Annotated in this window: 42 protein-coding genes; 16 read left to right on the top strand and 26 right to left on the bottom strand. The window is 70.8% G+C overall.

The genetic code is table 11. The features are described from left to right. The first annotated feature begins 161 nt into the window (after positions 1 to 161). Positions 162 to 2,057, top strand: a complete 1,896-nt coding sequence (locus CHC09_RS43175; protein WP_239138908.1) for a glycoside hydrolase family 5 protein — start codon at positions 162 to 164, stop codon at positions 2,055 to 2,057. A gap of 12 nt (positions 2,058 to 2,069) precedes the next feature. Here CHC09_RS43175 and CHC09_RS43170 read toward each other — a convergent pair whose 3' ends face one another. From CHC09_RS43170 to CHC09_RS43155, 5 genes are read right to left on the bottom strand one after another with little or no spacing between them, the layout of a single operon-like run. Next, the gene (locus CHC09_RS43170; RefSeq protein WP_089299075.1) at positions 2,070 to 3,956 is read right to left on the bottom strand and encodes a dynamin family protein; all 1,887 of its coding nucleotides are present in this window, start codon (positions 3,954 to 3,956) and stop codon (positions 2,070 to 2,072) included. After that, positions 3,953 to 5,704 (bottom strand): dynamin family protein, encoded by a 1,752-nt coding sequence (locus CHC09_RS43165; protein ID WP_089299074.1) that lies wholly within the window; start codon positions 5,702 to 5,704, stop codon positions 3,953 to 3,955. Before CHC09_RS43165 ends, CHC09_RS43170 begins: the two co-directional genes overlap by 4 nt. Continuing rightward, the gene (locus tag CHC09_RS45950; RefSeq protein ID WP_143232921.1) at positions 5,701 to 6,522 is read right to left on the bottom strand and encodes a nucleotide exchange factor GrpE; all 822 of its coding nucleotides are present in this window, start codon (positions 6,520 to 6,522) and stop codon (positions 5,701 to 5,703) included. The genes CHC09_RS43165 and CHC09_RS45950 overlap by 4 nt, the downstream gene beginning before the upstream one ends. Next, a complete protein-coding gene (locus tag CHC09_RS45945) occupies positions 6,519 to 7,103 on the bottom strand; it encodes a hypothetical protein (RefSeq protein WP_143232920.1) in 585 nt (194 codons plus the stop codon). The genes CHC09_RS45950 and CHC09_RS45945 overlap by 4 nt, the downstream gene beginning before the upstream one ends. Before the next feature lie 27 nt (positions 7,104 to 7,130). Then, complete coding sequence (locus tag CHC09_RS43155) at positions 7,131 to 7,421, bottom strand: hypothetical protein (RefSeq protein ID WP_089299072.1); 291 nt, start codon at positions 7,419 to 7,421, stop codon at positions 7,131 to 7,133. 170 nt (positions 7,422 to 7,591) lie between these two features. On the opposite strand from CHC09_RS43155, the gene CHC09_RS43150 reads away from it, so the two are divergent. Next, a complete protein-coding gene (locus tag CHC09_RS43150; protein WP_179277540.1) occupies positions 7,592 to 9,949 on the top strand; it encodes an Hsp70 family protein in 2,358 nt (785 codons plus the stop codon). A 110-nt stretch (positions 9,950 to 10,059) separates the two neighbouring features. Then, the gene (locus tag CHC09_RS43145) at positions 10,060 to 10,362 is read left to right on the top strand and encodes a hypothetical protein (RefSeq protein ID WP_089299070.1); all 303 of its coding nucleotides are present in this window, start codon (positions 10,060 to 10,062) and stop codon (positions 10,360 to 10,362) included. A 96-nt stretch (positions 10,363 to 10,458) separates the two neighbouring features. On the opposite strand, the gene CHC09_RS43140 is transcribed toward CHC09_RS43145, so the two are convergent. From CHC09_RS43140 to CHC09_RS43125, 4 genes are all read right to left on the bottom strand, one after another. Further along, positions 10,459 to 10,755, bottom strand: a complete 297-nt coding sequence (locus CHC09_RS43140) for a hypothetical protein (protein ID WP_089299069.1) — start codon at positions 10,753 to 10,755, stop codon at positions 10,459 to 10,461. A 200-nt stretch (positions 10,756 to 10,955) separates the two neighbouring features. Beyond that, positions 10,956 to 11,762, bottom strand: coding sequence for an SAM-dependent methyltransferase (locus CHC09_RS43135; protein WP_089299068.1), 807 nt, complete (start codon positions 11,760 to 11,762; stop codon positions 10,956 to 10,958). A gap of 141 nt (positions 11,763 to 11,903) precedes the next feature. After that, positions 11,904 to 12,281 (bottom strand): ArsC/Spx/MgsR family protein, encoded by a 378-nt coding sequence (locus tag CHC09_RS43130; RefSeq protein ID WP_089299067.1) that lies wholly within the window; start codon positions 12,279 to 12,281, stop codon positions 11,904 to 11,906. Positions 12,282 to 12,325: 44 nt separating this feature from the next. Next, a complete protein-coding gene (locus tag CHC09_RS43125) occupies positions 12,326 to 12,967 on the bottom strand; it encodes a hypothetical protein (protein ID WP_089299066.1) in 642 nt (213 codons plus the stop codon). 117 nt (positions 12,968 to 13,084) lie between these two features. Between CHC09_RS43125 and CHC09_RS43120 the strand changes: the two genes are divergently transcribed. The 4 genes from CHC09_RS43120 to CHC09_RS43100 all read left to right on the top strand — a co-directional run bounded on the left by CHC09_RS43120 (position 13,085) and on the right by CHC09_RS43100 (position 18,026). Further along, on the top strand, positions 13,085 to 13,513 hold the full coding sequence (locus CHC09_RS43120; RefSeq protein ID WP_089299077.1) for a PPOX class F420-dependent oxidoreductase: 429 nt from the start codon (positions 13,085 to 13,087) through the stop codon (positions 13,511 to 13,513). Between the two features lie 240 nt (positions 13,514 to 13,753). Further along, positions 13,754 to 14,131 carry an NAD-dependent epimerase/dehydratase family protein gene (locus CHC09_RS43115; protein WP_089299065.1) on the top strand — a complete coding sequence of 126 codons (378 nt, stop codon included), beginning with the start codon at positions 13,754 to 13,756 and terminating at the stop codon, positions 14,129 to 14,131. 144 nt (positions 14,132 to 14,275) lie between these two features. Next, entirely contained in the window at positions 14,276 to 16,066 is a 1,791-nt protein-coding gene (locus tag CHC09_RS43110) for a CocE/NonD family hydrolase (RefSeq protein WP_089299064.1), read from the top strand. A gap of 520 nt (positions 16,067 to 16,586) precedes the next feature. Then, the gene (locus CHC09_RS43100) at positions 16,587 to 18,026 is read left to right on the top strand and encodes a pyridoxal phosphate-dependent decarboxylase family protein (RefSeq protein ID WP_089299063.1); all 1,440 of its coding nucleotides are present in this window, start codon (positions 16,587 to 16,589) and stop codon (positions 18,024 to 18,026) included. Between the two features lie 12 nt (positions 18,027 to 18,038). On the opposite strand, the gene CHC09_RS43095 is transcribed toward CHC09_RS43100, so the two are convergent. After that, on the bottom strand, positions 18,039 to 18,716 hold the full coding sequence (locus tag CHC09_RS43095; protein ID WP_089299062.1) for a response regulator: 678 nt from the start codon (positions 18,714 to 18,716) through the stop codon (positions 18,039 to 18,041). Then, entirely contained in the window at positions 18,713 to 19,903 is a 1,191-nt protein-coding gene (locus CHC09_RS43090; RefSeq protein WP_143232919.1) for a sensor histidine kinase, read from the bottom strand. The genes CHC09_RS43095 and CHC09_RS43090 overlap by 4 nt, the downstream gene beginning before the upstream one ends. A gap of 248 nt (positions 19,904 to 20,151) precedes the next feature. On the opposite strand from CHC09_RS43090, the gene CHC09_RS43085 reads away from it, so the two are divergent. The 4 genes from CHC09_RS43085 (at position 20,152) to CHC09_RS43070 (ending at position 24,058) form a co-directional block, all read left to right on the top strand. Next, the gene (locus CHC09_RS43085) at positions 20,152 to 21,018 is read left to right on the top strand and encodes a polyphosphate polymerase domain-containing protein (protein ID WP_089299061.1); all 867 of its coding nucleotides are present in this window, start codon (positions 20,152 to 20,154) and stop codon (positions 21,016 to 21,018) included. A 3-nt stretch (positions 21,019 to 21,021) separates the two neighbouring features. Continuing rightward, the gene (locus CHC09_RS43080; protein ID WP_089299060.1) at positions 21,022 to 21,696 is read left to right on the top strand and encodes a DUF4956 domain-containing protein; all 675 of its coding nucleotides are present in this window, start codon (positions 21,022 to 21,024) and stop codon (positions 21,694 to 21,696) included. After that, entirely contained in the window at positions 21,696 to 23,369 is a 1,674-nt protein-coding gene (locus tag CHC09_RS43075; protein ID WP_089299059.1) for a CotH kinase family protein, read from the top strand. The genes CHC09_RS43080 and CHC09_RS43075 overlap by 1 nt, the downstream gene beginning before the upstream one ends. 212 nt (positions 23,370 to 23,581) lie before the next feature. Further along, positions 23,582 to 24,058 carry a hypothetical protein gene (locus CHC09_RS43070; protein WP_143232917.1) on the top strand — a complete coding sequence of 159 codons (477 nt, stop codon included), beginning with the start codon at positions 23,582 to 23,584 and terminating at the stop codon, positions 24,056 to 24,058. Positions 24,059 to 24,078: 20 nt separating this feature from the next. On the opposite strand, the gene CHC09_RS43065 is transcribed toward CHC09_RS43070, so the two are convergent. Continuing rightward, a complete protein-coding gene (locus CHC09_RS43065) occupies positions 24,079 to 24,837 on the bottom strand; it encodes a group II truncated hemoglobin (RefSeq protein WP_089299057.1) in 759 nt (252 codons plus the stop codon). Positions 24,838 to 24,907: 70 nt separating this feature from the next. Continuing rightward, positions 24,908 to 25,375, bottom strand: coding sequence for a cell division protein FtsX (locus CHC09_RS43060; protein ID WP_143232916.1), 468 nt, complete (start codon positions 25,373 to 25,375; stop codon positions 24,908 to 24,910). A gap of 79 nt (positions 25,376 to 25,454) precedes the next feature. Between CHC09_RS43060 and CHC09_RS43055 the strand changes: the two genes are divergently transcribed. Both CHC09_RS43055 and CHC09_RS43050 read left to right on the top strand, forming a co-directional pair. Then, entirely contained in the window at positions 25,455 to 26,444 is a 990-nt protein-coding gene (locus CHC09_RS43055) for an ADP-ribosylglycohydrolase family protein (RefSeq protein WP_089299055.1), read from the top strand. A gap of 103 nt (positions 26,445 to 26,547) precedes the next feature. After that, the gene (locus tag CHC09_RS43050) at positions 26,548 to 27,603 is read left to right on the top strand and encodes a hypothetical protein (RefSeq protein ID WP_143232915.1); all 1,056 of its coding nucleotides are present in this window, start codon (positions 26,548 to 26,550) and stop codon (positions 27,601 to 27,603) included. Here the strand turns inward: CHC09_RS43050 and CHC09_RS43045 are convergent. Continuing rightward, positions 27,572 to 28,096, bottom strand: a complete 525-nt coding sequence (locus CHC09_RS43045; protein ID WP_089299053.1) for a GNAT family N-acetyltransferase — start codon at positions 28,094 to 28,096, stop codon at positions 27,572 to 27,574. The genes CHC09_RS43050 and CHC09_RS43045 overlap by 32 nt on opposite strands. 169 nt (positions 28,097 to 28,265) lie before the next feature. Then, a complete protein-coding gene (locus tag CHC09_RS43040) occupies positions 28,266 to 29,198 on the bottom strand; it encodes a hypothetical protein (protein ID WP_143232914.1) in 933 nt (310 codons plus the stop codon). A 117-nt stretch (positions 29,199 to 29,315) separates the two neighbouring features. Here CHC09_RS43040 and CHC09_RS43035 point away from each other — a divergent pair, with 117 nt between their 5' ends. Then, the gene (locus CHC09_RS43035; protein ID WP_089299051.1) at positions 29,316 to 30,215 is read left to right on the top strand and encodes an ADP-ribosylglycohydrolase family protein; all 900 of its coding nucleotides are present in this window, start codon (positions 29,316 to 29,318) and stop codon (positions 30,213 to 30,215) included. Between the two features lie 281 nt (positions 30,216 to 30,496). Here the strand turns inward: CHC09_RS43035 and CHC09_RS43030 are convergent, their stop codons facing one another. From CHC09_RS43030 to CHC09_RS43010, 5 genes are all read right to left on the bottom strand, one after another. Continuing rightward, a complete protein-coding gene (locus CHC09_RS43030; protein ID WP_089299050.1) occupies positions 30,497 to 30,916 on the bottom strand; it encodes an MmcQ/YjbR family DNA-binding protein in 420 nt (139 codons plus the stop codon). 24 nt (positions 30,917 to 30,940) lie between these two features. Continuing rightward, positions 30,941 to 31,729, bottom strand: a complete 789-nt coding sequence (locus tag CHC09_RS43025; RefSeq protein WP_089299049.1) for an MBL fold metallo-hydrolase — start codon at positions 31,727 to 31,729, stop codon at positions 30,941 to 30,943. Further along, a complete protein-coding gene (locus CHC09_RS43020) occupies positions 31,726 to 32,385 on the bottom strand; it encodes an HAD family hydrolase (RefSeq protein ID WP_089299048.1) in 660 nt (219 codons plus the stop codon). The genes CHC09_RS43025 and CHC09_RS43020 overlap by 4 nt, the downstream gene beginning before the upstream one ends. Before the next feature lie 109 nt (positions 32,386 to 32,494). Beyond that, a complete protein-coding gene (locus CHC09_RS43015; RefSeq protein ID WP_089299047.1) occupies positions 32,495 to 33,868 on the bottom strand; it encodes a permease prefix domain 1-containing protein in 1,374 nt (457 codons plus the stop codon). Next, positions 33,865 to 34,236, bottom strand: a complete 372-nt coding sequence (locus CHC09_RS43010) for a PadR family transcriptional regulator (protein WP_089299046.1) — start codon at positions 34,234 to 34,236, stop codon at positions 33,865 to 33,867. The genes CHC09_RS43015 and CHC09_RS43010 overlap by 4 nt, the downstream gene beginning before the upstream one ends. A 119-nt stretch (positions 34,237 to 34,355) precedes the next feature. Between CHC09_RS43010 and CHC09_RS43005 the strand changes: the two genes are divergently transcribed. Next, positions 34,356 to 34,823, top strand: a complete 468-nt coding sequence (locus tag CHC09_RS43005) for a peroxiredoxin (RefSeq protein ID WP_089299045.1) — start codon at positions 34,356 to 34,358, stop codon at positions 34,821 to 34,823. 27 nt (positions 34,824 to 34,850) lie between these two features. On the opposite strand, the gene CHC09_RS43000 is transcribed toward CHC09_RS43005, so the two are convergent. The 6 genes from CHC09_RS43000 to CHC09_RS42975 all read right to left on the bottom strand — a co-directional run bounded on the left by CHC09_RS43000 (position 34,851) and on the right by CHC09_RS42975 (position 42,151). Then, entirely contained in the window at positions 34,851 to 36,224 is a 1,374-nt protein-coding gene (locus CHC09_RS43000) for a patatin-like phospholipase family protein (protein WP_089299044.1), read from the bottom strand. Continuing rightward, on the bottom strand, positions 36,221 to 36,862 hold the full coding sequence (locus tag CHC09_RS42995) for a TetR/AcrR family transcriptional regulator (protein ID WP_089299043.1): 642 nt from the start codon (positions 36,860 to 36,862) through the stop codon (positions 36,221 to 36,223). The genes CHC09_RS43000 and CHC09_RS42995 overlap by 4 nt, the downstream gene beginning before the upstream one ends. Positions 36,863 to 37,009: 147 nt before the next feature. Next, positions 37,010 to 38,059, bottom strand: coding sequence for a BMP family lipoprotein (locus tag CHC09_RS42990; RefSeq protein ID WP_089299042.1), 1,050 nt, complete (start codon positions 38,057 to 38,059; stop codon positions 37,010 to 37,012). Positions 38,060 to 38,073: 14 nt separating this feature from the next. After that, entirely contained in the window at positions 38,074 to 39,678 is a 1,605-nt protein-coding gene (locus CHC09_RS42985; protein ID WP_089299041.1) for a methyl-accepting chemotaxis protein, read from the bottom strand. 394 nt (positions 39,679 to 40,072) lie between these two features. Next, a complete protein-coding gene (locus CHC09_RS42980; RefSeq protein ID WP_342352373.1) occupies positions 40,073 to 40,705 on the bottom strand; it encodes an AAA family ATPase in 633 nt (210 codons plus the stop codon). A 156-nt stretch (positions 40,706 to 40,861) separates the two neighbouring features. Further along, positions 40,862 to 42,151 (bottom strand): hypothetical protein, encoded by a 1,290-nt coding sequence (locus CHC09_RS42975; protein ID WP_089299039.1) that lies wholly within the window; start codon positions 42,149 to 42,151, stop codon positions 40,862 to 40,864. A 305-nt stretch (positions 42,152 to 42,456) separates the two neighbouring features. On the opposite strand from CHC09_RS42975, the gene CHC09_RS42970 reads away from it, so the two are divergent. Further along, positions 42,457 to 43,401 carry a carbohydrate kinase family protein gene (locus CHC09_RS42970; RefSeq protein WP_089299038.1) on the top strand — a complete coding sequence of 315 codons (945 nt, stop codon included), beginning with the start codon at positions 42,457 to 42,459 and terminating at the stop codon, positions 43,399 to 43,401. The last annotated feature ends 126 nt before the right edge of the window (positions 43,402 to 43,527 follow it).

Here is a 43,527-nt window from a genome sequence, read left to right as displayed (position 1 = left end):
GGAAAGAGATTCCAAGGCGCGCGGAGCGGCCGGGGGACCCAAGCGGGTGCCACCCGGTTGCCGTACTTGAGGAAACGTCCGGTTATTTTTCCGTCGCCCGACCGGTGCCGCCTGGTGCCGGCCTCAGGCCGCATGGTATAGACAGTTACCAATTAAATGAGGTGATCGTCTTGCGTCTGGCCGTGCGTCTTCCGCTGGCATTTCTGCTCATCGCCGTGCTGACGCCGCCGGGAACGCCCGCGGCAGCCGCGACCACTGCCACCTCGGCGAGCACCGACTGGGTGGCACCGCTGAGCACCCGCGGCCGCTACATCGTCGACGCCAACGGCAACCGGTTCAAGCTGCGGTCCGGCAACTGGCACGGCGCGAGCGGCACCTGGAACGGCTCCGGTGACGACGCAGTCGACGCCAACCACCACGCCGGTGAGAACGCGGGGCGGACCCCACTCGGGCTGGACCGGGCACCACTCACCGAGATCGTCGCCGGTTTCCGGGACATCGGTCTGAACAGCGTGCGGCTGCCGTTCTCCGACGAGATGCTGCGCGACAGCCGGCCGGTGACCGACGCCGCCGTCGGCGCCAACCCCCAGCTGCGGGGCCGCACCCCACTGCAGGTGTACGACGAGGTCGTCGCCGCGCTCACCGGCGCCGGCCTCGCGGTGATCCTCAACAACCACACCAACACCACGCGCTGGTGCTGCGGGGTCGACGGCAACGAGCGTTGGAACGCGAGCCAGTCCGTGTCCGAGTGGGAGGAGAACTGGCTCTCGATCGTCCGGCGCTACCGGGACAACCCCCGGGTGGTCGGCGCGGACCTCTACAACGAGGTGCGCCGCTCGGTCTGGGACGACCCGAACTGGGGCCTGGGCGACGACCACGACTGGTTCGCCGCGTCCCAGCACCTCGGCGACCGGATCCTGCGCGAGGCGAACCCGAACCTGCTGATCATCGTCGAGGGCATCAACTGGACCGGTCTGCCGGTCGACGGCCTTCCGCACGAGCGCCCCACGCTGCGGCCGGTACGGGACCTGTCGCACACCCTCGTGGTGTCCGGCAAACTGGTCTACTCGGCCCACTTCTACGACTACACCGGCCCGAACCACAGCGGCGCCAGCGGGATCGGCGAGACCAGCGACCCGCGGTACGGCGACCTGAGCCCCGACGAGCTGCGCGCCGTGCTGTACCGGGACGCGTTCTTCGTGACCGCCGAGTCCGGCCGGCACTTCACCGCGCCCGTGTGGATCAGCGAGTTCGGCGTGGACGGCAACGCGGCGGCCGGGACGAGGCAGCGGGACTGGTTCGCCCGCTTCACCGACCATCTCATTCAGGCCGACGCGGACTTCGCCTACTGGCCGGCGGTCGGCTGGGCGGAGAACCGCGGCGTCAACGGCTGGGCGCTGCTCTACTGGGATCGGGCCGGGCGGCGTACCGGCCCGTCGGACGGTGGCGACTGGCGGGCCGACGCCTGGACCCGGCTGGTCGCCTCCGGCCGCAGCGGGTATGTCGAGGAGGTGCCCCGCTGGTCGATGCTGAGCCCCGACCACGGCGACTTCATCCAGTCGTCGCGCGTGCGGGACCTGCCCGACTTCGACCGTGGCGCCCGCAAGGCGGTCTGCCCGGACGGTCAGCGGCTCGCCGGCCTCAGCCACACCGGCAACCGGGGACTCTGCACCGACCTGAACGTCGCGGGCCGGTGGCCCGCCGCGCCTGCCTACCAGGTCGTCACCGACGAGCGGTTCGTCACCGCCGACTGGGCGTCGGGCTACACCAAGCTGCAGTGCCCGGCCGGTTCGCTGCTCACCGGGTACGCCGTGCGCGGTGCCAAGGTCTCGAGCGCGTTCTGCGCGACGGTGACCGTCGCGACCTCGGGCAACGGCCGCACGGTGTGGTTCGACCGCTCCGACAACCGGCCGGCCGGTGCCGCCGGCGGCGACTTCGCCACCGGTCACTACAAGGGCCAGTGCGCCGACGACGAGGCCGCCGCCGGCATCGCCTACACCGGCCGGTTCGGCTCGTCCCGCACCCCGGACGCGCTGTACTGCCGCCGCCTTCCCTAGCCCGCCGGGCCGCTATCCGGGCGGCACCACCACCGGACCCAGCCTGTCGGACGTGGCCGGGTCCCGTGCTGGTGCCGCCCGGATCTGCTCGGTCAGCGTCTGTTGCCGGTCGTGCAGCCGCTCCGCCTCCACCAGCTGCTCACGCGCCGCCCGTTCCGCGGCGGCCCGCTGCGCCGGGCTCCCCGCCGCACCGCCGCGGCGGCGAGCGAGGTCGGCCCGGCGGCGCGCCAGCGCCTCGTCGACGACCCCGTTGACCGCCTGCCACCAGTCGGCGACCGTACGTTCCACGGTCAACGCGATCTCGGCCCCGGCGGCGTTGGCCATCTCCAGCACCGCGCGCTTCAGCGCGCTCTTGTCCCGGGCGACCTGTTCCAGCCGCCGGCGGCGGGCGACGACGGCGATGGCCAGCGCCGGGCCGGCGATCACCGCAGCCGGCCCGAGCCAGCCGGCACCGGCCACCCCGGCGCCGACGTGGAAGAGCAGCATGCCGAGGCTGCCACCCATGGACACCGCGGGTATGCCGTCGCGGAGGAGATCCAGCCGGGGCGCGGTGGCCAGCTCGACGTCCGGGCGGGTGACCTCGGCGCTGGGGGTTCGTACCGCACCGCCGCGCAGCTCGATCGGCTCCAAGCCGAGGGCGTTCAGCAGCTCCGGCAGGGTCGCGGTGAAGCGCGCCCGCGCCTGGTCGATGATCTCGGCGCGGGCGGCCATGATGGACAGCTCGAGGCTCTCCGGCAGTTCGGCGAGGTAACGCTCGGTCTCGGCGCGACTGCTCAGGTTCTCGATCTGCCGCTCGTAGTCGCGGCGGATCGCCTCCAGCCGGCCGCGCGCCAGCATGCCGGTCTCGCGGCCGAGGAACTGGTGCTCGGTGGCGAACCGCTGGCGGGCGATCAGCCGCTGGTTGAGGCTGTCCTGCTCGGCTCGGGCCACGTCCTGCTGCTCGCCGAGGGCGGTGACCTCCTGGGTGAGCGTCTCGCGCAGCGCCCGGAGCGCCGAGCCGGCGGTGGTCAGGACCGTGGCGGCGCGCAGCAGCTCCCGGCGGCCGACGCAGGAACGCAGGTACCGGACCAGATCGTCGAATCCGCTGCGGGCCCGCAGGTCGTCCGCGCGCTCCTGCTGCCCGGCCGTCCGGCGGGCCGCGGCCGCCTCGAGCAGGCGGGCACTGACCGGGAACCACGGGGCGGTCAGCAGCCGGCCGAGCCGGCCGTCGGGGTCGTTGCGCGCGACGTGCTCGGCGACCCGCCGCTGGTTCTCGCGCAGCAGCTCCCGCCAGTTCGCCGAGCTGTCGGTCTTGGTGAGCACGAACGCCACCGCGTTCAGCCGCTCGGCCGCCTCGGCCAGGAACTCCAGTTCATGGCGCAGGACCGGCTCGTCCTCGGCGCTGATCGTGAGGAGCAGCGCGTCGGCGGTCCGCAACACCGCCATGGTGGTGTGCTTGTGCCCGAGATCGAGGCCGTCCACGCCCGGGGTGTCGAGCAGTCGCAGACCGGTCAGGACCGGGTGGTCGGTGGTGATCTCGACACCGGTGACGTCGCGGACGGTGGCCCGGTCGGCCCAGACCGAGGCGTACCGGTCGATGTCGCCCGGGTCGATCGGCTCGCGCCGAGTGCCGCCGTCGCGCAGTACCGTCGCGCTCAGCCGTGGACCCGGGCACAGGGCCAGGTAGGTGCGGGTGGCGACGTCGGCGTCGACCGGCAGCAACCCGGGGCGGCCGACGAGCGCGTTGAGCATGGTGCTCTTGCCGCGTTTCTGCGCGCCGGCGACCACCACCGTGGTCAGGCCGTCCTGCCAGCGGCCGGCGTCCTCGCGCAGGGCGTCCGCCAGGTCCGAACGGCCGCCGCGCCGGGCCAGCTCGTGGACCTCGTTGGCGTGGGCGAGGATGGCGGAGACGATCGTCATGGTGCGGTCCCGATCGTTTCGTAGGCGTCGCGGGCCACGGTGACGGCCCGCCGCTCGGCGGTCGGCAACGGGCGGCCGTGCAGGAGGGCGCGGAACCTCGCGGCCAGGGCCCCGGCCCGGCGGGTCACCTCGGCGGCGGGCGCGTTCGCGGCGGCGCCGACCTGGGCCGCGGCGGTGGCGCCGGCGAGCAGGTCGGCCAGGGCCTTGCGATGCTCGGCGGGCAGCGCCGGGGAGTCCAGAACCGGCTCGACCGTCGCGGGATCCACCGCCACGGGCGACGGGGCTTCCCGCGCCAGCTCCTCGAGGAGCGCCAGGACGTCCTGGACCGCCCGGTGGGCGGTGCCACCGACCGGCCCGGCCAGGCTCATCCGGGTCCGCCAGCACGCGGCCGCAGCCCGGGCCGCCGCGGCGATCCCGGCCGGTGCCGTGCCGGGGTCGAGACCGAGCCGGCGCGCCGGATCGTCGTGCCGGGCGAGTCGCAGCAGGGCCGTGGTCAGGTCGTCGTCGAGCGGCAGGGCGCCCCGGGCGGCGGCGTCGACCGCGGCGAAGATCCGTAGCTGGTGCAGAGGGCTGCCGGGGTGGTGGGCGTCGACGGCCGTGGCGAGCGTGTCCAGCGCGGGACGGTCCGCCGCGGTGCACGGCAGGCGGCTGATCCGGCGCAGGTCGGCGAGGGCGGCGAAGCACTTGAGGTGCTCGGCGTGGTGCAGGAAGTGCCCGATGCCGGCGTCCCCGGTCATCGCGCCGAAGCCCGAGTGGGCGAGCAGCTCCCGGTAGAGGTCGTCGAGACCGGCCGTGGGCCGGGCGCGCAGCAGTCGCACGGCGACGAGCAGCCCGTACCGGTGCAGCCGGTCGACGAGCCGGCGGCGGGTCTCGACGGTGACCGGCAGGTCGGCGGTGTCGCGGAAGGTGGTGAGGTCGAGCAGCGCGTCGTCGAGGTCGAGCGGGTCGAGACGGGCCAGTTCGCCCAGCGCGGCCAGGTCGGCCCCGGACAGGGCGCGGGTCAGCGCGGTCTCGGCGATCAGGCCGACCACCGGCACCACGTCGTACGCGCTGAGCCTGATCCGGTCCTGGGCGTTCGCCGCGAGCCGCCGCGCCACCGGCCAGGGATCCCCGGCGTCACCGCGCCGGTCGATCTGGCTCAGCACCACCAGGGTGTTCGCCCCGCTCAGGCCGCAGGTGGCGGAGAGCGCCCGGAACTCGGCGAGCGTGTCGGAGTCGAAGCGCCGCAGTTGCCGCAGCACGTAGACGAGCGCCTGGGCCCGGCCCGCACCGTCGGTGCCGAACACCATCCGCCGGGCGGCGGCCTCGTTGTCCACGGCGACGGTGTCGATGCCCGGCGTGTCGACGATCGTCAGGTTCCGCAGCAGTGGCAGGTCGAGTCCGACCCGGACCGCGCGGATCTCCTCGGCCGGCAGGCCCAGCTCCCGTGGCAGCCGGCCGTCGCCGTCCAGGCGCAGCGCGCGAACCCGGCCCCGGCGGGGCTGCACCTCGACGCTGCCGTGGTCGGCGCTGTAGCCGTACCGGGTGACGATCCGGGTGCACTCGCCCGCGTCGACAGCCGCGATCCGGATCCCCAGCAGCGCGTTCACCATCGTGGACTTGCCGCTGCTCACCGCGCCGGCGACGGCGATCTCGAGGGGCGCGTCGAGCTGCCGGGCGACGGCGCGGACCCGGTCGGCCAGGCTCGGTTCGGTGAGCCGGGCGCTGGTCGTGGCGCAGAGGGCGGCCAGCTCGGAGGTGGCCGTCACCGGTAGATCACCACGCGCGGGATCCGCAGGACGACGGCCCCGTCGCGGTAGCCGCAGCGCACCGTCTCGGCCACCCGGTCGCGCAGTCCGGGGTCGGTGGTGGCGACCGTGTCGACGGCCTCGTGCCACCGCGGATCGAAGGGCTCGTCGTCCGGCACGATCGGCTGGACACCGGTCGCGTGCAGACCGGCCAGCAGCCGGCCGGCGAGGCCCGGGTCCGGCCCGGCCAACTGGTCGTGGTGCCGGATGGCGGCCTGGACCAGGGTGGCCCGATCCGGTGCTCCGGCGAGCAGCCGCCGGATCTGCTCGGTGAGGGCGGCGCTGCGGCCGCTGTCGGCCACCGCCGACAGCGCGGCGACGAGGTCGGCGGTGGGCGGGGCCGGGGGCGTGGGCGGTCCCGAGGAGACCGTGGACCAGCCGGTGTCGTGGCCGGGGAACGGGGCCTGGGCGCCGCGGCGGCGCCGCCAGAGCAGCGCGCCGGCGGCAACGGCGGCCGTCAGCGGCACTCCGGCCAGGAGGGCGCCGGCCAGCCGGCTCCGGCCCGAGCCGGTGGCCGGCGCCGGGGGAGGGGAGAGGACCGGGGACGGTGCCCGGGACGAGGTCACAGCCGGTTTCGGCCTCGGCTTTCGCGTGGTCGCGGCCGGCTTCGGCCTGGGCGCGGCCGACTTCGGCTTCAGCGTGGTCAGCGTGGTCAGCGGGGCCGGCGGCGATTCGGCGGACGCCGTCCGGGGAAACGTCAGGCCCAGCAGCAGGATGCCCACCAGGAGCGCGCCGAGGCGCGTGGCCGGGCCTTTCGGGCCCGGCCCGTGCAATCTCACAGAGCCTTCTCGCTCTCCCAGACCGCCCAGTCCGCGGCGTTCGCGGCCCGCTCGGATTCGATCCAGGTGGTGGTGGCGGTCTCCTGGGCGCTCTCCATCGCGCTCCGGTCGATCTCGTCGGCGCGTACGTCGTTCGTGATCTCCTGAGCGGCGACGTAGCCTTCGAGCGCGCCCGTCATCCGGGACGCGTTGTCGATGCGTTCGGTGGCCGCGGCGACATCGCCGGCCGAGACCGAGCCCGGGTCGATCGCCGAGTGGTAGATGGTGGAGGCGTCCGACATCTGCGAGTTCAGGCTGTCCATCAGGGCCTGGGTGTCGGAGCTGACGCCCGGGACCGGGAAGGGCCCGGTGGCGGCGGCCGGGAAGGGTGGCTGCGCCGGCTGGTCCGCGACGAGGGTGCCGTACGCGAAATCCGCCGTCCCGTCGGCGTCGACGTCCCCGAGCACGGTGTCGGCCGTGCCGTCGTGGTCGAGGTCGGTCAGTTGGAGATCGGTGTATCCGTCGGTGTCGGCGTCCAGCAGGGTGGTCTCGTGGTAGCCGTCCCCGTCGGAGTCAAACCATTCGATGTGTGTCGTCTCCATCATTTCTCCGCCAATTGTCGTCGATCTTCAGTCGTCACAATTCCAATATTGCTCCTGGTAGTAATCTGTCCGCTCGATTTGATATTCGAGGTCGTCCGAGGCGCTGACATACAACACCGTCATGGTCAACCCGAATGCGGCCAGCAACGCCATCACGAAGATCAGGGTCACGGTCTGCCGTCGCGGGCGCATCCGCCGCCCCGGCTGGGGCGCGCCCGGGCCTGCGGAGGCGCTCCAGCCGGAGGCGGTGGTGGCGGAGGCCCCGAAAGGCAGCACCGGACTCGCCTGCTCCTCTCCGGGCTCGGTCGATCGATCCATTAACCTCTCCGCGGCAGATATGCAGGAGCCAAGTATCGTTTCGGGACATCCTAAGGCCGTGAATTGATCCCCGAAATGCGTCTCCCCGGAACGGGTGAATGATTTCTATGGGTCTCCGCCGAGCTGACATGATGCCGCCATCGGCGCGGAAGGCAGCGGGGGAGGCGAAGGTGTCGTGGTGGGGGCTCGGCGTCGATCTGGGAACCAGTTTCTCGGCGGCCGCGGTGGTGTCCGGTGATCGCGCGGAGGTCCTCGAGATCGGCCGGGAGCGACGGGTCCCGTCCACTGTGGTCCTGGACGACACGGGCCGGCTGGTCGCCGGCAGTCTCGCCCACCGCCTGGTCGCCCGGGCCCCGGACCGGGCCGAACGCAACCCCAAGCGGTACGTAGGACGCGGCCCGATGCTGCTCGGCGGCCACCCGGTGACCGCCCAGGACGCCATGGCCGCGCTGCTGGAGCTGTTCGTCACCGAGGGGCGCGCCCGGTTCGACGACGTGCACCCGGCCTCGGTGGTGCTCACCCACCCGGTCGCCTGGGACGACGAGCGGCGCTCGGTGCTGCGCGCCGCCGCCCGCACGGTCGTGCCGGACGCCGAGTTGCGCCTGGTCGAGGAGCCGGTGGCGGCGGCCGTGCACTACGGCACCCGGCCGGGCCCGGCGGGCGCCGGCCGGCTGGTCGCCGTCTACGACCTCGGTGGCGGCACCTTCGACGCGGCCGTGCTGCGCTCCGACCGGCAGGGTTACGAGGTCCTCGGCAAGCCCGGTGGCGACGACGACATCGGCGGCGAGGCGTTCGACAGCCGGGTCTACGCGCACTTCGGCCGTCAGCTCGCCGAGACGGCGCCGGAGTGGTGGGCCCAGGTGAGCGGCAGCCACGAGCGGCGCTGGCTCACCGCCGCGGAGAACCTGCTGGCCGAGGCGCGGCTGGCCAAGGAGATGCTCTCCGAGCTGGAGGAGACCAGCCACTACATCGGCGACGCCGACACCGACGTCCGGGTCAGTCGTGCCGAGCTGGAGGAGATGGTCGGCACCGACATCGCCCGTACCGTGGAGATCCTGCGCGGCACGATCCAGGCGGCCGGCGACGAGGCCGGTCAGGTCGCCGGCGTCTATCTGACCGGCGGCGCCAGCCGGATGCCGCTGGTCCAGCAGGCGCTGCGGGAGCACTACCCCGGACAGGTGCACACCTTCGACGACCCGAAGATCGTCGTCGCTCTGGGCGCGGCCCGGCTGGCCGCCCGCGACAGCGGCCCCGCGGCCGTCGCCGCGCCCACCGCCGTACCCACGGCCCCGGCGACACCCGAGACGATCCTGGACAACGTCGTCGAGACCCGGGCCACCGCCTCGGGTCTGTACGTTTGGTGCCGTCCCGACGGGCACCGACTGCACCGCGTCGACCCGGCCGAGCTGCGCCCCGACCGGTCGATCGACATCGGCGAGATCCTCAGCTGGACGGCCACCGACGCCGGGCTGCTCGTCGCCGACCACACGACCGGCACGCAGGTGCACACGTTCAGTCCGGACCTGGTGATCCGGGCGACCCGGCCGCTCCCGTCCCGGCAACGCCCCACGGTGGTGGCCGCGGGTACGGCCGGCTGGGTTTTCCTGAACGCGGCGGCGACCCCGGCGGACAACCGGGTGGGCCTGCCCTGGGGCGAGTTCGGCGCCGCCAGCTACCTCACCGTCGACCTGAGCCGCGGGCTGGTGACCGACATCGAGGCCCGCTACCGGCTGGAGCGTTCCGCCCGGTGGCTGCTCAACGAGGACAACAGGCAGCGCCGGCTGATCGACCAGGACAGCCCCTCCGGGTCGCCGCCGGCGCCGACCGGCGATGAGCCCAGCTGCCTGGCGATCGTCGGCAGGTTCACCAGCAAGGCGCCGCTCGGTGCCTCCCGCAACCGGCCGGGCGGCCTGCTGGGCGGCCGCCACGCCGGCCTGAAGACCTGGCAGGAAGTGCTCACCATCGACGCCGGCGGCGGGATCACCCGGACCCTGCGACGCGACGGCGACTGGCTGCACCAGGTCCAGTTGTGGCGGGGGAACTGGCTCATGTCGACCAGCGCGGGTCTGCTGGCCGGGGACACCCCCGACACCGGTCGTCTGCTGGCCGCCCGGCCCGGCACCGGCGCGCTGCGCTGGTTCGTCGCCGGCGCGCAGGCCTACGCCATCGGCATGGAGCAGGTGCTTCCGTCGCGCGGTCTCTGGATCGGCGTCTACCGCGACGGGGCCCTGCACACCCTCCTCGCCGAGCCGCAGACCGTCCTGCGTGGCCATCTGACCTCGACCTATCCGCAGGAGCGCCCGCGCGTCGCGATCGACGGCGACGGTCTGCTCGTGGCCTGCTTCCGTAAGCCCGGTTCGACCCAGCTCCTGCACGTCACCGCGACCGGGGTGACGGAGCTGGCCACCACCACGGGCTGGGCGGAGCCGGTGGTCCGGGTCCCGTCCGGCCTGCTCTGCCTGCACGCGGCGCTCGACCCGGCGGGTGCCGCTCCGGCGGCCCTGCCCTCCCTGGTCCGCCTGACCTGACCCGGCCTGCCGGGTCGATCAATTTGACCTGTTCACCCACGATAGTGAACTTCATCCAATAAGGCGGGAAAGGCATAGGATAGGGCTAACGGAAAGCTTTTGGAGGTCACGTGTCCGTCATTATCGTCATGCGTTTCCAGGCCGACCCGACCGCCCTCGAACAGTTCGCCAACGCCAACGCGGAATTAATGGAAGGCATTTCCAGTGCCGGGCAGGCTGCCGGCGCGATCCGGCATAGTTTCGCTGCCGGTGAAGGCGAGGTCATCGTGATCGACGAGTGGCCCGACGAGGTGACATTCCAGAAATTCTTCGAGAGCCAGCCGGACATTCCGAAGGTGATGCAGGCCGCCGGTGTCCAGAGCGCACCGGAGATCTCCAGCTATCGAAAAATCGACGCACCCGGCGAATTCTAGAATCGCATTGATCGTGGAGCGCCGTTCTCCCCGGGGCGGCGCTCCGCTCGCGCTCACCGTCGGGGCCAGGCTCATCGCCGGGCCCCGACGGCCGAGTCACGCCGGCACGGACCGCTTCACGTCGAGGTTGTGAAAACGGGGGCCGTTCGAGCAGAGCGCCGCCATCTGCCGGGCGAATTCGTCGACCTCGGGCGATTCACTATTCGCCATAGCCACCTCGTACGACGCGAATTCGACGATGGTCACGAAGCGTTTCGGATTCTCCCGATCCTGGGTGACGGTGAGTCGGAATCCCTCCGGGGCATCACCCAACTGGGCAATTCTGGAATCTCCGAGAGCCTGCATCTCATCCGGCTGCTCGGTCTCGTACTCGATGATTTGAACGAAGCCCATCCGCGCCTCCCGAATATCCGAATTATGGCTCCGAAGTTACCAGCCAACACCCTTTTCGGGACCGTACGGGCCCGCAATGAGCCCGATCGAATGACGCGCTGAACTCGAACGGATTTGCACCCTCCGCGTTGACCGCTGAATACCGAAATGCCGGGGGCGCCGCGGATCCTCGAATGGTCCCGGCGCCCGCCACGCCGTCGTCAGGGCTTGCGTGCGACCGCGCCGAACTCGTCGACCTCGCGCAGGTCCTCGCCGGCGGCGTCCGGCGCGGGGCGCCACTTCGAGCACGGGACCAGGCCCGGCTCGAGGACCTCCAGGCCGTCGAGGTAGCGGGCGATCTCGTCGGGACGCCGCAGGTGATAGGTGAGGGGCGCGTTCGCGTTCCACACCCCGATCGCCTCCTCGAACGCCGGCCCGTCGATCACGTTCGTGCCGTCGGCGGTGAGGAGGTAGCTGCCCGACGGCAGCGCCGCCAGCAGCTCGCGGACGATGCTGATCGCCTGATCGATGTCGGGCACGTGGCCGAGGATGTTCATCAGGATCAGGCCGACCGGCTGCTTCAGGTCGAGGGTCGCGCCGGCCGCCTCGATGATCTTCGCCGGCTCGTGCAGGTTGGCGTCGACGTAGTCGGTCCTGCCCTCGGGAGTGCTGGTCAGCAGCGCCCGCGCGTGCACCAGGACGAGGGGGTCGTTGTCGACGTAGACAATCTTCGTGTCGGCGGCCGCGGCCTGCGCCACCTGGTGCGTGTTCTCCGCGGTCGGCATGCCGGTGCCGATGTCCAGGAACTGCCGGATGCCGGCGTCCTTCACCAGGAAGGTGACAGCCCGCTTCAGGAACGCCCGCGAGTGCCGTGCCACCACGGTGATGTCCGGGTAGAGGTTCGCGAAGTCGTCACCGACCGCGCGGTCCACCGGGAAGTTGTCCTTGCCGCCCAGCCAGTAGTTCCACACCCGCGCCGAGTGCGGCACGCTGGTGTCGAGTTTGGGGGCGGCGTCACTCTCGGTCATGGTTACGGCTCCCGTCGATGGCCTTCGCGGTGGCTTCGTGGTTGGCGCGAAGCATACGCCGCCCGCTCGACAGATCCACATCGGACAGCAGTCCCACGATCGGGTGCGGCCATCCACCCGGTAGGGCGGTGATCGGCGGCCTTACGCCTTAGGATCCTCGGGCGGGGCCAGCGCCGACCGGACCGCCTCGGGGGTACGGGCGACGGTCGCCGTGCCGTCGTCAGCCGTGATGATCGGCCGCTGGATCAGCGCCGGATGCGCGGCCAGCGTCTCGATCCAGCGCGACCGTGTCGCCGCGTCCCGGGGCCAGTCCGCCAGCCCGAGCTCCGCCGCCACCGGCTCACCCAGCCGGGTGACGTGCCAGGGCTCCAGATCCAGCCGGGCGAGCACCTCGGTCAGCTCCGGCACCGTCGGCGGATCCTCCAGGTAGTGACGCACCGTGTACTGCGCCCGCTCGGCGTCGAGGATCGACAGCGCCGACTGGCACTTCGAGCACTCCGGGTTGATCCAGATCTCCATCCGCTCACCCTCTCACGCGGCTCAGCCGGGCTCCGGGCCCCCGGTCATCGGGGCCGGCGCTGGTCGTCCGGGAGCTCCCAGACGTACGACTCGCCCTGGCGCTTGAAACCCAGACGGCCGTAGTACGGCTTGAGCATGCCGGGCGGCGTGATCACGGTGTGGTAGCCATGGTCGGCGAAGTACCGGCTCCCGCGGAAGACGAACTCGCCCGGCGTCAGATCCTGGTAGCGCGGCTTCACATAGTCGAGGTCGACCTGGGCCACCCCGTCGCCGACGCTGTGGAACTGCATCGCGCCGACCGCCTCGTCCCCGTTGACCAGCAGGAACGCGGTGCTGCCGGGGTGGGCGGCCGAATCCCCGGTGAACCGGGGGTGGGACCGGCTGACGTCCTTGCCGTGGAACCGCAGGAAGTGGGTGAGAAACGCGTCGTCGGCGGGAACCTCGACCACCTCGTACGTCCGGTCGTCGTGCCGGGTGGCCAGCATCCGCCACAGGTGCCAGCCGTTGATCAACGCGAGCGCGGCGTTGAGCACGGCCATCGGCCAGTTGGGAATGACCACGTTGAAGCCGAACACCACCGCGCAGCCGGCGAGGTTGAGCACCCGTAGCCGCAGCAGCCGGCTCTGCAGCAGGGACAGGACCACCAGCGCCGAGCCGATCCAGCCGATCAAGTTGAGCAGTGTCACCAGGCCAGGCTAGGCACTTTCGGATCCTCCATTGGCCGGAACCGGACGAGGTACGCCGGGAGGTGTTCCGGCGGGCCGGTGCGGCGACCGGCCGTCCCGGACGGGCAGAATCCGGGCATGGCGAGTTCAATGAGTGAGGCGCAGTGGCGGGAGTTCCTCGGTGCCGGCACCCGGACCGGGAAGCTGGCCACGGTGCGCGCCGACGGCGCCCCGCACGTGGTGCCGGTGTGGTTCGTGCTCGACGGTGCCGATCTGGTGTTCAACACCGGCGCGGGCTCGGTGAAGGGGCGCAGCCTGGCGCGCGACGGGCGGGCGGCGCTCTGCGTCGACGAGGAGGTGGCGCCGTACGCGTTCGTGACGGTGACCGGCCGGGTCACGCTGCACACCGATCTTGACGAGATGCGGCCGTGGTCCACCCGGATCGCGGAGCGGTACATGGGTGCCGAACTCGCCGAGCGGTTCGGCGCGCGCAACGCCGTCGAGGGCGAACTGCTGGTGCGACTGCGCATCGAGCGCGTCGTCGCGTACACCGGCGTCTCCGACTGACTTCGAGCCACGGGACCTGGCCAGAGAGAGGAGACCGGGAGGGCACCCGCAACCTCGTCGACGCGGCGAAGGCGGCGGGCGTACGACGGCTGGTGGTCCAGTCCATCTCCTGGGCGTACGAGCCGGGCGACGTCCCGGCGTCCGAGGATGTACCGCTCGACCTGTCCGCCGACGCCCCGCGCGATGAGACCGTCGGCGGCGTGCACGCGCTCGAGACCCGGGCCGCCGAGGTGAGTGAGCATGTCGTGTTGCGTTACGGAACCTTCTACGGCCCGGGCACCTGGTACCGCCCGGGGCCGGGTCGGCGGGCAGTTCGAGGAGAGCGGCTTCACGGCCACCGACGCCGTCACGTCGTTCGTCCATGTCGAGGACGCCGCCCTCGCCGCGGTCGCGGCGCTGCACTGGCCCACCGGGACGTACAACATCGTCGATGACGAGCCGGCCCCGGCGCGCGCGTGGGCCCCGGTCTTCGCGCAGGTGCTGGGTGTTCCCCGGCCCGCGGTGGCCGAGGGGCGAGCGGGGTGGCAGCGCGGTGCCGACAACACCCTGAGCCGCATGAAACTCGGGTGGCAGCCGAAGTATCCGACCTGGCGGGAGGGCTTCGCCACGCTTTCCTGAGCCCATCGCGGGCCCGGGCGAGGACCCGGTCGTCACGGATCGACGGCTGTCGTCAACTCACCGGCCCAGCGTCTCTCCAAACAGGACATCGGCGCGCTAGCGTCAGGGCCGACAGAGATGTCGGTCTATTGTCTGGGGGGTCAGATGGGAATACGCAGACGGACGGCGGCCGCCGCCGGCGCGCTGATCACGATTGCGACTCTCGCGGTGGGTGGCACGGCGACCGCCGCCACCGCGTCGCCGGTGCCGGGCGTCACCCACGAGGAGAATCCCCGCGTACCGGAGGGCGCGGTCTGGACCGAGGCGTACTTCCCGTCCGCCGATCACAGCGGTGTCGAGCTCCACGCCGACGTCCTACGGCCGGCGAACCTTCCGTCCCGGGCCAGGACGCCGGTGATCCTCGCCGTCGGCCCGTACTTCGGGCACTCGGGTCAGGTGGGGCCGGAGGGCTGGACCCGAACCGGCCCGTCCTCCCGGTTCGCGGACTTCACCACCGGCACCGGACTCTTCGCCCGCGGCTACACGTACGTCATGGTCGATCTGCGCGGCTTCGGTGGGAGCACCGGCTGCCTCGACTGGGTGGGCCCGGGCGAGCAGGCGGACGTGCGCGCCGCGATCCAGTGGGCGGCGACCCAGCCCTGGTCGACGGGGAAGGTCGGCATGTACGGCAAGTCCTATGACGCCGTGACCGGCCTCGTCGGCAACAACCTGCGTCTCGGGGCGCTGAAGGCCGTGGTGGCCCAGGAGCCGGTCTGGGACATGTACAACTACCTGTTCAGCAACGCGGTTCCCCGGCCCAACGTGACCGGCACCCCGAACGCCTACAACGGCATCGCCACGCTGGCGCAGCTCGCCGACGACACCGACCGCTACCGGGCCAACGCCGCCTACGAGGCGAGCCACCCCGAGTGTCTCTCCGACAACCTGACGAACAACAACAACCCCGACGCGGGCTCCGCCTACTGGCGCGCCCGCGACCTCGCGGCGCGGGCGAAGGGCACGAGCACCCCGCTCTTCGTCACCCAGGGCTTCATCGAGAACAACACCAAGCCCGAGGACATGCAGGAGTACTTGGGCAACCACCACGGTGTCGAGCGGGGCTGGCTGGGCCAGTGGGAGCACGTCCGCGGCAACGAGACGAACGGTCAGGGCCAGCTGCTGCAGGGCCGGGCCGGCTTCTTCGACGAGGTCATGCGCTTCTACGACCACTACCTGAAGGGGATCCGGCCGACGGTTCACGACCCGGCCTACGCCGTCGAGGACAACACCGGCGTCTGGCGTGCTCAGCCGACCTGGCCGGTGGCGTCGTCGTACACCACGGCGAAGCTGCCGGACGGTCGGTACGTGGACGACGGCGCCGCCTCGGCGCTCGCCGCCCCCGCCGGTCAGCAGTGGGACATGGAGCACGCCGCGGATCCCGCCCCGCCCGCCGCGCTGCGTGTCACGCCGCTGTCGGCGGCCGGGGACGCGAGCAGCTACTACAGCTGGTCCACGCCGGCGAAGTCCCGGCTGCGCGTCACCGCCACGCCGCGGATCACGTTGAACGCGAGCGCGCCGGGCAACGTCATGGTGCGGTTGTGGGACGTCGCGCCGGACGGGACCGCGGTGATGTTCGACGAGAACGTGGCCCTGATCCAACGGGCCGGCCGGGTCGCGTTCGACCTCAAGTCCACCGACTGGACCTTCGAGGCCGGTCACCAGCTCGGGGTCCAGCTCGGCACGATCGGCAGCGGGAGCTGGCGCGACACCCCGAGCGGCAACACGATCGAGGTGACCCGGGCGCGGCTGGGGCTCGCCCTGCAGAACCCCCGGTTCGACGTGCCGACCCAGGGTGACCGGTCGCCGTTCCTCGACACCTATCTGCGGCAGTACACCCGGACGATCACCGACGTCGGCGCGGGAACGTTCCCGCTCGCCCTGCGCGACCGGCACTGAGGACCGGACCCCGCCGATCGGTCCTTCGACCCGATCGGCGGGGTCCAGCATCGGGATGAGGTAACGGCGGGCCAGGTCGCGCAGCTGCCGCCACGTCCGCTGTGGACGTGGTCCGCCACGGCGCCGGTGCCGATCCGTGATGGGTGTGGGACGAGGAGGCCGACCCGCTGGTCGCCTCGCTGATCGAGCGCGGCGACGTGCCCCGGGTCAACGAGCTGCCGCGCCGCTGTTCCTGTCCGAGGCGCAGCCGATCAGCATCGAGATCCCGCTCACCGAACCGCCCGGCCTGAGGGGACGAGGCCGCTGAGCCGAGGGCTTCATCGGGTACGCCCCGGCCGTCGCCGATCCGATCGGGTCACCGGCGGCCGCCGCCCGGTCGGCTGCCCCGGCGGCATCATGACTGGCAAATCCTTGCTGTTTGGTCATCCCGTACTGCGCTCAGCGGCGCATTCTGATCGTGGGCTCCGGGCGATATTCCGGATTCTTCGTTCATATGTCCCTCTGAGCGATCGGAAGACTCATGCGAAACCTCTCTTTGGAGCCGGATCGCGCCGAGATGATCGAGATGGGGCGTCTGGTCCTCGATCGGGTGGTCGAGCGGACCGAACGCCTGGCGGAGCGGCCCGCAAGCATTTCGCTGACCGATCAGGCCGAAGCCGAACTGGTGCACGCCTTACTGGCGCCACCACCCGCTCAAGGCAGCGATCTGTCGGCCCTGCTCGGTCGTCTGGATACGGCCGCCGACTGCGCTCTGGAGACCGCCGGCCCCGGCCACCTGGCCTTCATCCCAGGCAGCGGCCTCTACACCGCCGCACTCGCCGAGCTCTACAACCGGGCCGTCAACCGCTACGGGGGCCTGACCTCGATAGCACCGGCCATGGCCGCCTTGGAGACCAGCGTGATCCGCTGGATGGCCCACGACGTCTGCGGCCTCGCCAAGGGCAGCGGCGGGCTGCTCACCAGCGGAGGATCGATGGCCACGTTCACCGCGACGGTCGCCGCCCGCCACCACAAGCTCGGCGAGGATCTCGCCCGGGGCACCGTGTACATCACGACGTTCGCCCACTATTCGGTGGCCAAAGCCGCCCGCCTGGCCGGCATCCGCGCCGCCCAGATCCGTATCGTGCCGCACACCGCGGACCTTCGCATGGACCCCGCGGCCGCGGCAGCGATGATCCGCGCGGACCGGGAAGCCGGGCTGCGGCCGTTCCTGCTGGTGGCCACCGCCGGCACCACCGACACCGGCACCGTCGATCCGCTGGTTCGCCTGGCTGAGCTGGCCCGTCGGGAAGATCTGTGGTTCCACATCGACGCCGCCTACGGTGGCTTCTTCCGTCTCACCGCACGTGGCCGGCAACGCCTTGCCGGCCTCCAGGAAGGCGACTCGATCACACTGGACCCGCACAAGGCCCTGTTCATGCCGTTCGGCACCGGAGCGCTGGTCGTGCGCGACCTCGCCGCCCTGCACGCGGCGTACGGCGGCACCGGCAGTTACCTTCAGGACTCGGATTCGGACGACACGATTCTCGACGCGGGACAGCTCGGGCCCGAGTTGTCCCGCGAGGTCCGTGGCCTTCGTGCCTGGCTCCCGCTGCATCTGCACGGGGTGGACGCCTTCCGCGACGCGCTGGACGAGAAGCTGGACCTGGCCGAGCGAGTTTACGAGGTGTTGTCCGAGGTCGCGGAGCTGGAAGTACTGCAACAGCCGGATCTGACCACCGTGGCTTTCCGCTACCGGCCCACCGACTGCAGCCGGCGGGCCGCCGAACTGGCCGACGCGGCGGGCTACCGGCTCCTGGACCGGATCAACGGCCACCAGCGGGTCCTGCTCTCCAGCACCGTCATCGACGACCGTTACACCCTGCGGGTGTGCGTGGTCTCCCACCGCACACACCGGGATCGCATCGACGAAGCGCTCGATATCATCATTTCCGAGACCCGCGCCGACCTTCCCGCGTAGCCGGCGACGACGTCAGGCGATCTGGTCGCCCGGGCGGACCAGGCCGTTCTGATAGGCGAGGACGACCAGCTGGGCCCGGTCGCGAACGCCCAACTTGGTCATCGCACGGTTGACGTGGGTCTTCGCCGTCAGCGGGGACAGGCAGAGGCGGTCGGCGATGTCGTCGTTGGACAGACCGTGCGCGACGAAGGTCAGGACCTCGCGCTCGCGGTCGGTGAGCCCGTCCAGCGGGCCGGCCGCCGGCAGCGGTGGCAGCTCCGGCTGGCTCAGGAACCGGGTGATCAGGCTGCGGGTAGCGGTCGGGGAGAGCAGCGACTCACCCGCCGCCACCGTCTGCACCGCGCGCACCAGATCGGCCGGCTCGACGTTCTTGCCCAGGAATCCGCTGGCGCCGGCCCGTAGCGCCCGTACCACGTTGTCGTCGTTCTCGAACGTGGTCAGGATCAGCACGCGGACGCCGGCCAGGTCCTCGTCCCCGGCGATCAGCCGAGTGGCCTCCAGGCCGTCCACGTCCGGCATCCGGATGTCCATCAGCACCAGGTCGGTGCGGCTGCTCCGGGCCAGGTCGACGGCCTCGCGGCCGTTGGTGGCCTCGCCGACGACGTCGATGCCCGGCTCGGCGTCGAGGATGAGCCGGAAACCGCCGCGGATCAGGGCTTGGTCGTCGGCGAGCAGGACACGGATCGTCACGGCCGGCCTTTCGGCTTGGTGGGGGGTGAGGTGGGCAGGACGGCGCTGACCTGGAACAGGTTGCCGGGCCGGCGCTGGGCGACGAGGGTGCCGCCGGTGGCGGTGGCGCGTTCGCGCATGCCGATCAGGCCGTGGCCGCCGCCGGACGCGGCGTTCCCGATCGGGTTGGTCACCTCGAGGACGACCTCTTCCGGCGTGTAGGCGATGGTGAGCCGGGCGGCGCCGGCGCCGTGCTTGTGGGCGTTGGTCAGGGCCTCCTGCACGATTCGGTAGGCGGCCAGGTCGACCATGGCCGGCAGGTCCCGCTCGTCGCCGTCGCGGTGGTGGTCGACGCGCAGCCCGGCGGCGGCGACCGTGTCGAGCAGCCGGCCGAGCCGGGCGAGTCCGGGCACCGGTTCGGTGCTGTTCTCCAGATCGTCGGCCTGGCGCAGCACGCCGACGATCGACCCGAGCTCGCGCAGCACGGTGTCGGAGGCGTGCCGGATGTGCTCGAGCGCGTCGCCGGCGGCCGCCGGCTGCTGACGCAGGACGTGGCGGGCGGCGCCGGCCTGGACGTTGATCACCGCGATGTGGTGGCTGATCACGTCGTGCAGCTCGCGGGCGATCCGGATGCGTTCCTCGACGACCCGGCGGCGGGCCTCGTCCTCGCGGGTCTGCTCGGCGCGGCGGGCGCGTTCCTCGACCTCGGCCACGTACGCGCGGCGGCTGCCGGTGGCGTCGCCGACGGCGGTGGCCATACCGATCCAGGCGAGCACGCCGAGGTTCTGCGGCGCCCACCAATCGTCGCGGGAGGTGAACAGGGAGACCAGGTAGAGCGGCACCGCGATGCCGGTGGCGATCCGCCACATCCGCCGCCGGTCGATCCGCGAGGCGACCGTGTAGATCGTGATGACCAGCGGAAACAGCAGGGTCGGCGGCTGGTACCGGGTGGTGGCGGTGTAGACGACCGTGGCGGCGGCGGTGGCGAACAGGACGGGCAACGGCCACAGGCGCCGGACGGTGACAGCCAGGAAGGCGCCGGCGGCGACGCCGACCGCGCCGGTGAGCGGCGGGGCCTGCGGATGGCCGGCGTGATCGAAAGCGGCCATCGCCGCCGGGCCCGCGAGCAGCGACGCGAGCAGGGCGTCGGCCAGGAACGGATGACGGACGGCGACGCGGCGGATCCACTGCGCCACCGAGGAGAACATGGGCCAGACGGTAGTTGGTCGGCCTGTGTACGGCGTCGTCCACCCGTGGTAGCGAGCCGATCCGGCCTTACCGCAGCCGTGGTAGCCGCTTCGGGTACCACGGTCGTGGTATCCGCCGGCAGGCCAGATGTCTGCGGCTGGACGACGCGCCTGTCCGGCGTTCTGCGCCAGAGTGATGCGGGATCTGGCGTACACCTCCTATTCATCCCCCGTTTCCCATTGAGTCCCCTAACCAGATGGGTCCCGCCATGCGAATGCCGTTCCGGCGTGCCGCCACGCCACCGGAGCCCGCGCCCGACGACGTCGGCCACGCGCTGCGCGCCCCGAGCGCGCTGCACGCCTTCAACCGGTACGAGATCAAGTACCTGCTGCCCAGCACCGAGATCCCCCGGCTGCGCGAGGAACTGGTCGCCCGGCTGGACTTCGACAGTCACGGCGCCAACGGCGGCTATGGCGTGTGGAGCACCTACTACGACACCCGTGACCTGCGCTTCTACTGGGAGAAGATCGAGGGGCTGAAGTTCCGGCGCAAACTGCGCGTGCGGCACTACGGCGACCGCTTCTCGGTCGGCGACGACACATTGGTGCACGTCGAGATCAAGCAACGGGTCAACCGGGTCACCCAGAAGCGGCGGATCGCCCTGCCGTACCACGTGGCCCGCGACCTGTGCGACGGACGGCAGATGATCGAGACCGGGTCGTCGCGGGACCGCGCCTTCCTGGAGGAGATCGTCGAGCTGGTCAGCTCGCTGGACCTACGTCCGGTGGCGATGACCGGCTATCAGCGGGAGGCGTTCGTCGGCCGGGACGCCGACACCGGCCTGCGTGTGACCATGGACCACCGGTTACGCGGCCGGGACCGGGACTTCCACTTCGGCGCCGACGCGGAGAACCGGCTGATCGTGCCGGCGAACCTCTCCGTCGTCGAGTTCAAGGCCAACGAGCGGGTCCCGTACTGGCTGACCGATCTGGCTGCCCGGCTGAGCATGTCGGTGGTTCGGGTCTCCAAGTACTGCCAGAGCGTCGAGTCCTTCGGCCGTGCTCCCCGCTCGATCTTCCATGTAAGTGACGACCTCTTCGCCGGTTCGCCGGCCCTCTCCCTCAGCGAGGCCTGATCCATGTTCGACGTTCAAGATCTTTCCGGTACGTTCAGCGTGGGTGACATCGCCGCGGTCATGGCGCTGTCGTTCCTGCTCAGCTCGCTGGTCGCGTGGGTGTACCGGTTCACCCACCGCAACGTGTCGTACTCCCAGTCCTACGTGCAGACCCTGGTCGTCCTGGGCATGCTGATCTCGCTGATCATGCTGGTCGTCGGCTCCAACATCGCCCGGGCGTTCGCGCTGGTCGGCGCCCTGTCGGTGGTCCGCTTCCGGAATGCGATCAAGGAGACCCGCGACGTCGGGTTCATCTTCCTGGTGATGGGCGTCGGCATGGCCACCGGCACCCGCTTCTACACGCTCGCCATCGTGGCCGCGGTCGTGATCAGCCTGATCACCGTGGTGATGTTCCGGTTCAACTGGTTCGCCAGCAACGTCCAGCGCCAGGTCGTCAAGGTGCAGGTCCCGCCGGACGGCAACTACACCGAGCACATCCAGGACGTCCTGATCGCGCACACCAGCGAATTCGAACTGATCAGCATGGAATCCATCCGGGGCGGGGCGCTCACCGAACTGATGTACTCGGTGCGGCTGAAGAAGGGCCACGAGCCCGGGCAGCTGATCTCGGCGCTCGGGGAACGGACCGGCGGCCAGCGGGTGACGGTGCTGACCGGATACGACCAGACGGACCTCTGATGCCGGGCCGCAGGCTGGTGCACCGGATCCCGGTCCGGATCCGGCACTACTGGAGGCTGCTCGCCACCTGTGTGGCGGTGGTGGCCGCGCTGAGCGTGGTGTTCAGCACGGTGCGCGTGGCGCCCCTGATCACCAGTTCCAGCGATGCGGACGGCAGCGACGTCGTCCAGAACGTCAACGGGACGAAGGACCTGTTCGACGCGACCGTGGCGCACAACATCAAGCTGACGTACCGGGAAGCGGACTATCAGCGGTTGCTGGACGCCTTGTGGGAGGAGGGGGAGAAGGAGTACCTCGAGGCGGATCTGACCATCGACGGGACCACCGTCGCCGGCGTCGGGATCAGGCTCAAGGGCAACTCGACACTGTCGGGACTGACCCGCGATGGCAAGGCGCGCAACAACGGATTCGGCGGCGGGCGGCGAAACGGCGGCGGCCAGATGCCGCAGCCGGGCGGCGCCGGTCAGCTACCGGGTGCCGGGCAGCAACCAGGCGCGGCGCCGAGCGGTGCCGCGCCGCCGGCGGGCGGGGCCACGGATACCGGTCAGCAGGGTGGCGTCGGATTCGGCGGCCGGGGAATGGGCGGCGGATTCGGCGCCGGGCTCAAGGCCGAGGAGCCGGAGAAGCTCCCCTGGCTGATCAGCTTCGACGAGTTCGTCGAGGGGCGCCGCTACCAGGGGCACCGCGAGATCGCGATCCGGGTCTCCGGCCAGGGCGGCGGCAGCGCCGTGCTCAACGAGGCGTTGTCGCTGAACGTGCTGGCCGCGGCCGGTCAGACTGCGGAGCGGTACGCCTACAGCAGCTTCACCGTCAACGACCGTCCGACCACCGCCCGGCTGGTCGTCGAACACCCGGACAAAGAGTTCGCCGACGCCGTCGCGGACCGTACCGGCCAGTCGGGTGTGCTCTACAAGAGCCTGGCCACCAGCCGGTTCACCGATCAGGGCGACGACCAGACCGAGTACGCCGACGACTTCAAGCAGATCAACAAGACCGGCAGTCAGGATCTGGAGCCGGTCATCAAGCTGATCAGATGGGTCAGCTCGGCCAGTGACAGCGAGTTCGACGCGAAACTCGGCGAGCACGTCGACGTGACGGCGTTCGCCCAGTACCTCGCGGTGCAGAACCTGCTGGTCAATTTCGACGACATGTCCGGGCCGGGCCGTAACTACTACCTCTGGTACGACCTGAGGTCCAAGAAGTTCACGGTGGTCGGCTGGGACTACAACCTGACCCTCTCCGGGAGCGCCGAGCAGGACCCGAACGGAACGGTCAGCATGGGTGGCGGTGGTTTTCCCGGTGGCTTTCCCGGTGGCGGCGACTTTCAGTTGCCGGAGGGCTTCGAACCGCCCGCCGGCATGCAGCAGCCGGGCCAGGGCGGGGCACCGGGCGGCGGTGGCCGTGGCTTCTCCATGGGCGGTAACAAGCTCAAGGAGCGCTTCCTGGCCAGCAACACCTTCAAGGCCGCTTACCAGGACGCCTACCGCGACCTGTACCAGCAGATCTATGGCAGTGGCGCCGCGCTCAGCGGCCTGACCGCTATCACTCAGGTGCTGGCCACGATCGACGGTTACGACAGGGAAGCGGCCACGAGCGAAGCCGGCAAGCTGCGAACCCTGATCCAGCAGCGCACCGAATATCTCGCCGGTACCGATGTGATCAAGGGGTCATGATGCCGGCCGGCTCCATCCCGATGTCGTGGTGCTCGACATGGTCCTGCCCGACGCCGACGGCTTTCAGGCCATGCGGCTGCTTCGCGGACACGAACCGGGCCTGCCTCGCCGCGGGTCACCACGGTCAGCGCGCGCGAACCGGGACGACGGTCGCGTTGCGTCGATGGGGCACGATCGAGCTCCCGCTGCCCCCGCTGGACGAGGAGCTGGCCGTGACCACTGATGTTGAGACGTGGCAGCTCGGTCACCGGACCGAGGAGGCGTCGGGGCAGGCCCTGGCCCGGTGGGACCGGCATCCGGTGACGGTCGTGCGGCCCGCCAAGGGCGTGGCGACCGGCCGGTTCCTCTGCATGACCTGCGACGAGGCGGTCGATTACGTCGCCGCGAGCACCAGGGTCCGCAACCGGCGGTTGCGGTGGCGCAGGTGGCGGGCCCGGGCGGGGTGCTACGCGGGAAGGTTCCTGTTCGTGATGATGGTGCTCAGCGCGATCAGCCCGCTCCCGCCCGCCGTCCTCATGGCCACCCGTGGCGAATGGCTGCTGGCCTTCCTGCTGCTCCCGTTCACGGCCCTCTACGGCTGGTTCGCCACAGTCGCCCTGCCCTATGTCCACTACCGGGAACCGGCCCCACGTGACGACGAGAAGGTCCGGCTGGCCACCCGGTCACCGGTGCACGAACTCCGTTCCTGAACCGGTGCCGGGGGCGGCTGTCAGCCCTGGTACGGCGGGGCGACGCCCCAGCCCCAGTGCGGAACCGGCGCCCGCCGGGGCGGGGTGGCGCCCGGCTGGGAGTTGGCCAGGGCCAGGCGGGTGCCCCACTCGATGTAGCCCATGAAGGCGGCCCGGAACTCCGGGTCGTCCGGCAGGCTCACCTCGTCGGCGGCGTCGAGCAGCAGGTTCACCCAGCGGCGGCGCTGCGGTTCGGTGATCCCCTTGCCGAGGTGGTGGCCGAGCATCGCCGGGTAGCCGCCGCGCTCGTCCGTGTACCGAGAGGGGCCGCCGAAGACCTCGGCCAGCCACATCGCCACGTGGCGGGGGTGGCCCGGGTCCATGTGGGCGAAGAGCGGGCCGATCAACTCGTCGGCGACCACCAGCTCGTAGAAGCGTGCGGTCAGCCGCTCGAGGGCTTCGGTGCCGCCGGCCCACTCGTACATGCTGGGGATCGAGGCGCCGGTGCCGGTCACGGCCGTGGGCTCGTAGTGGCGCATCTCTTCGATCGCCGAGACGTACGGGCGGATCTCGGCGAGGAAACCGGGGAACAGGTCGCCTCCGCGGAAGCCCTTGATGTGGTCGTCCGCCGAGGTCCACGTTATCCGCAGGATGTAGGTGCCGGGTTCGTCGGTGCAGCGGCTCAGTTCGTAGTCGACGCACTGCGGCGCCCGGGTCAGGAATCTCGCGGCGCGGGTGTACGCCTGCTCGAAGGCGGCGGTGTCACCGGGGATGCGGTACCGGATGTATTCGACCGTCATGCGTCCACCATAGACCGTGCAAGCGCGTAATTATGTAATCAAGCCGACTGCAGGTCGTACCGCAAAGGTTTCAGTTCGAAGGTTTCGGGGCGGCCGGGGAGTAGAGCTCCCGGCACTCACTGACGGTGGTGCACTGGAAGATGACCCGGTGGACCCCCGGCAGCGCCTTCAGTTCGGCGCCGTCGGCACCGTCGCGGATCTCGCGGGCGGTGGCGGCGTCCTTCACCTTCAGCCGGAACGTCTCCGGCAGGGAGTCCGCGTCGACGGACTCGAGGAACTCCGGATCGTCGGTCCAGAGCTGCTTGGCCTTCGCGTACGCCGTAGCCCTGTCCTCGAAGGTGACCTCGGTGATGCCGGGCTCCTTCTCGAGCCAGGCGCGGAGGTCCGACTTCTGCTGCTCGGTCGCGTCCTCGGTCAGGAAGACCGAGAAGCCGGCGTTCTCGTCGATGGTCTTCTCGAGCTTCTCCTCGAACAGGCCGCAACCAGCCATCGCCACCGTGGCGAACAGGGCCACAAAGATGATCTTAAATAGTCGCACGGTAGAGGACCGTAGCCGACGTTAGTGGTCGCGGCTGCCCGGCCCCGCCGCGGGGCGCCGGGCTTCCTAGAGTGTCGGCATGCGTGCGGCGTCGGGATCGATGTTCGGGCTGGCCTACGGGGACGCCCTGGGGAGGCCGACCGAGTTCCAGGACTACGGGTCGATCGTGGACGCCTACGGTCTGGGCGGGCCGCGAGAGCTGACCGGCGATCCGGCACGGGTCACCGACGACACCCAGATGGCGCTGGCGGTCGGTGAGGCGTTGCTCGAGGTGGGCGACCCGGCCCCGGAGAGCTTCGAGCCGCTGCTGCGCCGCCGGTTCGTCGAGTGGCTGAAGAGCCCGGACAACACCCGGTCGCCCGGGATGACCTGCCTGCACGCCTGCGTCGGCCTGGCGGAGGGACTGCCCTGGGCACGGGCCACCCAGATCCGGTCCAAGGGCTGCGGCGCGAACATGCGGGTGACCCCGGTGGGTCTCGTGCCGGGACTGAGTGACGATCAACGGGCCGGGGCGGCCCAACTGCAGGCGGCGCTCACCCACGGCCACCCCACCGCGCTGGCGGCGAGCGAGCTCACCGCGTACGCGGCCCGCTGGCTCCGCGACGGCCTGGCGCCGGCCGATCTCCTCGACGCGCTCCTGCGGCGCTGCGCCGAGCAGCGCGTGAACTACCGCGGCGAGTGGCTCGGCGAGCTGTGGCGCCAGCCCGGGGTCTCCTCGCCCCGCACGTTCATGGCACACGGCTGGGACGAGTGCGCTGACGCCCTGCACCGCGTCCAAGCGACCATGTCGGCCGGGCGGCACGAAGGCGACCCGTGCCGGGCCACCGGCGCCGGGTGGGTCGCCGAGGAGGCGCTCGCCACCGCGCTCTACTGCTATCTGATCTCCCCCGAGGAGCCGGTTGCCGTCCTCGGCCGCGCGGCGGCCACCTCCGGGGACTCCGACTCGATCGCCTGCCTGGCGGGCTCCTTCGCGGGGGCCGCGCTCGGTCAGGCGGCGTGGCCGGCCGAGTGGCGGAGCCGGATCGAGTACGCCGATCGCCTGGCTCGCCTCGGCGAGGCTTGGGACTGACCCAGCCCGGGGTGCGCACGGTCAGCGTCGTCGTGGGGTGACAGCGGTTTTCGGATTCGCTGTTCAACTAAGACAGTCGGCTCCGGCGACGTATGTTCTCCGCATGTCGAGGGAGCACGTCTTCGTCACGCTGGTGCACGGGACGAGATGGCTGGATCGCCTTCGGCGGCGAGTGCCGCCATGGGTCGAGAACGGCAGACTTCGTGCCGCGCTGGAGAGCCCGGACGTCACCGTTGAGGCCTTCCTCTGGTCGGGCGGCCATTCGTATTCTGCTCGGGCCCGCGCGGCCGCCGAGCTGGAGAATTTCCTCGCCGAGCAGGCCAAGCGGGGTGGGCGGCAGTGGATCGTGGCGCACAGCCATGGTGGCAACGTCGCCCTGCACGCCGCCGATCGGCTTCGCAGGCTGGACGAGAGCTTCAACGACCTGAAGGTCGTCACCCTTGCGACTCCGTTCCTGCAGGCGCGGGACAGCCCGCCGAGATCGTGGGCCAAGGCGATCGCGCTGTTCACGGTGATCTGCGGTGGTTTTGCTGTCCTCAATGCTCTGGCGCCGATGATCCAACTGTTCGGATGGGTCCGGGTCCTGGCCTGGGTGCTGGCCGTCGTCTTCGTCCTCCACCTGGTGTTGATGCTGGTAAGCGCGGTGCGCCACGGTGGGTGGCTCGATGACGCGCGGAGAAAGGAGTTCGTCGCGACCATCCATGCCCCCGAAGCCGAACCGGAGCGGACGATGGCCGTGCGGGCCGCCAGCGACGAGGCGTCGGCGGCGCTCGGCTGGGGCCAGTTCATCGCCTGGCTCGGCCTCGGTGCCACACAATGGATGACACCGAGGATGATCATCGGTACGGCCGCCGTCGGGGCGAGCGCCGCCGTGGGAATCCTCGGAGCGGTGTCGAGCGACTGGCGAATCCATGCGGTGCTGATCGCCGTGAGCTTCACCCATCTCGCGATCGTCTTGCCGGCCCTCACCGCGCTACTCGTCTTCGGCTGGGACGGCCCGTACGGCGTCCTTTTCGCACGGGTCTCGGTCGAGGCCGTCCCGCCCGGAACGCCGGCGGTATGGCAGCTTCAGCCTTTCGCGCCCGGCCGGGGACTGGCACATTCGAAGCTGTACTCCACCCAGGAGGTCATAGACGGCCTGGTCCGCCTCGTTCATTGAGGAGCGTGAGATCTAGCTGGTACCAGGTGCCGGGCTTGCCTCCCAGGTGGGCCGGGTCGGCCGGGCCGACGGGGGTGAAGCCGGCTTTGGTCAGCACCTTCTGTGATGCGATATTCCGGTGCGCCGTGGCGGCGCGTAGGGTGCGCAGCCCGTGTTCGGTCGCCGCCAGCCGGCACAGCTTTCGGACGGTCGTGGTCGCCAGGCCGTGGCCGGAGGCGTGCTGGGCGATCCGGTAGCCGAGGTCCGCGCTGTGGTCCTCGATGTCGTACAGGTTGAATCTGCCGAGCACTGAGCCGTCCTCGACGACGAGCACGTAGAAGGCACACCTGCCGGTCTCCTGTTCGGCCAGCAGCGCGTCGTACCGCTCGGTGAACCGGTCGAAGTAGTCGTCGCCGCGGTCGGAGACCGAGGCGGCGAAGTAGGCGCGGTTCGCCATCTCGAAGGCCAGGACCGCCGGGGCATGATCGACATGCAGCCGCTTCAGCTCAGCCATCGGCCGACCCTACCGGTCGGCGGTGCCGGCCGCTGCTGGAAGCGGGCCGTGACGCGCGGCGGCGGTCCGGGGTGGCGCGGGCGTCGCGCGAGGCGGGCACGGGACTCGGCTCGAGCCTGGGCACGGGACTCCACAGGTCGTACCAGGGAAATGGATTTTGTCGGTTTTATTATAATTTGGGGTGAGGAGGGCCGCCGAGCTTGACGGAGATCGTGTCCACCAGCGCGCGGGCGTCGCTGGCAGCCTTCGCCAACGAGCTGTCATCCTCGTCGGCGACATCGTCCGTGGTCGCGGCGAAGGTGGCCAGTTGCATGAGCAGGTCGGTCCAGCGTGGACCCGTCAGGGTCATCCGCGAGCTGGTCCGGCCGATGTCGCTGCCCTCGCGGAGCAGGCGCTGCTGGCGGCTGGACAGCTTGATCGTGTACGTGCGGTCGGGGCGCAGGCCGAGTTCGTTCAGGGCCTCCAGGCTGACGTCGCCGAGCCCGCTGTAGTCGAGGGCGTCCGCCGACACGCTGAACTCGCACCAGGGTGACCAGCCCCGTTCGTCGTCCGGCCTCCAGTAGCTCAACGTGTTGACGTGTTCCGCGATGTCGTCGACCCGGGCCCGCCAGCGGTAACTCCCGCCTGGCATCAGATCTCCCGGAACGAACTCGAGGGCCGCCGAGCCGGACGTGCCGACGGCCTCACCACCGTCGAGCGGCTGAAATTCGTAGATGATCGCCTCGTCCTGGCTCGACGTCGCCAACGCGCTGGTCAGCGTCGTGCCGGCAACAGGCCGCCCGGGGCCGGTCACGCAACCGGCGAGGCCCACGGTCATCACCGGGATCGGCGCGGGTCTGGCCGGGGGGATCGGCGCCCACAGCTCCGGATCCACCGTCGTGCCGTCCGGCCGCTCACAATTGAAGAAGACGATGATGCCGCGTTCGTCCTGATATTTGTCGAAAGTCTTCTGCACGGCCCTCCGGCAGTACGCGTACAGGGCCGTGTCGTCTCCCGGTTCGGCCCCGGTCGGCGCCGAGCCCGCGGCGGCGAGCACGATCACGAGTACGGCGCACCGCACCGGCCAGCGCAGCACCGTGCGCGCCCGCTCCGCACGAGTCACCGTCGCCTCCAACGCCATCGACGCGCGGTGTAATCGGCCGCCCGGCGCCGGTCCTGAGGGATCGCACCCGGATATTGCCGGGCATGACGGGACCGGCTGAGCCAAGATCGTCGCGTGATGAATCGTGTTGCGGCGCTGACGGCGCTGCGTGGTCTCGCCCTGGGTGACGCTTTCGGGGAGACCTGGCTGTTGCGACCCGCTGACCTTGTCGAGACCGCACTGGACGAGCGGCGCCTGGCGGACGGCCCGTGGCCGTGGACCGACGACACCGCGATGGCGCTGTCGGTGCTGCGGATCCTGGACCGGCACGGCCACGTCGACCAGGACGCGCTGGCGGTCGCGTTCGCCGACGCCTACGCCGCCGACCCGTACCGTTCGTACGGCGGGTCGATGCACGAGGTGCTGCGCTCGATCCGCCAGGGCGAGCCGTGGGCCGTCGTCACCCGGCGCAAGTTCGACGGCATGGGTTCCTGGGGCAACGGGGCGGCGATGCGGGTCGCCCCGCTGGGCGCCTGGTTCGCCGATGATCTCGGCACGGTGGTGGCCGAGGCGGCCCGGTCGGCCGAGGTCACCCACGCGCATCCGGAGGCTGTCGCTGGAGCGGTGGCGGTCGCGGTCGCCACGGCGGCGAGCGTGGGCGGCGTCGAGGGCGGCGAGCTCATCGAGGCGGTCGTCGCCCGGACGCCGGACGGCGAGGTCGCGTCCCGGCTGCGCCGGGTGGCCCGGGTCGCGCTCTCCGCCGACCCGCGCCATGTCGCCGGGATGGTCGGCTGCGGCGAGCGGATCTCGGCCGTGGACACGGTTCCGTACGCGGTCTGGTGCGCCGCCGCCCACCTCGACGATCTCACCGAGGCGCTGTGGGCGACCGCTCGTGCCGGTGGCGACGTCGACACCACGTGCGCCATCGTGGGCGGGATCGTCGCCGGCCGGACCGGGCTGGACGGGGTGCCCGCCGACTGGGCGAGCGCCTGCGAGCCGCTGCCGGCGTGGGTGGACGACCCTTCGCGACCTATCTGAGCAGCGCGGCGACCCGGGCTCCGAGCGGGCCACTGCACGGGAGGGAGCCTGGCGCAGTGGTGCCCCGCCGAGCGCGGCTTCGAGGTGGTCCCGGTCGAACGGCCGGGCCCCACTCCTCGACCGCGGGATTGGTGGGCGTCTCGGCAACGGCCTCGACCCGCCCGTCCGCGCCCCGACGGTAACCAGCCGTGATGCCGTGGTCCGAGATGCAGAACGTCTCGATGATGTACGGCGTGCCCGGAACCCGTTCAGCGACGCCCGCACCGGTGCTCACTTGTGGATCAGCTGCTCGGCGGTGCGGGAGCGACCCGGGCGACGAGGAATTTCGGGGCCAGCTCGCAGTAGCTGTCGGTGATCAGTTCGGCGATCTCGGTCCAGTCGGTGTGGTCGCCGAGGACGATGGCGGCGACGTTGTCGCCCCAGGGGGCGCGGAAGAACGGGAAGCCGGGGGCGGTCAGGCCGAGCAGATCGTCGACGGGCACCCGGAACGTCATCACGGTCGGTGCCTCGCCGTCGACCACATACCGGGCATAGACCGGGAAACGTTCCGGATCCGGCGTGTAGACGTGGGCGATCGTCCGCGTGCGGATCCGCCAGCGGACGCCGATCCAGGCCGGTTCCTCGTACGCCTCGGGCAGGCCCCGGAGGATCGGTCGCAACCGGTCCAAGATCTCCGGTGGTACGTCTCCAGGTCCGGACATGGCCCGAGAGTAACGGTTGCCGGCTCAGAGTGCTCCCGCACGGGCTCGGCGCAGCAGCTCCGGGTCGTGGGCGTTGACGAGCGTCAGGTCGGGCGCGCCGGCCGCCCACAGCTCGGCGAGGCGTTCGTGGTTGGCGCGGATCCTCGACCGGTCGTAGGCGAGGGACCGTTCCACCATGGCCAGGCTGAACGGCACCCGGCCGGTGCCGTCGACCTGACCGCGGTGGAAGAACGCGTCCCCGGCGTGCAGGATCCACCGCTCGCCCGCGTCGACCGCGACGGCGGCGTGCCCGCGGGTGTGCCCGTCCAGCCCGACCAGCACCACGCCGGGCCGGATCTCGATCGCCGCCGCGAAGCCGCGCCACCCGTCACCCCGTGACGGGTCGTGTTCGACCAGGTCAGGGCCGTGGTCACGCTGGGCGGGCTGGTAGCGACGGCGCTCGTTGCGGGTCAGCGGGTTGGCCGCCGCGGCGCCCTCGGCGGCGGTGAGGTGCACCCGGGCCCCGGGAAAGTCGGCGAGACCACCGGCGTGGTCGGGGTCGAAGTGGGTGAGCACGATGTCCCGGACGTCGGCGGCGTCGTAGCCGAGTTGCCGGACCTGGCGGATCGCGGTCTCCTCGCGGTCCAGCACGGGCCGGATGAGGTGCCGGGCGGAGCCGATCCGGCGGGCCGGGTCGGCGATGTCGTGCAGCCCGAAGCCGGAGTCGACCAGGACCAGGCCGTCGGTGGTCTCGATCAGCAGCACGTGGCAGACCAGGGGGCCCGGCGTCGCGGGCGGACGCATACTGCCGCAGTTAAGGTGATGAATCTTCATGCCGCCAACTCTGCCAGAACCGCGTCCAGCGACATCGACACGGCGCTGGGTAGCAGCAGGTCTGCGGCGAGGAATCGACGGTGGTCGGCGTGCGGATTCGGGACCGCCACACAGCGCAGCCCGGCGGTCCGGGCCGCCGTCACGCCGTGTGCGGTGTCCTCGAACGCGACCGCCTCCTCCGCGAGGAGTCCGAGCCGGTCCAGTGCCAGCAGATAGACCCCCGGGTCCGGCTTGTGCGCGCCCACCTCGTCACCGGTCGCCAGCACCTCGAAGCGGTCCCGCAGCCCGACCTGATCGAGCAGCGGGCTCACGTGGGCGGACCCCGAGCTGCTCGCCACCGCCAGGCGCAGGCCCAGGCCCGCGGCCCGGTCGAGCCAGTCGGTGATGCCGGGAGCCGGTTGCAGCGCCGCGTTCAGCCGCGCCCGGTGCGCGGTGCGCAGCAGGTGGCTGGACTCGCGGTCGTACGCCGGGCCGACCGCACCGGCGAGCGCGACGTACCGCGACTCGTTCACATCGCCGCCGTGGTCGGCGAAGAACCCCGCCGGCTCCAGCTCCAAGCCGTGCCGCTGCCATTCCCAGCGCCAGCTCTCCAGCAGCGTCGTCTCGGTGTCCACCAGCAGGCCGTCGAAGTCGAAGATCAGCGCCTTGATCGTCACGCCGGTCAGTATCGCTTCCGGGCCGGCGTGCCCGGCTCCCGGTCCGTGCACCGCGCCGGGCCGAGGTCACCGCGTCGCGCGGCGGCCTCGGCCCGATGCGGCCCGGAGGTCACTGATAGCCGAAGACCGGCGGCAGGATCAGCACGACAGCCCACATCCAGACCGCGTAGACCGCCAGGTAGGAGGTCTGCCACCGCTCGATGGCCGGGAATCCGCCCCGCCGGCGCACGAAGCGCAGCAGCAGCCACGCCGACCAGGCGAGATTGACCAGCAGCACGATGTTCTCGCCCAGCGCCGCCATCTTGTTCGGCGTGCCGCCGTACTCCGCGATCCGGCCGGCCATCATCAGCAGCACCAGCGCGTCGATGACCAGGGCGCTGACCACCAGGACCAGTTGCAGCACGTCGAAGGTGCCGCGCGGGGCCAGCGGATCCCGCGCGGAGATCGAGTACAGCAGCAGACCCAGCACGACCGCGAGCAGCAGGTCGAACATCATCAGGGTCTCCCGGTTGATGTCGATGCCGCGGCCGTTGACGCCGATGGCGACCAGGAAGGCCAGCAGCACCACGGCGAAGAGCGGGGTGAACAGCCGGGTGAGGACCGGCGCGATGTTCTCGATGACACCCTGCTTGGCCTCGACGAGCCACCCGGCGACGACGATCGCCGCCATCGCACCGCAGGGCAGCAGCCACTCCGAGATGAACTCGCCGGAGTCGAGCCCGATGGCCTTGAACGTCCCGGTCAGGAAGACGGTCAGCACGCCCCCGCCGAGGGCGATGAGGACGAGGTAGACGAACCATTCGCCGCTGAAGCGGATGAAGTCCATCCGCCGGCGCGAGGAGCGCAGCTCGTCGGAGACGTAGGCGAGGCCGACCACCAGCCACAGTGCGATGGGCAGGTGGGTGCCGACGAGGTTGACCGACTGGGAGTCCTCGTCGAGCGGGTAGATGTTCGCCCCGGCGGCGCCGAGCGCGAACAGCGCCACCAGCACCGCGCACAGCCGGGCACCGGCCTGCCGGCGCCAGGCCAGGAACGCCGCCAGCCAGGGCAGCGTGAACAGCGAGAAGTTGGTGGCGTAGAACGTGTCGCTGTCCTCGAACCGCAGCCCGAACAGGCCCGGCACCTTGATCGAGACGGCCGCGCCGGCGGCGCAGATCAGCATCGCGATCAGGTCCTGCCGCGACCGGATCTTCTTCACCGAGTCGGCGGGATCGCCGGTGAAGACCAGTTGCTTCCAGAGCCGTTCGGAGTGCTCGCGGGCGAACTCGCGGGACAGCTCGTCCAGGCCGCCCATGCGCTTGACCGCGATGAGGAACGCCTCGTCGGGCTTCAGGCCCAGGGCGACGAGCTCGTCGACGGAGTCGCGGAGGTGGTCCTCGAGTTCGTCGGCGTCGGAGGACTGCAGCTCCGGGCGGCGGCGCACGTACTCCCGCCACTGCGTGAACTGGGCCTCCAGTTCCTCCTTGCCGTTGGTGACCGTCACGCGTTGCCCTCCAGAGGAAAAGTCAGCGGCCGGAGGTCGCCGATGTTGGGCCAGATCTGCTTGAGCGCTTCGACCACCGTCTCCCACTGGTGGTGCTGCTCGGCCAGTTCGGCCATGCCCTGTGTGGTGACCCGGTAGTACTTGCGCCGGCGTTCGCCGGTGACCGTCTGCCAGCTCGACTCGACGTGGCCGAGGCGTTCGAGCCGGTGCAGCAGGGGATAGAGGAAGCCTTCGGTCCAGTCCAGCTGACCGCCGGACAGGTCGCTGATCCGGCGAAGGATGGCGTAGCCGTAGCTCTCACCCTCGGCGAGGATGCCGAGCACGATGGGGGTGGCCGAGGCGGCCACGAGATCTTTGGTCACCCGCATGGGCGCCCTCCCTCCGACACCTAGAAATTCAATGCATAGTAGTTCTAGGTAAAGTTCGGGGGCAACGACTGAGTTGTGAAGATGTATGTGAGCCGGATTCGCTCACGTACTCTGCATCCGTGATCATCGGCAAGGGCGACATCGCGCCCGACTTCGAGCTCCCCGACCAGGACGGCACGCCGCGGCGGCTGACCGATCTCCTCGCGGACGGTCCCGTCGTGCTCTTCTTCTACCCCGCGGCGATGACCCGGGGATGCACCGCGGAGGCCTGCCATTTCCGTGACCTGGCGGCGGAGTACCGCGCGGCCGGCGTGCAGCGGGTCGGCATCAGCAGGGACCCGGTCGAGAAGCAGAAGACGTTCGCGGAGGCCCACACCTTCGACTATCCGCTGCTCTCGGATCCGGATTCGGAGACCATCGCGGCGTACGGCGTGAAGCGGAAGCTGAACCTCGGCCCGCTGAGCACCAAGCGGATGACGTTCGTGATCGGGACGGACCAGAAGATCCTCGACGTGATCCACAGCGAGCTGGACATGAACCAGCACGCGGTGGAGGCGCTCAGCGTGGCGGCGGCGGCCAAGTCCTGACCGCCGCGCCGCCCCGCCTCCACGCGCTCAGAACAGGAAGGCGAGGTGTTCCCGGGCCGCGTCGGTGGCCGCGCTGCGGGCGGCCCGCAGCGCGCCCTGGTCACGTTCCAGCCGCGACGGCAGGGGATCGCCGGGGCGCGGCGTCAGCGCCAGGGTGCTCAGGCCGTGCGCCCAGCCGTCCTGGACCTGCTGCAGGGTCTCCCGGTAACGGTGCGGCCGGCCCCGGTAGGCGGCGGCGAGCTCCGGGTTCAGCCGGCGCAGGTACCGCTCCGCCAGCGCGTCGGCGGCACCGTAGCCGGGCTGCGTTCCCGGCGGCCGGGTGGCGAGCACGATCGCGTGCGTGGCGCCGCGCGCGGCGGCGGTGACGATGGGAACCGCCTGCACGATGCCGCCGTCCAGCCAGCGGCGCCCGCGCAGGGTGACCGGGTCGCCGGCGAGCAGCGGCAGCAGACCGGACGCGTGGATGCTGGTGATCAGGTCGGCGCGGTCGGTGAAGTCGGACAGCGCCTCGGCGCGACCGGTGTCCACGTCGGTCGCGACCATCGCCAGGCGGCCGGCCCAGTCGGTGCCGACGGTCGCACCGACGTCGAGGAGGGCGTCGACGTGGCTGACGATGCGTGCGCCGTCGATCACGGGACGCCCGCGCACGATCCGCCACACGTCGACGAACTCGGGTGAGGCGAACACCTCGGCGTAGGACTCGGCCATCCGGCCGGCCGCGCCGACGGCCAGGGCGGCGGCGTTGACGGCGCCGGCCGAGGTGCCGACGATCATGTCGATCGACGGGAGCAGCCCCTCCTGCTCGAGGACCGCGGCCATCGCGGCGGAGACGATGCCGCGCATCCCGCCGCCCTCGATGACCAGGGCGACCGTGGCGCCGTCGTCGGTGTTCCCGGTGCGGCGGCGTTCGGTGAGGATCTGCTGGACGGTCGGTGTCGCGGTCGGCCCGGCCCGGAACCGCACGGGCGGCACCGGATCCTCGACCTGCGGGCTGGTCGCGACGATGGTGGCCTGCGCGACGGCGACCAGGGTCTCCGTCCCGTCGGTGCCGACGGCGTGCACCTCGCAGCGGCAGGTGGCCCGGTTCCCGGCGGCGCGCACGGTCGTACCGTGCGCGCGCAGCGTGCGGCCCCGCGCCGGCGCGAGGTAGTCGATGGTGAGTCCGGCCGTGACCACGTCCGGGCCGACCGACGCCGCGCCGGCGAAGGCCACCGCGCACTCGGCGGCGTAGCCGACGATCCCGCCCTGCATCGTGCCGTCGCGGTCGGTGATCTCGGGCTGGCTGTCCAGCTCGATGACGGCGCCGTCCGCGCCGAGGGAGACCAGGCGCGTCCCGAGCATGCGGCCGAGGGCCTGGTCGGCGAGCGCGCGCCGGGCGTCGGTGAGCTGCACTGCGGTCATCGGAGACCTCCCGTGGACAAGGTTGGTGAGCCGAGCGCCCGGAGGCAGAACATCCGGATGCCCTCGATCGCCCCGGTCTGTGTCTCGGGCGACGGCTCCGGGCTGTCGGGGTGGATCCAGCCGACCAGCGCTCCGGAGATCGCGCCCACGATGGCGGACGCGGCGAGCCGCGCGTCCTGCGGCACGAAGTCACCACCGGCCAGGCCGTCGTGGATGATCCGCTCACCCAGCTCGGTGTACGAGCGGCGGTAGACCAGTCGTTCGACCTCCACCGCCGGGCTCACCGGCTCGTACAGCAACGCCCAGGCCAGCCGCCGCCCCTGCAGCGCCCGCCCGCTCAGGGTCCGGATCAGCGCGTCGAGTCGATGCGCCGCCTGCTGGCCGGCCTCGGTCACCGCCGCGGCCAGGACCTCGATCTCGTGGCTCGCGGCGCTGCGGAACACCTCCGCCAGCAACCGGTCACGGCCGTCGAAGTGCGAGTACACGGAGCCGACGCTGGCCTGGCAGCGCGCGGCGATCGCGGCGACCGTGGCCGCCTTGAACCCGTCGACGGCGACCAGCGAACGGGCGGCCCGGAGCAGGCTCTCCCGCTTGTCCTCCGCGTTCTTCCTGGTCAACGCGGTCTGCCGGTACGGCATCCGGGAGCCCCCAAGGTGTGAATCCAGATTCAGACGAAGGCAAGGAGTGAATCACGATTCAAATGATGCTGGCAACCCGCGGGGCACGACGCAGGCGCGGATGGTTCCCAGGATCACTGGGAACCATCCGCGCCGGGGCAGGTCAGGTCAGGGCTTGGTCGGGGCCACGATCCGGCCGTCGTAGAGCTGCTGGCGCAGCTGCTCCAGCTTCGGCGTCAGCGGCTTGATCAGTGCCTGGTTCGAGGTTGAGTAGCCGACGCCGTCGGTCTTCAGGTCGAAGCGGCGCGTCCCGCCCGCCCGGTCGCCCTTGATGAACGCCTGGATCTCTTGGAACACCGCGTTGTCGACGCGCTTGAGCATCGAGGTCAGAATCACCGGCTGCAGCTGCGCGTCGGCGCTCTGGTACTGGTCGGAGTCGACACCGATGAACGTGGCACCCTTCTCGGCCGCCACCGCCTGCAGCGCACCCGCTCCGGAGCCACCGGCGGCCGCGTAGATCACATCCGCCCCGTCGGCCAGCATGCCCGTGGCGATCTTCTTGGCCTTGTCGGGGTCGCCGAAGCCGCTGAAGTCGGGCGGGGCGCTCAGGTACTGCGTCCGCACCTTCACGTCCGGGTTCACCCGCTTGGCTCCGGCGGCGAAACCGGCCTCGAACTTCTGCAACAGGGGGATCTCGACCCCGCCGATGTATCCCACGACGCCGGAGCGGGACTTGAGCGCCGCCGCCGCGCCGACCAGGTAGGACCCCTGCTCCTCGGCGAAGACCAGCGACACGACGTTGTCGGCCTTGATCGAGTCGTCGTCGATGATGGCGAACGTCGTCTCGGGGTGCTCGGAAGCGACCTTCGTGAGCGCGTTGACGTACTGGAAGCCGACGGCGATCACCGGGTTGTGGCCGGAATCGATCAGCTTGTTCAAGGCGCCGAGGCGCCCCTCGTCATCCCCTCCCTCCGGGGTGGCCTCGGTCGCTTCGATCTCGAGCTCCTCCTTGGCCCGGTCGAGACCCGCGGCGGCCATGTCGTTGAAGCTCTTGTCGCCGCGGCCGCCGATGTCGTACGCCATGCCGACCTTGACGTGCTCGGAGCCCAGCCCGGCGATGGCGGCCGACGAATCGGCCGGGGTGATCGGCGTCTTGCCGCAGCCGGCGATGGTCAGCGTGGCCGCGGCGGCCACGGCCAGCAGAATTCTCGTACGCATGTCCTCATCGCCTCTCAGTACCGGAATTGCCCGACGGCTTCGCGCAGCTGCCGCGACATGCGGGTCAGCTCGGCGGCGGCGGCCCGCGACCGCGCCACGTCCTCGCTGGCCGCACTCGCCGCCGCGGCGACCGCCGTGATGTTGTCCGCGATCTGTGTGCTGCCCCCGGCGGCCTCGGCGATGCCCCGGTTCATCTCGGCGGTGGTCGCGGTCTGCTCCTCGACCGCGCTGGCGATCGTCGTCTGGTAGCCGCTGATCCGGCCGATGACCTCGCCGATGCCGGAGATCGCGGTGGCCGCCGCCGCACTGTCCTTCTGGATGTCCTGCACGAGCTGCCCGATGTCGTCGGTGGCCTTGGCGGTCTCCTGGGCGAGTTCCTTGACCTCGCCCGCGACGACCGCGAAGCCCTTGCCGAGCTCACCGGCGCGCGCCGCCTCGATGGTCGCGTTCAGGGCGAGCAGGTTGGTCTGCTCCGCGATCGAGGTGATCAGCCGCAGCACGTCGCCGATCCGCGCCGACGAGGCGCCGAGGCTGGTGACCGTGCCGGTGGCGACGGTGGCGGCGGCGACCGCCTCGGCGGCGACAGCGGCCGCGTGCGAGGCGTTCTCGGCGATGTCGCCGATGGCCGAGCCCATCTCCTGGGTGCCGAGGGCGACCGTCTGCACGTTCGAGCTGACCTCCTGCGAGGCGTCGGCGACGACCCGGGCCTGGGTGGAGGTCTCGGCGATGTTGCTGGCGAAGGTCTGCGCGACCTCGTCCAGCGAGGCCGACGTCTCGTCCAGCACCTCCGCCTGCGCGGCCACGTCGCTGATCACCCGGCGGATCGACTGCAGGGCGTCGTCGAGCGTGGCGGCCATCTCGGCGGGCTCGTCGGTGCCCTCGCGCGGCAGCTCGACGTTCAGCTCGCCGTTCGCGACCCGGCGCAGCGCGTCGCGGGCGGCCACCACCGGCCGGGTGATGCTGCGGGTCACCAGGAACGCCAGCAGGCAGCCGAGCAGCAGCGCGGTCACGCTGCCGATCAGGATGATCCGCTTGGCGGTGTCGGCGTCCGCCGCGGACTCGGCGACGGCGACGTCGCTGCGGTGGTCGACCGACTCGACCAGCTGCTGGGTGGCGGTCATGATCCGGTAGTAGGTGTTCCAGCTGTCGTACTGGGCGAGCTGGTCGCCCTTGCGTACCGCGGCCGGGGTGCCCGGCTTGTAGGCCGCCACGACCTGCTCGTTGACCTTGAAGTAGGCCTCGGCCTCCTTCTGCACCTTGGCGAAGAGGGCCTGCTCCTCGGCGGTCATGTCCGCGGTGTGCACGGTCTTCAGGTACGCCTCGAAGTTGTCCCGCTCCCGCTGCCAGGCGTGGTAGTTGACCGAGTCGCCGCCGAAGGCGCGCGCCGCGCCCAGCCGGTGGATGTCAGCGATGTACGCGCTCTGCCAGCCGTTCATGCTGGCGGCGTAGAACCGGATCTCCTTCGCCTCGCTGGTGAGCACCTGCAGGACGCGTACCTCGGCGGCGGTGGCCTTCTGGCTGCTGATCGCGTTGTAGGCGACGGCGGCCACCACGCCGAGCAGCGTGAGCACCACGACGAACGCGGCGGTCAGCCGCGTGCCGATCTTGACCCTGCGCATGTCCCACCCCAAGTCCGGTTGTTATGGACTACTTCGGTCGCGCGGCGACGCACTTGACGATTAGGTCGGACCTTCTCGTCGTACTCGCGCCGAAACCATGGGGTATGTCAGGGAGTGATCGATATGGGACTTATGTGGCCTGTTGGTGGATGACCGTGTGCGGTGAGACCGTCCGCACGTTCAGCGCGGCCACCTGAGGCGGCGGATCAGTCCTGCCAGGCCCCGACGATGTCGTCGGGGCCCCAGACGACGTCGACGATGCCGGCGGGTAGCTCCGCACCGGAGCGGGTGACGACGACCAATCCGGTGTGTGCCGCGTCGAAGCCGGGGATTTGACGGGCGCCTTCCTGGAGTTGGTGCAGGTCGCGGGTCCCGAATGCGGTTCCCAGCCACTTCAGCGCAGCAGAATTCCCGGCAGACCGCCGGTGATCAGGTGTGCGTCGATGGCGTCGGAGCCCGCCAGCCCGGTCACCGCGGCCGTCTCGGCGAGGTTCAGGGGGCCGAGGACCAGGTTGTCGGCGCGGCCGTAGAACGGCCGGTCGTAGGCGGTGAGGCGTTGCATCATGTGCAGGTCGCTGCCGAGAAGTAGCAGCAATACCGGTCGGCGTGACAGCAGGCGGTCCCAGGCGACCTGCAACTGGCCGTCGAACGTGTCGTCCTGCTCGGTGAGCCAGGGCACCTCGTCGAGCACGACGATGCAGGGCTGGTCCGGCAGTGTGCCCGCCAGCAAGCGCAGCATGTCACCCCAGCCGCCGGGTGGGGGAGTGCTGGGCAGCAACGCGCGGTCGTTCGGCAGAGCCGATTCGGTCAGGTCGGTCAGGAACTGGGTCGTCGATTCGGTGACCGACGCGCCTTTGACAGTGGTGAAGTACAGGTGAGGCAACCCGGAACGGTCGCAGAGCTCCTGGGCGAGGCGTGACTTGCCCACCTGACGGCGGCCGCGGATCGCGACAGCGAGGCCGGTACCGGTTCGCTTGAGATGGTCGATCCGCTTCGTCAGCAGAGACAGTTCGGTGCGCCGACCGATGAAAAAACGAACTCCGCCAGGTAGACGTCATCTAGGTAGAGGCAATCTACGTAGATTCAATCTACATCGCGAAGGCGCACCGTGTCGGACGAGTTCGTGACGAGGAGAGCCCGCCCGCCGGAAGGGCGGACGGGCTCTCTCGTGGACTTACGCGCCTCAGCAGGCGTGGGCGACGACCTTCGGCTCGCCCGTGGCGGAGCTGGGGACGGTCACGCAGGCGACGTCCTTGCCCATGGTGACCTGGGCGACGCCGCTCCGGACGACCTTCACGGTCATGCCCGGGAGGGCCATGTCGGTGGCGGCCTGCTTGAGGTGGAGCGCCGGCTGGTCGCCCTCGACGACGGCGGACAGCATGGCCTGTCGGCCGATCATCTCGGCCCACTCCTTGGCGTCACCGGCACCGCCCGCCTTCGGCGTACCCAGGTCGCCGGCGCCCGCGCCGAGTGTGGAGAAGAACTCGGTCAGATCGATCTTCTTGGCGCCCTCGGGAGCGGAGATCTCCACGCCGCTGGCGAGCTCGACCCGCAGCGCCGCCCGGCCGGTGCTCCCGTCGGCGAACTGCAGCATGTTGATCTCGAACGCCCGGAACTCGCCCTTGTCGATCCAGAGGTCGAAGACGATCGGCTTGTCCGCCGGCGGCTTCTCCATCTCGGAGCCGAGCGCCTCGTCGAGCACGCCCGAGGCGGACTGGCCGCCGATCTTCTCCATCGCCTGCATCAGGCGCTTGGCCTGCTCATACGCCTTCACCGTGGTGGTGGTGACGACCAGGTGGGTCTTGTCCTTGCTGTCGCGGACCACGTCGGCGCTCTCGAACAGGCTCTCCGCGCTGGCCTTCACCTCGGCGGCGAGCTTCTCGTTCTGCGCGGGGTCCGTGCTCGGGGCGACGCCCGTGGTGCCCTCGCTGAACTTCTTGACGTCGGTCACGCTGATCGAGATCCAGCCCCCGTCGAACAGGGTGTCGACGCCCTTGATCGCGGGGCCCATCTCCTTGCGCACCGCGTCGAGGTCCGACTTGGACACGCCGAACTTCGTGGCGAGGTCGGCGACCGGCGCCTTCACGTACGCGACCTGGTCGACGATCCGGAGTTCGGTCCCGGTGACACCATCGATCACCGCGCTGACCGAGGCCCGGTCGTCGGTGACGCCGTCGCCCATCTTGTCCCAGGCGAGGGTGAACGAGGAGTTGTAGAGCTTGCGCAGGGTGTCGGCGTCCTCGTCGGTGAAGGCGCCCGGCTCGGTGCCGGACTCCTTCTTGGCGAAGGCGATCAGGTCGTCGACGTTGCCACCGACCTTGAGGGTGAACCCGGCCTTGCCGGTCGCGCTCAGGGCCGCGGCCGCCTTCTTGATCTCCAGCTTCGGCTCGAGCTGCTCGATCTGCTCGGCGCAACCGACCGCGAGGGTCAGGGTGGTGGCACCGGCGAGGGCGCCGGCGAGGAAGCGCTTCATGCGCGAGGTCTCCTTCGAGGGGTTTGCGACGCTCCCCCGGCGCCGCGGCCTGGAAGTGTACGACCCTCGATCACCAACCCTCGCCACGATATTCGCGCGCGTGACCTGCGCGATCCCGGTGAGTGCCATCCGTCGTACCGGCAAAAGCGAACGAACCGGTAAGCAGAGCGCGAATCTCCACAGATCGCGTTGTTTCGGGGTGTGACGCAGATCGCTGCCCCGCATGCGGCCATCGGTGATCAACAACGTACGGTCCTGCGCAGGAATTCGCCCCCCGGCGACGAAAAGTTACAGGAGACACCGCCATGACCAGCCCCAACGAGGTCAGCATCGCGGCGGTCGGGGTCCACGTCCTCGACACGCACGTGATCGGCATCGAGTCCCTTCCCACCGGCTCCGCCGGTCAGATGGTGGAGACCATCCGGCTCTCCCCGGCCGGCACCGCCGGCGGAACCGCGGTCGTGCTCAGCAGGCTCGGGGCCGCAGTCCGGTCCCACGGCGCGATCGGCACGGACCCGCTCGGCGACGCGCTCTCAGCGGCACTGGCACGGGAAGGGATCGACGTCACCGGCCTGGTTCGCACCGACGCCGCGCAGACCTCCGCGTCGGTGATCCCGGTGCGGCCGAACGGCGACCGGCCGGCGTGGCACTGCGTCGGAGCGAACGCGGCGTTCACCGTCGCCGACATCGACCTGTCCACCCTGGACGGCTGCACCCACCTGCACCTGGGCGGCCCGGAGTTCCTCGGCGGCCCGGCCGCCGCCGAACTGCTGTCGTACGCCAAGGACAAGGGCCTGACGACCTCCGTCGACCTGCTCGCGCCGGGCGACCCGGGAATCCTCGAGTGGATCGCCGCCGCCCTGCCGTACGCCGACTACCTGCTCCCCAACGACGAGCAACTCCTCGGCCTCACCGGCACCGACGACCTCGTCACGGCTTCCCGGGCGCTCCTCGAGGCCGGGGTCGGCTGCGTCGCGGTCACCCACGGGAGCAAGGGCGCGCTCGTGGTGACCGCGGACGAGGTCATCACCGTGCCGGCCTTCCAGATCGAGGTCGTCGACACCACCGGGTGCGGTGACGCGTTCTCCGCGGGCTTCATCCTCGGCCGGGCCCAGGGCCGGACGCTGCGGGACTCCGCCGTGCTGGGCTGCGCCACCGCGGCCCAGGTCGCCCAGGGTCTGGGAACCGACGCCGGCTCGTACGACCTCGCCGCCGTCGACGCCTTCGCCGCGGGCACCCCGACGCGCTGAAGTGCCGCCGGGGCTCCTGACAGCGCCCTGATCCGGGGTGTCAGGGCGCTGTTAGGGCGGTGTCAGTGGCGGCGGTCATGGTCTGGGTGTCACCGCGGGAGACGCGGAATCGCAGAGGGAGATCAT

Source organism: Actinoplanes regularis, assembly GCF_900188005.1.
GTDB classification, from domain to species: domain Bacteria; phylum Actinomycetota; class Actinomycetes; order Mycobacteriales; family Micromonosporaceae; genus Actinoplanes; species Actinoplanes regularis.
This window is presented reverse-complemented; position numbering and strand designations above follow the sequence as displayed.

What these genes read in the sequence shown, in the direction of transcription:
- CHC09_RS43170 (WP_089299075.1), bottom strand. Translation starts at nt 3,956, where the DNA reads ATGACGATCGTCTCCGCCATCCTCGCCCACGCCAACGAGGTCCACGAG.
- CHC09_RS45945 (WP_143232920.1), bottom strand. Translation starts at nt 7,103, where the DNA reads ATGGAGACGACACACATCGAATGGTTTGACTCCGACGGGGACGGCTAC.
- CHC09_RS43155 (WP_089299072.1), bottom strand. Translation starts at nt 7,421, where the DNA reads ATGGATCGATCGACCGAGCCCGGAGAGGAGCAGGCGAGTCCGGTGCTG.
- CHC09_RS43140 (WP_089299069.1), bottom strand. Translation starts at nt 10,755, where the DNA reads ATGGGCTTCGTTCAAATCATCGAGTACGAGACCGAGCAGCCGGATGAG.
- CHC09_RS43135 (WP_089299068.1), bottom strand. Translation starts at nt 11,762, where the DNA reads ATGACCGAGAGTGACGCCGCCCCCAAACTCGACACCAGCGTGCCGCAC.
- CHC09_RS43130 (WP_089299067.1), bottom strand. Translation starts at nt 12,281, where the DNA reads ATGGAGATCTGGATCAACCCGGAGTGCTCGAAGTGCCAGTCGGCGCTG.
- CHC09_RS43120 (WP_089299077.1), top strand. Translation starts at nt 13,085, where the DNA reads ATGGCGAGTTCAATGAGTGAGGCGCAGTGGCGGGAGTTCCTCGGTGCC.
- CHC09_RS43115 (WP_089299065.1), top strand. Translation starts at nt 13,754, where the DNA reads ATGTCGTGTTGCGTTACGGAACCTTCTACGGCCCGGGCACCTGGTACC.
- CHC09_RS43110 (WP_089299064.1), top strand. Translation starts at nt 14,276, where the DNA reads ATGGGAATACGCAGACGGACGGCGGCCGCCGCCGGCGCGCTGATCACG.
- CHC09_RS43100 (WP_089299063.1), top strand. Translation starts at nt 16,587, where the DNA reads ATGCGAAACCTCTCTTTGGAGCCGGATCGCGCCGAGATGATCGAGATG.
- CHC09_RS43090 (WP_143232919.1), bottom strand. Translation starts at nt 19,903, where the DNA reads ATGTTCTCCTCGGTGGCGCAGTGGATCCGCCGCGTCGCCGTCCGTCAT.
- CHC09_RS43085 (WP_089299061.1), top strand. Translation starts at nt 20,152, where the DNA reads ATGCGAATGCCGTTCCGGCGTGCCGCCACGCCACCGGAGCCCGCGCCC.
- CHC09_RS43080 (WP_089299060.1), top strand. Translation starts at nt 21,022, where the DNA reads ATGTTCGACGTTCAAGATCTTTCCGGTACGTTCAGCGTGGGTGACATC.
- CHC09_RS43075 (WP_089299059.1), top strand. Translation starts at nt 21,696, where the DNA reads ATGCCGGGCCGCAGGCTGGTGCACCGGATCCCGGTCCGGATCCGGCAC.
- CHC09_RS43065 (WP_089299057.1), bottom strand. Translation starts at nt 24,837, where the DNA reads ATGACGGTCGAATACATCCGGTACCGCATCCCCGGTGACACCGCCGCC.
- CHC09_RS43055 (WP_089299055.1), top strand. Translation starts at nt 25,455, where the DNA reads ATGCGTGCGGCGTCGGGATCGATGTTCGGGCTGGCCTACGGGGACGCC.
- CHC09_RS43050 (WP_143232915.1), top strand. Translation starts at nt 26,548, where the DNA reads ATGTCGAGGGAGCACGTCTTCGTCACGCTGGTGCACGGGACGAGATGG.
- CHC09_RS43045 (WP_089299053.1), bottom strand. Translation starts at nt 28,096, where the DNA reads ATGGCTGAGCTGAAGCGGCTGCATGTCGATCATGCCCCGGCGGTCCTG.
- CHC09_RS43035 (WP_089299051.1), top strand. Translation starts at nt 29,316, where the DNA reads ATGAATCGTGTTGCGGCGCTGACGGCGCTGCGTGGTCTCGCCCTGGGT.
- CHC09_RS43030 (WP_089299050.1), bottom strand. Translation starts at nt 30,916, where the DNA reads ATGTCCGGACCTGGAGACGTACCACCGGAGATCTTGGACCGGTTGCGA.
- CHC09_RS43025 (WP_089299049.1), bottom strand. Translation starts at nt 31,729, where the DNA reads ATGAAGATTCATCACCTTAACTGCGGCAGTATGCGTCCGCCCGCGACG.
- CHC09_RS43010 (WP_089299046.1), bottom strand. Translation starts at nt 34,236, where the DNA reads ATGCGGGTGACCAAAGATCTCGTGGCCGCCTCGGCCACCCCCATCGTG.
- CHC09_RS43000 (WP_089299044.1), bottom strand. Translation starts at nt 36,224, where the DNA reads ATGACCGCAGTGCAGCTCACCGACGCCCGGCGCGCGCTCGCCGACCAG.
- CHC09_RS42995 (WP_089299043.1), bottom strand. Translation starts at nt 36,862, where the DNA reads ATGCCGTACCGGCAGACCGCGTTGACCAGGAAGAACGCGGAGGACAAG.
- CHC09_RS42990 (WP_089299042.1), bottom strand. Translation starts at nt 38,059, where the DNA reads ATGCGTACGAGAATTCTGCTGGCCGTGGCCGCCGCGGCCACGCTGACC.
- CHC09_RS42985 (WP_089299041.1), bottom strand. Translation starts at nt 39,678, where the DNA reads ATGCGCAGGGTCAAGATCGGCACGCGGCTGACCGCCGCGTTCGTCGTG.
- CHC09_RS42975 (WP_089299039.1), bottom strand. Translation starts at nt 42,151, where the DNA reads ATGAAGCGCTTCCTCGCCGGCGCCCTCGCCGGTGCCACCACCCTGACC.
- CHC09_RS42970 (WP_089299038.1), top strand. Translation starts at nt 42,457, where the DNA reads ATGACCAGCCCCAACGAGGTCAGCATCGCGGCGGTCGGGGTCCACGTC.